Consider the following 56280-nt stretch of genomic DNA (forward strand, 5'->3'; position numbering starts at 1 on the left):
ACGGACCAGCAGACACCAGCAGAGGCCAGCACGGACCAGCAGACACCAGCAGAGGCCAGCACGGACCAGCAGACACCAGCAGAGGCCAGCACGGACCAGCAGACACCAGCAGAAGCCAGCACGGACCAGCAGACACCAGCTACCGTATCCGTAACCGAATCCGTAACCATACCTACGAGGGATAACGTAGATCTTACGGGGGTTAATCCCCCTAAATCCCCCACCCCTTTGCCCCCTTTTGCCGCTGGCGCGGCTTCTCGACGATCCCAGACGAAGCCCACCGCGGAATCGACAGGCCCACCAGGAACGCCGCTTGACGAGGCTATGGGCGATTTCGCGGACATGCGGCGGAAAATGCGAAAGCCGCTGACGGAAAAAGCGAGGGAACTCACACTGCGGCAGCTTGAGACGCTTGCCCCGGGTGACATGCAGACGCAAGTGAAGATTCTCGAACAATCCATCCAGCGCAGCTGGCAAGGCGTGTTCGGACTGAAAGAAATTTCGGGAGGCCCTCCGGGGAATGCCCGAGCCTCGCCGGCGTCTTCGAGTGACGGTGATCCGTGGGCAAACTACGCGAGGAGGGCTTACGATGCGGCAATGCAGCCAGACGAATAGCAGCTTAATGCTGGCGGCTGTCAGCGACGAGTGGAGGGCCGCACAAGTTGCGACCAACCTCTCCGCGCCGCAGCGCAAGCAGCACAACGCGCTCGTGGCCGCCGAGATCCTGCGGCTTCGAGTGGCCTATCCGACGCAGGCGAGAAGTTTTTCGGCAGAGGAAGTCGCGGCAACCAACGCGCTGTGGGCGGAAATCTTCGCGGGTGTTGATCCAGACCTGCTGCGCGAGGCGGTCATGCGGTTCATCGTCGCGGATCGCAAGGGTTACTTCCCGGCGCCTGGCCAGATCGTCGGGGCCATCGAGCAGATCGTCGTGGAGCGGAACGAGGTCGAAAAGCGCGTCTGTGACGGGCAAGAACTAAGGCGACTGTGCGAGCGCGTGCGCCAAGCAATCCGCGAAGAACCAGAAAAAACCGTCGTCGACAAAGGGGGATCGGGATGAAGCGAAAGAGAGAAATATCTGCGACTATCAGGACTTGTGTCTGCTGCGGCGCCGACATCTCCGACCGACGGGGCAGCGCCAAGTACTGCACGACTTGCGCGGAGAGGTGCGGGCATGAGAAGGATGCGGCGCGCCGGAAACGTATGCGGCAAGAGAAAAAAGCCGGCGCCGCACCATCGGTTGCCGCGAATCCACAAGTTTGTTGGCGCCGGGACTGCCGGCATTGGACTTGCATCGGCGGCAGTCGGGGTTCAACGCCGGTTTGCGACTACATCCTGCACATGCACCGGCGCCGCCCGTGCCCCGTCGGCTCCGAATGCACGGCGTACGAGCCTGGGAAGAAGGCGGCCTTGGCGTGACGAAAAAAAGATTTCTTGAGGTCGCTTGCGCCGTCGCCGCCGGGAGCGGACTCGTCATCCTGCTCGGGACAGCCGGCGCCAGCGATGCGGGCGGGTCAATATCGCTCCAGCAAGTTGCTGTCCGCGCCGCTGTCGGACTTGTCATGTTTGCCGGCGCCGGATACTTGGGAGGGCTCACAAGGTGAGGATCAAGTTCACTGTTCTCGGGCCGCCGCAGGGGAAGGCCCGGCCCAAGACCGTCAGGCTCAAGAACGGCGCATCGCACACATACACGCCGGATGCGACGGTGATTTACGAGAACCTCATTGCCATGGAATACAGGCGGCAGGCCGGTGACGTCAGATTTCCAGACGGCGAGTACATAGACCTGCGCGTTATGGCCCACTACGCCATTCCCACCAGCACCAGCAAGAAGAGACACAAGTTGATGCTCGAAGGCAAGGTACGTCCAACCACAAAACCGGATTGGGACAATATCGGCAAAGTCGTCGCCGACAGTCTCAATAAGATCGCCTACCAGGACGACGCCCACATTGTCGATGGGCAAGTGAGGAAATTCTACTCGGAACAACCGAGGCTTGAGATTATTCTTCAAAGCGCGAAGAGCTGAAAGGAGACGCGGCAATGAACGGAGAAGTTGGGAAATTCGATGCGTACAAGAAAAAACTGCAGGGGGTATGCGACGAGAACAATTTGGTGTTTACACTCCACAAGGACCAATACCCGATTGTGCTCAGGATCAAAGTCACAGACGGCCTCGACGGACAGATGAGCATGCTTGAAGCCGCTGAAGACGAGGGCTACCGCAGCCCGGACGCGCGGCTGGCGTTTTACTACAAGGACGGCGTGCTCATGTGGCAGATCTCCGAAACCTTTACGATCGGGGACGCCCTATTTTCCCGGCTGAAAAACCTCTACAAAAATCTGCACTTCACCTGGCTGCAATTTTTTCACCGGGATATCACCGAAAGAGGCGTGCTGACACCGCAGGAGCTGCCCGGCATCGAGGAATACGCCGGATCTGACACGAGCGCGAACGATGACATGGAACAGCTTGAGATTTTTGAGGATGACGAAGAATCTGACGGTTTCGAGGATGACGATGATGACAACGACGACGGAGACGTGCTCACGGGGGACGTCGAGCTTCCTTCCGTCATACAAGACGCCACGCGAATCGTGCGTGAGCTCGGACAAGCGACTGTCTCGCTTCTGCAACGCCGCATGAGCATCAGTCACATCAGGGCCACGCGCCTTATGGAGACACTGGAATCTCTCGGCGTCGTAGGTCCCAGCAACGGATCCATGCCGCGTGAAGTTTTGCCTTATGACCAACCGGAAGACCCCGCCGATGGCTACGAATACGAGAGGAGCGAGGCAGACGATGCTGAAGCGTGAGGACTACAAGGCCATCAAGCATATGGACAAGCGGCAGATGAGCGAATACTTGGAGAAGATCTATCTGCGCGGCTTCGCGGCCGGCAAGAAAGCGGGAACGGCCGGAGAAAATCCGGATACCGCCCTCGCTGAAAAGGCAGAGCCGGACAGCCATTGACGAAAGGGGTAAATTATGTACACGGAGATTAGCGTTGACAAAATTCATCCCCATCCAAGAAACCCGCGCAAGAATTTAGGCGACCTAACGGAGCTTACAGAGAGCATCCGAGTCAACGGTATTATGCAGAACCTGACCGTTGTGCCCTGGCCAGCGGCGAACTGGGGCGAAGGAATAACGGCGGAACTGTACGAGGACCAGTACACCGTCGTCATTGGCCATCGTCGCCTGGCAGCCGCAAAAGAGGCGGGGCTTGTCACCGTACCGTGCGCCATCGTGGAGATGGACGAAAAAACGCAAGTTGGCGCCATGCTCCTTGAAAATATCCAGCGTAGCGACCTGACCTTGTTGGAGCAGGCGGACGGGTTTCAAATGATGATTGACCTTGGCGAAAGCGCCAAAAGCATTTCGAGAAAGACGGGTTTTTCGGAGGCGACGGTGCGCCGCCGCGTAAAACTGCTGAAAGAGCTTGACCGGGAGATGCTGCAAGAAACGCAGGAGCGCCTCATCTCGCTTGAGGATTACGAAAAGCTGTATAAGATCAAGAACAGGGAGAAACGAGCACAGGCGTTCAGGGCGATCGGGACGCGCAATTTTGAGTGGAAAGTATCAACAGAGATTAATCGTCAAGAGCGCGAAGAATGCGTGGCGAAAATCATGGAAATTCTCGCCAGGTTTGCAACTGAAGAATCTGCTGAAGCGTATCAAAAGACACGCAAGGCTTGGGAACTCAGCCTTTGGACTGCTAGCGAGAATGACGTTGCAAAAGCCGAAGAACTATCCAAAGAGTTCGATGCGAATGAGAAATACTACTACACGATGCAGTTCAGCGCCGTGCACATCTACACAAAAGGCATGAGGCCACAATCTGAGGCGGAAAAAGAAATAGAGGCACAGAAAAAAGAACGTAAGGCTCGCCAGGCCCGGATTGCCGACGCTTTTGCGCAGGCTTATGAACTGCGGCTTGAATTTGTACGCAATTTCCGTGCGACAAAAGGAAGGGAACTTGGCTTAGTCGAAAAAATGGCGGCATATGCGTTACTGCGCGGTCATCACGTTGACAGTTATGTTATGCGGGATTTGTTTGACGTCGAGAAACCATTCCGCGAGAGCTGGCGGACAAACGGCGAAGGCGAGACAATGGATGAGTTCTCAGAACGGCTGCTCGCGGATGGGATCGGCAATCTCAACGCGAATTTACTGTTTGCCGCAGCGTATGTCCGCATGGAAGACAAAAAGGCGACGTGCAGAGACTACAACAACAGGTACGAACCGAACAAAGCGCTTTCCAGGCTGTATGGACACTTGACGGCAGTAGGCTACGAAATGAGCAGCGAAGAAGTTGCACTGGTGGACGGTACTCATGAGGCATATGTCCGGGAGAATGTCGAGTGAGAAGACATCCGGCAAGATCGATGGGGGACGCCGGCGTGCCGGCCATGGCATTCGATCGTTTCGAAAGGGGACAAACGCGCTATGTGCTGCTCATGCAGAGACCAGAGGGTGGCGACAACCATTTCTGGATCGAAGAAAATGGCGTAACGATACGCGCATCCAGGGTCGAAGCTGATATATGGGCCTCGTGGCAGAGGCTCAAGGAGGACTTAGAATGATTGTTTTGATGATTGCCACCCACCTGATTGCGGTAACCGTCGGGTTCGCGCTTTGTGCCCTGCTTACGACGGCGGGCAGAGCTGATAATGCGCTCGAAAGAATCGGAAAGGCGGCAAGCGAACGCGAGGAAGACGATCAGCGAGATCGGGGAAAGTCTGATACTGTTCAGCACCGACATGGTGCGAGCGATAAAACGTAAAGTCAATCCCAAAAGCATGGTGCGACGGGCGATCAAAGGGAATCGCGGGAAAGACTGATGGGCATACGCATTTGAGGACATCATCGCGACACTATGATTTCTTCCTTTCTTTTCATACCCAAAATCTCCTTCTTACACCCGGGGCGGGGGTGGCTTCTGCCCCTGCCCCGGGGCACTTCTTTGTTCACATTTAAAAGGAGGAGACCAAAGACACAAGGGGAATGCCGTGGGTGCGGCGCACCGATCGTTTTTATCCGGACTGCGACTGGGAAATGTATGCCCTGCGACGCCTTGACATGCCCGCAGGCGGAGAAATTCAAGTGCAAGTAACTTATCAGGAGGGGAACCGATGAACCTGCAGGAACTATCACGTTGTTTCGAGTTGCGACAGCGGCTGGAACGCGACAAAGAAATACTGCTATCCCTGCAGGAGGCAGCTTATCCCAAGGCGACAATATCGGATGTGCCGAGACAACCGGGGCACAGAGACAGAATCGGCGACCTGGCCGTGGAAATCGCGGACATGAAAGAAAGAATACGGCATTTACAGGGAGTGATTGCGGCTGAGGAAAAGGCGGTCTCAACATTTATCGAGACCATCGGCGATGAGCGAATGCGAGTAATTCTACGCCTGAGATTTTTGAGAGGTCTCGAATGGGGAGCAGTGGCAAATGTACTCGGCGGCGGCAACACGGAGGAAGGCGTCAAGTCAGCCTGCTACCGGCTCCTTGCCGCTGAAAGTTGCAACGCCGTGACGCCCCGTGACGCCCCGTGACGCTTGACGACGCCCCATCAGATGGTTTATGATATCATTGTAAAATTTTAATCATAGCCGGGCGGCCTTCCTCGGGAGGCCGCTATTCATTTGGGAAGGAGGTAGTCGGCCCCGCGTTTCTCCTTTGCGCGGGGCATGGCCTGGGCTACCCGTTCGCCACCGGGCAGCGGCAGGTACGAGACAAAAGGAGGATTACCGTTATGCTTGGTATTTTCGCACTCGTTATCTATGCGCTCCTGACGATAGGCGCGACGGTGGTATTCACGCGGCGCACACACGATGTCGAGAGGTTCAATGTAGCGGATCGGAATATTGGCGCCTTCTGCGGTGCTCTGAGCATCGCCGCCAACTGGATATGGGCGCCGTCGCTGTTTGTCTCGGCGGAGCGCGCCTATAGGACCGGTATCCCGGGCATGTTCTGGTTCCTGATCCCAAACGTACTTTGCCTGATTCTTTTCATACCGTTCGCAAAGCGCATGCACGGCCAGTTCCCCGCCGGCATCACTCTGTCCGATTACATGGGGAGACAGTACTCCCCAAAGGTGCAGGGCATCTATCAGTTTCAGCTCGGTGCCCTGGCGGTGCTGTCCGCGGGCGTGCAGCTGCTCGCCGGCAGTAAGATGATCTCCCTGATGACGGGCCTGCCATTCCCACTGGTGAGCGTACTCCTTGCGGCAATCGCTTTTACCTATGCGCAGTTCTCAGGTATCCGGGCGTCAGTGACCGCCGACGTCGCCAAGATCGCCGTCGTATTCGGTGGCCTTGCTTTATTGCTCCCCATGGCCCTTGACGCCTCTGGCGGCATTGCAACCCTGGCAAAGGGGTTCGGGGGAAGCACCGGAGACTACACGGCGCTCTTCTCTGGAAATGGCCTTGATGTGCTTCTCGGCTTCGGCATTCCAACCGCAATAGGCCTGACATCCGGGCCGTTTGGCGACCAGAGCTTTTGGCAGCGAGCGTTCTCCATTAAGAAAAAGCGCCTTGGCACGGCATTTTTCGGCGGCGCTCTCATATTCGCCGTTGTGCCTATATGCATGGGCTCCATCGGGTTTCTCGCGGCCGGCGCCGGCTTCGCCGCCGCGGATCCGGGTGTGGTCAATCTGGAATATATCTCGACCGTCCTGCCGCAGTGGGCACTGGTGCCGCTGCTCTTTATGGTGATTGCCGGACTGCTGTCCGTGGTTGGCTCGAATCTGTGTGCCGCGGCCTCGCTGATGAGCGACTGGAGCAGCGACGTAAAAAAGGCCCGCGCCGGCATGATCGTTCTGCTGGCTGCCGCCGTCGCCATCGCCAACATCCCCGGCCTGACGGTGACACACCTGTTTCTGTTCTACGGCACGCTACGCTCATCGACGCTACTGCCGACCGTTCTCACACTGAGCGGCAAAAAACTGATGTCAAGAGGTGTCTTCTTCGGAATCCTCGCGTCGCTGGTGATAGGGCTGCCGATCTTCGCTTACGGCTCGCTGATGAACATAGGCACGTACAAAACGCTGGGCAGCATCACGACAGTTTCCATGAGCGGACTCATCGCCTGGGTGACTACTCTCCTCTCAAGGAAGCAGGGGGTGATCGCATGAAGGCGTGCCGCATGAAACTCGCGGAACTCCAAAAGCCTGAGCGCAATACGCGGATACACACGGAGGCGCAGCTCAGAGAGCTTGAGCGCAGTGTGACAATGTTTGGTCAAATCAGGCCTATCATCGTCGATGAGAACAACGTCATCCTGGCTGGCAACGGCCTTTACGGAACCTTGCTCCGGCTTGGTTGGGAAGAGGCCGAAGTCTACCAGTACGACACCCTGTCCGAGAACCAGAAGAAAAAGCTGATGATTGCAGACAACAAGATCTACGGCCTGGGCGTCGATGATTATGACACGCTTGACGCTTTCCTGCTGGAGCTCAAGGACGACCTCGATATACCCGGATTCGATGCGGACATCCTGAAAAACATGACGGCCGCTGCCGACGACATCACGGCTGCCATGTCCGACTACGGCAAACTCTCTCCGGAGGAGGCCACGAGCATTGCCGCCGCGGGCGAACGTAAACGGGAGGCCGCCGATACCGCCGAGGCCGGGGAACGCGCCAGCAGACCATTGCAACGGCCGCAGACGGCAGATCGGGACAAGCCGGAAGTAATCACCTGCCCGGAATGCGGGGCGGTCATATGCCCATGAAACGCATATCCGCGGGCATTGATGTCGTCGAGGCGGCGGAACGCCGCATCAGAAATGTTTTCTCCAACGGTCTGCCGGTCTACATGTCCTTCTCCGGGGGAAAAGACAGCCTTGTACTCGGCCAGCTCACCATGAGCATGATACAGCGCGGACAGATACGACCGGAACTGCTGACCGTACAGTTTGTGGACGAGGAAGCGATATTCCCCTGCATCGAAAAAACAGTTCTCGACTGGCGCCGGAAGTTCATACTCGCCGGCGCCGACTTCGAATGGCTCTGCGTGGAAGTTAAACACTTCAACTGTTTCAACGACTTGAGCGAAGAGGAGACTTTCATCTGTTGGGACAGCACGAAAGAGGACGTGTGGATACGCCGTCCTCCGGCCTTCGCGACAAGAAGACACCATCTGCTGCGGCCGCGCAAAGACTCCTACCAGGACTTCATGCCGCGGCTGTGCATGGATGGCATTGCCATCACTGGCGTCAGAGCCGCTGAATCGGTACAGCGCCTTCAGTACATGGCACGTCTGAATATGGGCATGGGAGGCGGCATGACAGGCCGGGGGCAAGTTTACCCCATCTACGACTGGCGGACAAGCGACGTCTGGCGTTATCTCCGAGACCAGCGCGTAGAGATTCCGGAAATATATCTCTACCTCTGGCAGAGCGGCACGACGAAGGGTCAGCTCCGCGTTTCTCAATTCTTCTCGACAGATACGGCACGCAGCCTCGTCCGGCTAAATGAGTATTACCCAGACCTGATGGACCGTATCATCCGGCGCGAGCCAAATGCTTATCTCGCGGCGCTCTACTGGGACAGCGAGATGTTCGGCCGGCGCACCCGGACGCGCAGGGAACTGGAGGCCAGCGAGGATCCGCGCGACTACCAAGCGATGTTGATCCAAATGTTCTCCAACATGGAGCAGCATTTCACGACCCCGCGCAAACTCATCGTCGCCAAGAGATACCGCCACCTGTTTATGAAGATCTCCCCCTTCGCGACGGCAAAAGACTATCGGGAGATGTACGACGCACTCATGCGAGGTGACCCAAAACTGCGCACATACCGCGCTCTGTATCAAACCATCTACGGCAGATACGCGAAGGATGCCGTGATGGAGCAAGAGGCGGTGAAACGCCGTGCCTGACGTTAATCTCTTCGCCCCGCTCTCTACCCTGCAGTGGGTGGCCAGGGACAGACTCAAGCCGAATGACTACAACCCAAACAAGGTCAGCCGCGAGAATCTGCGTCTGCTCACTCAATCCATCCTGTCCAACGGCTGGACATTGCCCATAGTGGCACGCCCGGACATGACCATAATCGATGGCTTCCATCGCTGGACCGTTGCCGGAGAAGAACCATTGCGTTCACTGTTAAAGGGAAAGGTTCCCGTCGTGATTGTTGCCCACGACGATCAAGCAGGCGACATCTACGGCACCGTCACGCACAACAGGGCGAGAGGAACGCATCTGCTCGAACCTATGAAGGCAATCGTGCAACGCCTCATCCGCGAGGGAAAGCCCGTAGACGAAATCGGGAAGCAGCTTGGCATGCGTCCGGAAGAAATATTCCGCCTCTCGGACTTCAGCAAAGACGATTTCCTGACCATGATGACGAAGGACGTGACGTCATACAGCAAAGCCGAGATCATCACAAGAGTGTAATCGCCCCGTGTACCATCTTAGAGTATATTTATATATATTCCAATAACACGCGCGCGCGCAGGGGTAGAAGGGACACCTGAAGTGTGCCAGTGGGCACCAAGGGAGGAGTGACAATATGAACAAAAAGAAACGCGAAAACTTAGTGAAAAAGGTACTGTAAAGCGGGGGAGGGTCATGTGAGGGTTCGCCGACCCCGAAAAACGCGTATAAACCACCCCCAAAATAGAGGGGTTTGATTGGCCCCTCCGCCCTCCGATCAGATTTGCGACGATGGAAAGGAGCATTTTCATGGCGGCGCAAAAGAAACAAGACGTGCTCGTCGAGGACGGCGCTGTCTATGTGCTCCGCGCCGGAGCGTCGGTTTACGTCAAAACGGCGGACATCTGCGCGATGACGGGAAAGAGCAACCAGTGGATCGGGCAGCTGCTTAGCCAGGGTACGCTCAACAAACGCTCCACTCCGCATGGCGCGATGTTCGCCTTGACGCCTACCGTACGTGCCTACTTGGACATGATTGAGGCGCGGGCGAAAGCCAGTGATAATAAATCGGACAAAGAAAAAAACGAAGCCGAAATCAGCATCAAAAAGGCCAAGGCGATCGTCGCTGTGATCGAGGCGAAGGAGCTGCAAGGGAAAATGCATCGCTCCGAGGACGTGGAGGCCATGACCGCAGATCTGATTTACGCTGTGCGAGGTGTGCTCATGTCGCTGCCCGGCCGTTTGGCCGTGGACGTCGCAGCGACTACCACTGCGGCCGAAGCTGCCGACACAATCCGCAAAGAGGTCTATAAGGCCATGGCCGAGCTGGCCAATTATCGCTACGATCCCCAAAAGTACGAAGAGCGTGTGCGCGAGCGGCGGGATTGGGATGCAAAAAACGGGCGTGACCCAGATGACGAACAGTAACGACACGTCCCGGCTGAATATTTCCCTGGCGAAAGTTCTTGCAGGCATGAAGCCGCCCGACGATCTGACGGTAACGAAATGGGCTGAGAAAAACCGCCGCCTGTCCGCCGAGAGCGCCGCCGAGGTGGGCCTATGGCGAACGGAGCGCACGCCGTATCTACGCGAACCCATGGATGCCTTTACCGACTCGAAGGTGAGGCGCATCGTCATGGTGGCTGCGTCTCAAGTTGGCAAGTCAGAATTTTTAAACAACACCATAGGGTACATCATAGACCAGGATCCCGGAAGCGTCCTGTTCGTGCACCCCACCACAATCGATGCCCGCGAATATTCAAAGCTTCGCATAGCGCCGATGTTTCGCGACTGCCCTGTGCTCAAGAAGAAGGTGTCAGATCCCAAACGGCGCGACAGCGGGAATACCATCCTCCAAAAAAGTTACCCGGGCGGCATACTGACGCTATGTGGTTCCACCGAGGCGCATGCGCTCGCGTCCAAGCCTATCCGATACATTTTGGGCGACGAGCGCGACCGCTGGGCGACGTCGGCCGGCAATGAAGGCGACCCCTGGGATCTGGCCCGAGCCAGACAGACGACTTTTTACAACTCGAAGGCCCTGGAAGTTTCCACACCCACCATCAAGAACGCCAGCGCGATCGAAGCCTCATATGCGGAAGGCACGATGGAACGCTGGAAAACACAGTGCCCTCACTGTGGCGGGTACTATGAAATCACCTTCGAGGATATACGCTACGAGTATGCGGAAAAGGTCGTCGCCGGAAGAAAAACATACAGGGTGACAAAGGTTTGGTATGTCTGCCACGGGTGTGGCTGCATATCTGACGAAGCCACCGTGAAGCGGCAGCCCGCCCACTGGGAAGCCGACAACCCGGACGCGTACGCACAAGGCGTGCGGTCCTTCTGGCTCAACGCCTTCGTATCTGCCTGGGCCAGTTGGGAAAGCATTATACTGAGGTACTTAAGCGCGATCGGCAGCAGCCGAAAGCTGCAGGTCGTGTTCAACACCTGTTTTGGTCTCTTGTGGGAGGACCGCGGAGACCTGGAGGATGAAGACAGTCTACTTTCACGGCGCGAGGAATACCCCGCCGAATTGCCCGAGGGCGTGCTCGTTTTGACGTGCGGCGTCGATACGCAGGACGACCGCCTTGAGTATGAAATCGTCGGCCATGGTCACTTCGGCGAAACGTGGGGTGTGAAAAAGGGCATCATCATGGGGCGTCCGGACGATGCCGAAACCTGGGCGGCCCTGGACGATGTGATTGATCACACTTACCGCTTCGAGGGCGGCGCCGGCCTGCGTATCTCCATGACAATGATAGATGACGGAGGTCATTTTACCCAGGACGTCCGGCTCCAATGCCGGGCACGCCTCGGCAAAAAAGTGTTTGCTGTCAGAGGGCGCGGCGGCGATGGCATCCCATATACCAGGCCGCCCAAAAAACAGAAAATTGTTGTCGGCAAAAAATTTGTTGGTACCTGCTGGCAGTACGAGATCGGTGTCGACGCCGGCAAGCAAATCATCATGGACAACCTCCGGGTGCAGGCGCCCGGAGTCAAGTACACGCATTTTCCCAAGCGGGACGATTATGGTCCCGCTTTTTTCAAGGGCCTCTTATCCGAGCGGCTTGTCTATAAGCCGCAACAGAAGAATCGCTGGAAATGGGAGGTGATCCCTGGTCACGAGCGCAATGAAGCTTTGGATTGCCGCAACTATGCCTTGGCCGCGTTCAAAGCGCTGCCCGTCGACCTCGATGCCATGGATAGACGCATCAAGCAGGCAAAAAAAGAGCGACACAACATGGTAGAGGATGTGCCGCGCCCGCCAGCACAGAGGCCGTCGCAGAAGAAGAGCAAGGGCGCGGGCACGCTGAAAAAATATTATGACGAGTGGTAAGGGGTGAATGCCTTGATTGACAAGAGCGAGTTGCGGATACGGCTGGACTTTTGGAAGACCGCGCTTGAAAAAAAGCGGGCCGCCTACCTCGCGCTGGTGGACGGCGGGGTGAAAAGCTATACCATCGACGATCGGTCTCTTACCCGCTTTGATATGGACACGCTGCTTGACGAAATCAAGGAAGCGGAGCGCAATGTCGACGAGCTGGCGGCGATGTCGACTGGCAAGCGACCGCGCAAGGCATTCGGCATCGTGCCGAGAAACTGGTAACGGGTACAAGTCCGCAGGGGCTTTACCCTGGGCTGCTCGGCGGAGTTTGGCTCCTTTCGCCGCCGGGCGGCCCAGTGATTGAATGCCGGCCGACTGGAGGTGAGAAGTATTGGAAGAGAAAAAGGCGCTCCGGCGTGCTGCCCCACAAGCAAAAGGATACAGAGAAGCAGGCGCAAGTGAAACGCGGCGCGCCCTCAAAGGATTTATCGCGCGTAGCGGCCCGCCGAATGAAGACATCAACTGGAACAACTATACTCTTCGGCAGCGTTCCCGAATGCTCTACATGGCGTCCCCGGTGGCCACATCGGCCATCAACACGAACAGGACAAAGGTGGTTGGAACTGGACTCGCATTAAAGAGTTCCATCAACCGTGACATGCTGAGCCTCTCTCCGGAGGCGGCGAGGATATGGCAGCGAACGACAGAGGCTGAGTTTGCCCTGTGGTCGTCGAAGAAAGAGAACGTCGACGCCACCGCCGTCAACAATTTTGAGGGCCTACAGCAGCTCGCCTTCAAGTCATGGCTCATGTCGGGCGACTCCTTCGCGTTGTTTAAGCGGTGCGCCGCGACGCCGACGAACCCCTACACGCTGCGCATTCACATCGTTGAGGCCGACCGGGTGGGCACCCCGACAGACGGAGGAAGATCCGTCACATTTTCACCGCGCTTCACGGATGGCATGAACCCGAGCAATCAAAATAAAATTTACGATGGTGTGGAGGTCGACAAAAACGGCAGAATTGTCGCCTATTATATCCGCAATACTTACCCGAATCAGATCACGGCCGAAGAGACCCGGTGGACGCGCGTGGAGGCGTGCGGAGCGAAAACAGGCCTTCCGAACATTTTGCACATCATGGACTCGGAGCGCCCGGATCAATACCGGGGCGTGCCCTATCTCGCGCAGGTCATCGAGCCCCTGCTGCAGCTGCGCAGATATACCGAGAGTGAGCTGATGGCCGCCCTTGTCCAGAGTTTTTTCACGGCCTGGATCAAAACAAAAACCGATCCGACCGACATCCCGATGAATGAAACCGGCCCCGGCGACGTCGTCGGCATCCCGGACGACCAACCGGAAGACGTTTCGGAAAACGACAGCGAATACGAAATGGGGCCGGGCACGGTGCTGCACCTGGAGGAAAACGAGGAGGTCGTCTTCGGGCAGCCGAATGTCCCGACCGCCGGCTTCGACAGCTTTGTGAAGGCGATATGCCGTCTTGTTGGAGCCGCCCTAGAGCTCCCCTACGATGTACTCGTGAAAGAGTTCGGCCGCTCCTATTCCGCCTCCCGCGGCGCTCTTCTGGAGGCGTGGGAGGCGTTTAAAATGAGACGAAAGTGGTTCGTCGACGACTTCTGCCAGCCGGTCTTTGAGGTTTGGCTTTCCGAAGCGGTCGCCCGGGGCCGCATCAAGGCCCCGGGATTTTTCGACGACCCGCGCGTCCGGGCCGCCTGGTGCGGCGCGCGCTGGATCGGGCCGGTGCAGGGGCAGCTTGATCCAACGAAGGAATCCAGGGCCAACGAAATCCATGTGGCGCACGGCTGGAAAACCAACGAGCAGGTCGCCCGCGAAATGGGCGGCGGTGACTGGGAGGACAATGCCGACCAGCTCAAGATTGAAAACAAACGGCTGACCGACGCGAAGAGCAGCATTGCCGCGGCGTCGCCTGATAAGCCGGGCGAGAATGCTGCTGACGAGGAGGAAGATGAGGGTGCCAGTGACGAATTTCTTTAAAAACGCATTCCGACCGAGAAAGCCTCCCGCGGTGAATATCCGGCGCGAATGCTACGCCATGTCGATGGCGGCCGGACTGGATGCCGAGATTCAGTTCTACGGTGAGATTGTGAGGACGCGCCCGGTCGACTGGTGGACAGGCGAACCTGTGCCGGGCGACTTCATCATGCTCGACGAATTTCTTAAGGACCTGACGTCCATCTCGGGGGCCAAAACGCTGCTGATGCGTATTGACAGCATCGGGGGCGATTCGGAAGTATCCATTGTCGTCCACAACCGGCTCCGGGAGCTTCCGGCCAAAAAGACCGCCCGTATCGACGGCGTCGCCATGTCTGGCGGCACTCACATCACCTGCGCCGCTGATGTCATTCAGGTTAACCCAGCCAGCCAGTTCATGATTCACAAGTGCTGGGCCTACTTCAGGGGAGGGTACAACGCCGACGAGCTCCGGGCATTTGCGGACGGGCTCGATCCGACGGACAAATCCCAAGTGGCAATTTACAAGGCCCGGACGGGCAAATCAGAAGAGGAATTGCTTGCCATGATGTCGAAGACGACGACCTTTGTCGGACAGGAAATCATCGACGCCGGCTTTGCCGATGAGATGCTCGATGCGGCCGGAGATGCGCTGGAGATCGCGGCCAGCGCCGACGGGCGGCGACTGCTCGTGAATGGGAGGACGCTGCGTATGGCACCTTTCGCCAAACCGCCGGAGGGCCTCAAAGTAGCCGAACCCGCTGGGGCGAATAAAGCAAGCCAAAAACAGTTATCTGTGGGCGAAAATCAAGAAGGAGGATCTTTCATGGCAACGAACTTTGAAGAACTCAGCACTGAAAACCCAGAACTCGCGAATCAGCTCATGGCCGAGGCTCGGGCCGCCGCGTCCGCAAGTGCCGCCGAGGCTGAGCGGCTCAGACTTGAAGAGATCGACTCAATCGCCGCTCTTTACGACGACGAAACCGTGCGCGAAGCTAAGTACGGCAAAACTCCCTGCTCGGCGCAGGAGATGGCCTTCCGCGCGGCTCAGGCCGCCGCCCAAAAGGGTGGGAAGTTCGTCGCGGACCTCGAAGCCGACGCCAAAGCGTCCGGCGCCGCAGAGGTCGGAGCCGCCCCCAGCGGGGAGGAAGAGGGCGGACCCCTCACGCCCGCGCAGCGCATGGCGGCCGGCAGGGCCGACGCGAAGAAAACGCTGAACAAGGAGGAGAAGTAAATGGATACTCACCTCAGTCGCAAAGTTGGAGAAGTGAAGTACGATAAGCTGATCGCCGGCATCACGCCGCCCGTGCATGTCAACTCCGGGACCATCAGGAAGCTCGCCACCGCCGCCGACTATGCGCGCGGTACCGTGCTCGCAAAGTCCTCCGGCTCCGCGGGAGACGGCCAGCTCGTGATCCTTGGCACCGCAGCCGCCCAAAACGAGACGCTCACTCCGGACTGCATCCTGTGCGACGACGCCGGCATCGGCACCGCCAACGCTGAGAATGCCGCCGTCTATACGGCGGGCTGTTTCAATATCGACGCCTTGATCGTCAAGAGCGGGTATACCCTGTCCGAGGCCGACAAAGACAAGCTGCGCGAACGCGGGATCTATCTCGGAGCCGTCTGGCCCGACTAATTCAAAAACGTTAGGAGGTAAATTGAAATGCCGCGCAACATTGACCTTTTCGACACCTACTACATGGCGGGCATGGTGCAGGAGATCGTCCCGGAGATGACATTCTTCCGCGACCGCTACTTCGGGACCAACCCCGGCACCGATATCTTCGCCGCAAACAAAGTTCTCGTGGAATACAGAGACGGCAGTCGCAAGCTCGCCCCCTTTGTGGTGGAGCGCGCCGGGGATATCCCCATGGCCCGCGGAGGCTACGAAGCGCACGAATTCGAGCCGCCTCACATCCTGCCGTCGAAACTGCTGTCCCTGGACGATCTCCGACTGCGCGGGTTCGGAGAGGCCCTGTACTCCGGCGCTACCCCGGCCGAGCGCGCCCGCGCGCTGCAGCTCAGAGATCTTTCCGACCTCGACCTGAGCATCACCCGCCGCGAGGAATGGATGTCCGTGCAAACCATGGTCAACAACGGGTGCGCCATGGTGGCATACATTGACGACAAAACCAAGGGCAAGACGTACGATGTGTTTTACTACAACATGTCCGAGAGCAATCCGGCCCGCTACACGGTCGGCGACGAGTGGGACGACACAAACGGAAACTTCTGGGGCGACGTGGAGGCTATGTGCGCGATGCTCGCGGACCGCGGCCTGCCCGCCGCCGATCTCGTGATCGGGTCGACCGTCGGACAGTTCATCTTGTCTGACGAAATCGCAGCCAAACGCCTCGACAATCGGCGCATGGAGTTCGGTCGTATAGCGCCGGAGATCAGCTCCCCGGGCGTGTCCTGGCTGGGCCGCTTGAATTTTGGCGGTTTTGAGTTGGACATCTTCTCCGCGCGCGAAACCTACGAGGACGACGCCGGCGCGACCCAGCGCTACTTCCCCGCGAAGAGCGCGATGGTCACCGCGCCCGGCTGCGGCCACATGATGTACGCGCAGATCACGCAGATTGAGCCGGACGAGCAGTACTACACCTTCGCGCTTCGGCGCGTGCCCAAGTTTGTTGTGAATCGAGACAAGGACACCCGGAAACTGCGCCTTGGCGCCCGGCCGCTCGCCGCGCCCCTGCGGAAGGCGCCGTGGATCTATGCGGCCAACGTGGTGAAGTAATGGACTGAGACCAAGGCGGAAAGGGGATCGAGATATGAAGCGCATCAAAATCATCAACGGCGTGTATGGACACCGGCTCGCCGGGACGAAAGCCGTGGACCCGAAGCAGGCCGGCGACCCGCCCTTCGAAGTGGACGACGGCGAGGCGGAGCGGCTGGTATCTCTCGGCGTGGCCGCGTATGTGCCCGCCGCGCCCGTTGCAACGAGCCAGGAGGGCGAGAGCGACGCCGGGGCAACGACAGACCCGCCGGACGAAAGCGGCGGCACAGAGGGCACGGAGGACCCGCCTCCCGACTACAGCGCCGACATGAGCGCCGAAGCTCTACGCGACTTGATGTCGGAGTATGGCCTACCCGTTAAAGCCGGAATGTCAAAAGCCAATATGGTGGCCGCGCTGGACGAATACTTTGCCGATGTCGATGCCGAAGAAGACGAGGATGGCGAGGGGCTGCCTGACGTCGCGCCCGAGGAGCCGGTGACATGAGCGGATTCAAGAGCATGATAGCGGCCGACAATCAGAACGTGTTTCTGAACGTCGACGAGTTCGCCGAACCGCACACGGTCATCTACGACGGCGAGACCTATGGGGGCATTCCCGTTGTTTTGTCCGGGCTGAAGGAACAGGAACGGCGGCAGCTCGTGTCCGCGGGCGACCACGCTCAAGGGCTATACCTCGTGACGACTGTCATGCACTGCGCGCTGTCCGATCTCGGCGGGAAGCAGCCAGAAAAAGGCATGCGCATAAAGATCAGCGACGGGTCGGAGTATTACCGCGAGTTCTATGTCGCGGCCTCTACCTGCGACATCGGCATGGTCCGGGCCGAACTGGAGGCGATTGACGAATGAGCTTTGTCCACATCGACCAGATCGGAGAAGTGAGTCTCGAAAGAGCAAACAAAGTCCTTGCCGTGGTGCCGGGCGGGATCTGGAAAGCCGTGCACGGGGCGCTGGAGCGCGCCGGGGAAACGGCAAAGACCAGAGCCGGCCAGTTCGCCGCCGCCGAGTACACGATCAACAAGGGCGACTTCATGAAAAACGTGAGTATGAAGTCGCGCATCACGGGCGACTCGGGGGGCGCTGTCTCCATGACGCTCAGCTATGCCGGCAACGTTCTCCCGCTCCTGACGTTCAATACGAGGTTCTCGCGCGGCGGGCTCTTGCAGACACAAGTAAAGCGTCACGGCGTCACGGAGACACTCCAACACGTTTTCGCAGAGAGAGTCTTCGGGCCGATTGCCGCCTTTGAGCGTCTGGGCACTTCGCGCTTCCCGGTGGAACAGAAATATGGACCCAGTGCGTCTCACATGCTGGAAAACGAAGCAGTGATTGAGCAGATGGACAAAACCGTACGCGAGGCGTTTGATAAGCGCATCGAGGCCGAGATCAACCGGGTACTCAACGGATGGGGGGGTAAGTCGTGACCAAGATCATCCTGCTGCAGCGACTCAAAGACCTGACGCAAGAGACAATCGCCGACATCATCATGCCAGTGGCCATGCAGAAGGGCGACGCGGAGCCGCAGTCCCGGGCGGCGGACGTCCACTTGATGCGCCTCCCGGACGGCGCCGGGGCCAAAAAGAAAGCTCCGTACGTCATACATCAAGTGCTCACCGGGAAGGACGTACAGCCCATGGGCCACGACGTGTCCGCCTCGGCGACGGTTCGCTCCATTTTTGCCGTCTACAACGAAGACGAGCAAGAGGGGGGCCTTATGCTGTTAAACATCATGGAGCGGGTGCGCATCCGCCTGCTGCGGCAGGTGGTCGTCGGGGACCAGTTTGTGCTCGACCTTTCGGCCGGGCTTGAGACACTCGTATACCCCGACGACACCGCCCCCTACTACGCCGGGGAAATGATGAGCGTGTGGAAGCTTCCGGCGGTCGAAAGAGAGGTATCTCAATGGCTGTAAAAACCAAAACCGACGCGGCTGCCGAACCGGCGGAAAAGCCGGAGGACATTGTCATCGCAGAACCCTCGGCCGAAACCAAAGAGCTCGTCGGAAGATCCGACGAGTTTTGTTGTTATCTCGGCCCGAGCATCCGCGGTGTGATCCAGGAGGGCGCGGTCTTCACCGGGACGAAAGAGCAGGCGCTCGACGCTCTTTCCGCCGCTGTTGCAGCATATCCACTCATCGCCGGCCTGATCGTCTCCGGAGCCATGATCGCGGAGGAACGCGTCAAAGTCAAAACATCCGGGAACCTGCTCAATGTCAGTTACAAGAGACTGGCTGCCGGAAAATCGAGGTAAGGAGGAAGTCCACAAATGCCAAACCATGGAGTTTTTGTATCCGAGCAGGCGACCAGCCTCGGCACTCCTGTGACGGCCGCCTCAGGCATCCCGTTCGTCGTCGGCGTAGCGCCCATCCAGAGCGCGGAATCTCCGGCCGCTCCGGGTACGCCGGTGCTCTGCAACGGTTTCGACGAGGCGCTCGAAAAGCTGGGCTACTCGGACGATTGGGCCAACTATACCCTGTGCGAGTTCATGCACTCGCACTTCAGCCTTTATGGTATGGGGCCGATCATCTTCTGTAACCTGCTCGCGCCCGCGACGATGAAGTCCTCTGTCGCCGCCGCGAATGTGAGCGTCACCAGTCATCAGGCGAAGCTTCCCATCACGGCCATCAATGACGCGACGCTCGTCGTCAAGGCGTCCGGAGGCGCCGGGAGCGCCTATGTCAAGGGAACCGACTACAGCACCTATTACTCAGGGGAATTCCTCGTGGTGGAGCTGGTGTCGGGCAGCGCGCACTATGCGGAGGCGTCTCTCAACATCGCGTACACACAGGTGACGCCCGCCTCCGTCAACGCGGCCGCCGTCGCCGCCGGCCTGGAGAGCATCGAAAAGTGCCTATCGATCTTCGGCGTCGTGCCGGATCTCATCTGCGCCCCCGGTTTCTCCGATGCGCCGGCTGTGGCGGCCGTCATGGCCGTCAAGGCGGCGGGCATCAACGGCATGTTCCGCGCGAAGGCGCTCATTGACATCAGCTCCGCGGCCTCCGGCGGTGCGACGTCTTACACGGCGGCGATGGTCCTCAAGGGAACGAACAATTTTATCGACGAAAACGAAATTGTCTGCTGGCCCATGTTGAAGCTTGGGGAACGGACCTATCATATGAGCACGCAGCTCGCGGGCCTCATAACGAAGGTCGACGCTGGAAACGAGGGCTGCCCCTACGAAAGCCCATCAAACAAAAACTTTCAGTGCGACTCCCTTGTGCTCGCCTCCGGCGAGACCCTGAGCCAGACGAAAGCGCAAGCAGACGCCTTGAACGCCGCGGGCATCGTGACGGCGCTCAATTTCGTGAATGGATGGGCGTGCTGGGGCAACTATACGGGTTGCTATCCCGCCAACAACGATGTAAAGGACTACCTCATCCCGGTCGCCCGGATGTTCGACTGGGTGGGGAATACCTGCATCCGGACATTCTGGAATAAACTTGACAGGCCCATGAACCGGAGGCTTGTCGACACCATTGTAGACGCGACCAATATCTGGTTAAACGGCCTTGTCGGGGGCGGCTACCTCCTTGGGGCGAGGGTGGAATTTCGCGAAGACGAGAACCCGCTTTCGGACCTCATGGCCGGCATCATAAGACTGCACATCTACATGACGCCGCCGTCTCCGGCTCAGGAAGTAGACTTTGTCATCGAATACGACGCCAGCTATGTGGCCGCCGCGCTGCAAGGCTAGAGGGAGGAATAACAGATGCCGAAATTCGACGAACACGTAATCAATCTCGCGGTCTATGAAGATGGTGTCGAGTATGTTGGCCTGGCCAAGGCGACACTGCCCGACCTGACGGCGCTCATCCAGAGCGTGACCGGGGCCGGTATCGCGGGGACTGTCGAGGCCGTTGTACTCGGGCATTATGAGGCCATGACACTGGGGCTCAACTTTCGGACCACCACGGCGCAGGCGATCCGGCTGTCAGAACCGCGGCGCCATACCATTGACCTGCGCACCCCGCAGCAGATCGAAGACACGGTGGCCGGCGCCCTGAAGGTGCAAGACGTCAAACATGTTTTCGTGGTCATTCCGAAAAAAGATTCCGGGGGGACCATCGCGCCCGCATCCCCCACCGACGGCTCCGGCGAGTACGCCGTGCGGTACTGGGCCACATACCTCGACGGCATAAAAAAGCGGGAGATCGACCCGCTCAACTTCATCTGCTATATCAATGGCGTGGACTATCTGGCCCCCGTGCGAGCAGCCCTCGGCAAGTAACAACGCACCCGGGGTGGAGAGATCCGCCCCGGGCCAATGAAAGGAGAATCTTCTATGTATGAGAGCAACCTGAACAACCCCAATGTCGTCGACGCCGTCGACCCGGACGAGCTTTCCGTCGCGGAAAAAGAGGCCGAGAGCAGCACGGGAACCTACACGCACAAATTCCGCATTCCCTACACCTATCAGGGGAAAACGTATACAGAGCTCACGTTCGACTGGGACAGCCTCACCGGGCGGGACGGCCTCGCCGCCGAGACGGAGCTGCAGGCGCTCGGGATTGCGATGATCGTGCCGACGTTCTCGGGGCCCTACCTGATCCGCATAGCCGCGCGGGCCTGCACGAAGACCATCGGGGCCGACGCCTTCGAGTACATGCCCATCACTGACTACAACCGGATCCGGAGCGCCGCGCGCTCTTTTTTATTGGCGTCGGAGTAGTCGGGGGAGACGGAGGCGCCTGGCTCCGGCGGCAATGCCTGGTCATGGCACAGGTGAACAATACACCCGCGTCATACTGGCTGTCTCTGCCTCTTTCACAGCTCGGCGGGTGGATCGAGGACAGCAATTTCATTCAGCAGAAGATCAAAGAGGCCCACGAGAGGATGTAAGGGATTGAAAGGAGGGGGCACACGTGGCGGACGGCAGGAAAGAGTACAACATGATGTTCTTGCTGGGCGCGCAGATGGGAGGCAGTTACACCGCTACGTTCTCAAAAGCGCAGCTGCAGATAATCACACTTCAGAAAGAGATTACAGCACTCTCCAAGACACAGTCCGACATCACGGCGTACCAAAGGCAGCAGACCGCCATTGATTCCGCGGGGAAAAGCCTCGATGTCCTCAAGCAAAAGTACGGAATCACCAAAGCGGAGATTGAGGGCATGGAGAAGGCGAATGAGAAGGTCTCGTCCGCCCTTCAAAGACGGTTGCTCGACGAGGATCTGCGGGTCAAGAAGGCCTCGGATTCCATCGCCATAAAGACTGAAAAGCTCAAGCAAATGGGCGAGGCCCTGCAGAAGGCCGGCATTGACACGGGCAATCTCGCGGCGAAGGAAGCGGAGCTCGGGAAGCAGATTGAGGAAACAAAGCAAAAGCAAGCGGCCGCTGCAGAAGAGGCGGTAAACTTTGGGTCCAAATCTGCGGCGGCCGTCCAGGCCATGTCCCAAGCCCTCGCGGCGGCCGGCATCGCAAAAGCACTCAAGGAAATCTACGATGCCCTCGCCAGCTGCGCCGGCGCCGCGGTGGAGTTTGAGCACGTCATGGCAGGTGTGCGCCGCACCGTAGGCGGAACGGACAAGGAACTCGCCATCATGGCGAAGGAGTTCCGAGAAATGTCAACGGACATCCCCATAACTACATCGGAGATCGGCGCAGTCGCAGAAGGGGCCGGGCAGCTGGGCATCGCGCAGGAGTACGCGGCGGAGTTCACTGAAATTATGAGCATGCTCGGCACTACGACGGACCTGACGGCTGACAACGCGGCGACCATGCTGGCGCAATTCGCTAACATCACAGGGCTCGATCCGAACGACTACGAAAGACTCGGCTCCACCGTCGCGGCCCTCGGCGACGCGACAGCAACCACCGCATCAAAAGTCGTCGATATGTCGCAGGGCCTGGCGGCGTCGGCGAGTATCGCCGGCATGGGCGAGACGGACATACTCGGCATATCGGCGGCGGTCGGCTCCCTCGGCATCGAGGCACAGGCCGGCAGCACGGCTATGTCGACGCTGATCCAGACGCTGTATAAGGCCGTCGAAACCGGTGACGGCCTCAAGGAATTCGCGGAAGTTGCCAATATGACTGCAGATGAGTTCGCGCATGCTTGGGGCGATAACGCAGTCATGGCCATGGACGATTTCATTCAGGGGCTCAACGATACCGAGCGCACCGGACGCAGCGCCATTGTAATACTCGACGAGCTCGGGATCACCAATGTAAGGCAAACTAAAGCGATTCTCGGCCTTGCCGAAGCGGGGGATTTACTCTCAAACACCATCGCGCAGGGCAAGCGCGCGTGGGAGGAAAATGTCGCGCTGCAGGAAAAGGCCGGGATCATGTACGGCACGACACATAGCAAGCTTGTGATGTTGCAGAACGCCTATAATAACCTCAAGATCACGGTCGGTGAGAACTACACCCCGGCACTGCAAGCTCTTTATTCCGTCGCGACGTCCGTGCTGAAGAGTGTGACGAAATCTGTGGAACAAAATCCGGCGTTGGTAAAAGCGGCTACGGCATTTGCCGGGGTGATCGGCCTAGTGACGGGCGCGCTCGCAGCCTATACCGTCGCGGCGAAACTCGCCGCTATCGCCACCGAAGCAATTCCCATTGTCGGCACTATCATGAAGGTCACCGCCGTCGTTGGTGCGCTAGTTGCAGGGATCGTAGCCCTGAATGAGGCGGCCACTGTGCAGCTTGGCGAGATGTGGGAGCTCACAGCAGTATCCCGCGCCCAATACGCCGAGCTGCGGGGGCTCAATGAGGAATATGATCGACTCCAAGAAACACACAAAGAAGCCACTGCCGAAGCTGCTCTACTTAGAGGAAAAATCGAGGACCTGACCGCTGAGTACGAGGCCAGTAGGCAATCCCTCGAAGAGTACGACGCCGCCTATGAAGAGGTGATCGGTGGCCATCGCGACATGATCGCAGCACATGCAGAGGCCGGAAAAGAGATCGACGTAGAGGCACGAAGCACAGTATCATTGATTGATAAACTGGCCGAGCTGAGCGCGACCACCGCCGACGCCACGCGAAATAAGGAGCCGATTCTCGCGATTGTGGACGCACTGAACAAAGCCATTCCAGATCTCGCCCTGTCGTACACAAAGCTCATCTCGACTTCAAGTGGGCTCACCGATTCACTTTATGACGTCGCGAGAGCTCAATCAGAGCAGCTCATGATGGAGGAGAAATGGAGCGCGTATGTCGATCGCGTCGGTAATCGGGACTCTCTCAGGCTGGCGAGAGATACCGCAGAAAACAACGCGAAGATTGCGCAAGAAGAGTACGATATTGCGAAAAAGGCGTATGACGCGGCCTATAGATCCACCAACCAATACGACAAAGGAGGAAGCGCCGCATGGGACGCGATGAGGGCCGACGCGGCGGCGCTCGAAGAGATACAAAGACAACTCGAAAACTCCAACAAAAAGTTCGCCGAGGCACGCGCTGAATATACAATGAACGAAAGGACGCTCATTGAGCTTGAGGGCGCACTCAATGCATATCAGAATGAACAGGAGACAGCGGAGGCCACCCTAAAAGACGTCCGAAATGCCATCACGGGCGTCACCGATGAGGCCGAGAAACTTGCGGAAGCCTACCAGGCGTCATATGACGCCGCATTAAAAAGCGTGCAAGGGCAATACGAGCTGTGGGATAAGGCGGAAAAAATAGTTGCAACGAGCGCAAGGACGATCAATGCCGCGCTTGAAGGCCAGGCCAAATACTGGCAGAGTTACAATGCTGACCTCGCCAAACTGGCCGATCGGAACGTCAGTATCGAAGGCCTCGATGAAATGATTTCTAGCTTTGCCGACGGCTCCAAAGAAAGTGTCAACGCCGTCGCAGGCATGGCAAAGGCCAGCGACAAGGACCTCGCCAAGATGGTAAAAAATTGGCAGGCACTCCAAAAAGAGCAGCAAGAAGTTTCTGGTGCCCTTGCAGAGATGGAGACCGGCTTTACGGGTTCTATAGGCGAGTTGCAGAAGCAACTCGAAGCAGCCATCGACGAGATGAACATGGGCGAAGCGGCGGCTGTAGCGGGGAAAGATACGATCCAGGCTTTTATTGATGCGGCCAAGGATCAGAGTATGTTGGCCGCAGTGGAGGCGGCTTATGGGGGCCTTGCGCGCGCCGCGAACACCGCGCTGTCACAATATATAACGGTGGGCCCGTTGCGGCCGCCGTCTACAGCGCCCGCGGTTACGCCCCGGGCAGGGCAGTCGCCCATAAACGGCTCACATGCCGATGGCCTTGACTATGTGCCCTGGGACGGATACATCGCGCAGCTACACAAGGGTGAGCGCGTGTTGACGGCTGCGGAGGCGGAGTATTACACCCTTGCGCCTCGGCTCATGGCCGCCATGGCCGCTGCGCCTGTCATGGCGGCTGCGCCGGCGGCCATGCCTGCGGCGCTTTCGGCGGATGTCGGCGGGTACGGAGGCGCGCGCATCGAGGTCCGCGCCGAATATAACATCAGCGGGATACAGAACACCGAGCAGATGCAAACCGCTCTGTCTGAGAGCAATGAAAACCTGCGGGAATTGATCCGGGAAGTTATCGAAGACGAGGGGCGCGACGCCGCGCGGAGGCGATATTGATGGCAGGAACATATACGACCATCCAGGGCGACATGTGGGACGGGATTGCTCATACGCAGCTCGGTAGCGCGTTCTACAAGGACAGCCTCATGACCGCAAACCGCAAATATCTCCGGTACTACATCTTTCCGGCCGGCATCACACTCACGCTGCCGGATGAGGGGGAGGAAAGTTCCGCCGATCTGCCGCCCTGGAGGCAGGTGAACGGCTGATGATTGACAAAGACCTCGCGAGGCGCACAAACGTAGAGGTGTATTTCGACGGCGTGAACATCTCGCAGTCGCTCAGAGAATACCTTCTGGCACTCGACTACACGGACAATGAGGAAGGCGAGTCCGACGACTTGCAGATCTCGCTTGAGGACCGTGACGACATCTGGCTGTGCAAATGGCTGGACGCCGCGATCCAAGCCGCCGCGTCCAGTTCCGCCGCCGGGGCTGCGGGGGTGCTGTACAAGGTGACGGCCCAGAGCGGGCTGAATGTCCGAAGCGGGCCGGGCACGAGCCACGCAAAGGTCGGCGCGCTCGCCTACGGTGCGCAGATTGCCGTCGCCGCCATCTCAAACGGGTGGGCGACCATCACGTACAGCGGCAAGACCGCGTATGTCAGCGCGGGTTACCTCATCGCCATCAACACCGGCGCCGGCGGATCTGGCAGCTGGGCGATAGGCGACGCCGTTATCGCCAACGGGCAACCGCAGTATTCAAGTTATGGCGACGGGACACCAGGTGCGAGCGTCGCCAATTACAGCGGCACCGTCACATATTTAAATCTGAAAGGAGGCGCTCCGTATCCGATTCACGTGGGGAAACTGGGGTGGTTTGCGGAGGGTCAAGTCGCGAAAGCTTCGGCCTCCGGGACATCAAACGGTTCGACCCTCAAAGGGATGCGCATACAGGCGTCCTTTGTCCGCGAGAACTGGAACGGCGACGGAAAGGACAATGTCCTCGACTGCGGCCAGTTTGAGCTTGACGACGTAGAGGCATCCGGACCGCCCTCGGTCATTACGATCAAGGGCACATCGCTGCCGTTCAAGGCACAGATACGCCAGACCAAAAAGAACAGAGCGTGGGAATCCTACAAACTCTCCGGCATCGCGAAAGAAATGGCGGCGGTCAATGGCCTGGCCTGCATGTACGAGTCGCCCAGCGACCCCCACTACGATCGCGCGGAACAGATCGCGACGAGTGACATTCAGTTCCTGTCCACACTCTGCCGCAATGCCGGCATTGCCCTGAAAGTCACCAACAATGCCATCGTACTGTTTGACCAAGCCGCCTACGAGGCCAAGCCAGTCAGGCTTACGATCAAACGTGGTGCCGGAGGGTACACCAAGTACAAGCTGGCGACCGGAGAGGCGGACGCACAGTACGCAAGCTGCCGCGTGAGTTACGTCAATCCGTCAACAGGCGCATCAATTGAGGCGACCGCCTATGCGGCGGGTTATGACCCCGACGATAAGAACAATCAACGTCTTGAGATCTCGGCACGTGTCAGAAGCATTGCCGAAGCGCAGACGTTGGCTGAAAAGCGCCTGCGCCTGCGGAACAAATTTGAAAAATCTGCGACATTCACAATCCCTGGGAACCCGAACATTATGGCCGGCTTCACAGTCATGCTCGAAGGATGGGGCGCCTGGAGCGGAAAGTACATCGTGAGCCAAACGAGACATTCCGTGGGCGGAAGCGGATATGCGACGCAAATCCGGCTGCGGCCGACAGCGGGGGTGCGCTGATGGATGAAAATTTCGCGCGCATCGGTATCGTCAGTGCTGTCGACAACGCAAACAGAAAAGCCCGCGTGATATTCCGGGATAAGGGCATGACATCCGGGTGGCTCTATGTGCTGCAACATCCGGGAGCAAATGTGCATGTCAAGGGCAGCGGAGACCATACGCATATGATCTCCGACACCTATTCAGGCAGCGGCTCGGCCAGCACGGATGGTGCTCACGATCACGTGGCCACTGTAACCGGGTGGATGCCGGCATTGAATACTGTTGTGCTTGTGCTCTACCTGCCCGTTTTCGGCGGAGACGGCTTCATACTGGGGGCGATATAATGGCACAGGTCGGATGCCTGGGAGACGTCGTATTTCAAGTCTCCGACAAGGCGGTTGAAACGATCAGCAATGTGCAGTGGTCAGGGTCCGCACGGTATGGCACCCATCAGCGCCACTTGAAAGATGCTCTGACGGAATTTGTAGGCCTTGATCCGGATACCATATCGTTTGACATGGTACTGTCCGTCTTCCTCGGCGTCGACCCGATGACAGAACTCACAAAGATATGGCAATACGAACGCACGGGCAAAGCCGTCCCGATGGCCATCGGGGACAAGGGATATGGGAAATACCGCTGGGTCATCGAAAAGCATAAGATTAAACTGCAAACGTTCGACAGGTACGGCAATTTGACCAGCGCGACTGCTTCTATCTCCCTGCTCGAATACCTGAAATAGCGAGGTGGCGTGGCGTTATGAACTACAGGGTAAGCGCAAAAGACCCCAGGGAAATCACCCTGAACGAAAGCGATCCTGTGGCCTCCGTGCTGCAAAATATAGCGATCATCCTTAAAACGCGGAAACACTCCGTCCCGTTGTATCGGGACTTCGGACTATCCGGGCAATTTATCGACAAGCCGATCCACATCGCAAAGCCGATGCTGATCGCAGAGCTTACGGAAGCGATAGCGGAATATGAACCGCGGGCGACGGTAGTAAGAGTGACACTCGAAGAGTCTCAAAACATACCCGGAAAGCTGGTCGTAACGGTGGAGGTGGAAATAGGGGATGAGTAGAAATCCGGAATATCAACTCGTGAGAACGGATACGGAGGAACTCGCGTCAAAACTCATTGCCGCCTACGAAATAATCACAAAGACCACCGTACGACCGGCGAGCCCGGAAAGACTGTTCATCCTGTGGATTGCGGATGCCTTCTCGCAGGAGCGGGCTCTCGGCAACTATATGATCAATCAAAACCTTCCAAGCAGAGCGGATGGGGCTAATCTTGACGCGCTTGGCGAACAGCTTTACAACAGAACGCGGCCAGCGGCACAGGCGGCCTTTTGTACTATACGTTTTTACGTATCGGCGCCCCAGACAACGGCGATATTGGTTCCAACAGGCACACGAGTAACGGATCCGGAGAGAGCTCTGATTTGGGCGACAACCAAAGACGCCTATATAACGATCGGCAGCCTGTACGCGGATGTGATGGTTCAGTGCCAAACTGCCGGATTGGCCGGCAACGACTACATGGTCGGTCAAATCAATACCGCTATCGACGTATTTGATTTCTTCGAACGTTGTGAAAATATAACTGCGAGCGACGGAGGCGCCAACGAGAGTTCGGACGATGAATACTATGAGACTATGCGCGCCAGTCAAGATTCTTATAGTGACGCGGGGGCCAGGGGTGCGTACATCTACTTTGCAAAACAGGTGTCAACAGAAATCGTGGATGTGGTTGCCAATTCTCCAAGCCCTGGGCAAGTAAACATCTATGTCCTTATGAAGGGTGACGAAATCGCCGGCGCTGAAATCAAAAATGCAGTCCTCGCCGCCTGCAACGATGATTTTGTGCGACCGCTGACAGACTACGTCGTTGTGGATGACCCGGAGGTGGTTGTCTACAACGTTGACATCACTTACTACATACCGCGCAACGCGTCACTCAGCGCCGCAGAAGTCGAAGCGGCGGTGAATGCGGCTGTGGCATCGTACATCACATGGCAAGGCGCCAAGCTTGGACGAGATATTAATCCATCATACCTGCTCGGTTTACTCATGCAGACCGGCATCAAACGGGCAGAGGTTGCCTATCCAGTCTTTGTGACATTACGAGATGGCAGCGACGATCCCGAATCGATGCGAGAGGGGGATGACGGAACAATTCCGCAGGTAGCATTCGCCGGAGATGTCACCATCACGAACGGGGGCTATGAGGATGACTGAGCATGGCATCACCGTCAAAAATCTGCTGCGCACTCTGCCTGAAGTGCTTCGTGACGATGAAAAAATGCTGGCCCTTGGCCGCGTTATTGCCGAAGAACTGACAGTGCGTGCAAGTGAGATTGACAGGTTGAAGATTTATAGCAGAATCGACGAGCTTCCAGAGGACTTGCTTGATATACTCGCTTATGACTTCAAGGTCGATTGGTATGGATACAACTATGACCTCGAAACGAAGCGGGCACTGATCAAGGACAGCTTCAATGTCCATCGCCACCTTGGGACACGGGGCGCTGTGGAAAAAGCGTTGTCCAACGTCTACGTGGATGCCAAGATTGAAGAATGGCATGAGTACGGCGGCGATCCATATTATTTCCGCGTGTTGCTCGACGTGACCAACCAGCGCGCAGCGATAACTCATTCCGACGCGGCAAGGTCGCTGAACATCTATAAGTCCCTGCGCTCTCACCTGCAATATAACGCAATCATATACTACAGCCGCATCTATATCGGGATACGCATGGTCTATGGGTATGTGATCTACGCGACCCGGGTGTGCGGGACATTTCCCATTCGAGCAACACAGGGAGGCGTTGAGTCCGGAGGAATAGGTATAAGCGCTGGAGGAAATGGAGTTTCATACAGTGTTCGCTTCTGCGGCGCTGTTCCTGGCAGCATTTAAAGGAGGAGATTTGACATGCTCGACGCCGCGGCATTCATAGATCTGCGCGGATACCTTAAACGCCGGATTACCCGCGCAAGATACCGCGTTGGCTCTGCTTATTACTCGACCGACCTGACCGACATTACGATTCTCTCCAACGGCACCGTCCGGGCACAACTTTCCATCATCCCGGGTGGCACAGTTACAGTCAACAGAGTTGAGCTGCTCAACAGCGAGAGCAGCCTGTGGGCGCATCAGGATGTGAACATTATGATTTCGACAGGACAGACGGGCATCTTATTCTGGTTCGACTTTACCATCACAGAAGAGGCGGGATAATCATGTATAACTGGACGAGCTGGTTAGATCACGTGACACTGCCAGCGAATTGCTTCAAGATTACGGACAATGGCGACGGGACGGCTACTATCACGCCTGCCGGCACCGTAATGCAGCAAGGCACATCACAGGATCAGGCGCACTTCAACAACATCGAGGCCGGCGTTATAGATGCCCATGCCGCCGTGCAGCTCTTGAGCAATGCTGTTCGGCAGAACACATGGGCGATCGAAATAGGCCGGATCACACTGACGAACACCGAAATTTTTCCTTTCAACAACAGCCAAAAGACCATAAGCCTGTCGGGCGTCAATGGTAGTGACTCTTACATTGTGCTTACCAGGGTGACGGCCTTCAGGGGCAATGTGGGAGAAATCGAGGTTTCCGATCGACTCCGCAACGGCTTCAAGGTCGCGTTCACAGGTTCCGGCGCATCTGCAACCGTGGAATATACTGTAATGGGAGGATATCTAAAGTGATTGTAATTGAGAGAAATACCGGCAAGAAAATCCCTTGTTCAATCAGCGGTACGAAGATCACCTTCGACGATGATCTTTCGATCAACCTGGCAAAACGTGAGCAGGATTGGCCCGTTCACATCGACATCTACCATGACGTAGATAAGGAACTTGTTACCGGCGTTGCTGTTGGGTGCGCCTATCTTGCCCAAATCGACATACCGAAGCGACAGTATGCCGAGACCACCGAGGGATCGGACGGCGAGGCCGTCGCGCACTTGGTGCCTGTCCCGCTGGACATAGATGCCGTCACATTGACTCTTTGGTCTGTTGAATAGGAGGGTGTAAAAAATGCCGAACTTTGATCTTTCAGCTCTTGCGCTCGCGGCCGTCTGTCCCGGCAATGAAATTCTGTATGACGACAAGGGCATGCCCTCTGTCATGGTCAAAATCCCGAAGCAGACATACGCTCAACTTGGAATCGGTTCATCCACAGCGACGCATCCGGCATTCATCATTAATGGCACAGAGGTAGATGCGATTTGGATTTCCAAGTATCAAAACATCGCCAAGAACGGCCGTGCCTATTCTCTTCCGGGCCAAGATCCGCAGGCAAGCATTAATTTCGATACTGCCAACAACTATTGTAACGCAAAGGGCGTCGGTTGGCATCTCATGACTCGCGCCGAGATTGCAATGATCGCGCTCTGGTGCAAGAAGAACGGCTTTCTCCCATACGGAAATAACAACTATGGCAAAGATAGCCGCGAGTCCAACTACAAAGCGATTCCGACATCTTACGATGCCGAAAGAACGGCTCGCGTTGCAACCGGTACCGGCCCGCTGACGTGGAGCCATGACAAAAGCCCGTCTGGCATCTGGGATCTCAACGGAAACGTGTGGGAGTGGAGTGGCGGCATTCGCCTTGTTTACGGAGAGTTGCAGATACTCGCAAACAACAACGCTGCGGACAACGCCCATTCCCAGCTTGCCGCCAGCACGGAATGGAGAGCAATCAAGGGCTCGGACGGCAGCTATCTGATACCAGATGGCTCTGGCACAACCGCAGGGAGCATAAAACTCGACTATGTGAGCCCGTCGTGGAAGTGGGTCGCGGGCACACTCGGCAGTAAGGTTGACGAATCGCGCACCTATACACTTGAAAGCACCGCCTACGACAGCAATGCGATCGGTGCCGATGCACTCCTGATGCTCCAGCTGCTTGGGCTCGTTAAGTACGATTCGACGTCTGGCGCCTATGAGGGTGACTGCATCTACGCGAACAACGGCGCCGCAGAGCGGTCTTTCTACTCCGGTGGCGGCTGGACCTCCTCGGCCAATGCCGGGGTCTTCGCTCTGAGCGGCGGCAGTCCGCGCACGGACGTCGGCGCGCACATCGGCTTCCGCTCCGCTTTTGTCGTACTGCCACCTGCGTAACTGCGTTCTGACGGCTCCGCGATAGCGGAGCCGTCGACGTAAAATTTCCAGATAACACATTCTGTTATTTTCTCACAAAATGGTGTCTTCTATGACATTGCCATGTAAGATGGACTAGAAGAAAACGGAAATGGGGTGACTATAATGTGGCTGAAGAGCTAAAAATCCTCCAAAAGATCTTCGACATGATGGAGTATGGTTACGGCGCACTCTCCCAGTACCCCAAGGCGGAAAAGTTTGCGCTTGCCACCGATATGAAGCACAGCATGGACACAATACTTGAGCGGGCCATAGAGGCGCAGAAGAAGTACTACAAGAAGACTACTCTGCAAGAGTTTGATGTCGAAGTAGCGAAGTTAAAAGCATACTTACGACTCTCCAAAAATCTCGGATTCCTTCCTATGAAAAAATATGAAATATGGTCTGAAAAGGTAGTCGAAATCGGCAAAATGTTAGGTGGGTGGCTGAAATCCGTCAACAGCCAAAAGCCTACATGACATAGGGAACAGGTCACTGCGGTCTTTCTACTCCGGTGGCAACTGGAACTCCTCGGCCAATGCCGGGGTCTTCGCTCTGAACGGCAACAATCCGCGCACGAACGTCGGCACGAACATCGGCTTCCGCTCCGCTTTGCCTCCACGTCAGATATTGCAAACTCAAGGGTTTGCCTTCAGTACAGAGGTGATAAAGGGGCCTGTTTCCTCAACTCGCCCGATGAGGCGGGGAGAAAAATAAGCAGCCACGTATACCGCCGCCACTCCGACGCAATTACATCCGGCGCTGTAAAGCGTGGCCCTTGAGGGAGATACGGCGAAATGGAGAAGCACCGGCATATTTTTGAACGTTTTGCAACGTTCGACAATTTGTACGACGGATATCTTCTTGCCCGCAGAAATAAGCGGTACAAGAATGAAGTGCTGACCTATTTCGCCAACCTTGAGGAAAATCTCATTGATGCTGTGAATCGACTGCGTTGGAAAGAGTACACCGTTGGTCGAATGCATGAATTTTATGAATATTTCCCGAAGCCGCGGATCATCGTCGCGCTGCCATTTGAAGATCGTGTTATTAACTGCGGCGCTTACAATGTTTTGTGGCCGATTTATTCCCGCTCATTCTATGAGCACAGTTATGGCAGCATAAGGCATCGCGGCCCTATACGGGCGGCGGCTCAGCTTCAATCCTGGATGCGGCTCGTGGGGCATAAATCTAGACAGTGGTGGATCGGAAAGGCCGATATAGCAAAATTCTTCTTTCGCCTTCCTATCGACGTGCAACTTCAGGCCTTGGGTCGACCGCTTGACGATCCGGACATGATGTGGTTTTTAGAAACAGCGATTCGGGCTGACGGGCGGCCTATGGGGTTGCCTGCTGATTGTGCTGATGTCACCGAAGCCGAGCGTATTATGGGCATCGGTATGCAAGTTGGCTCGTTGATCTCGCAAATGACAGCCAACGTGGTGCTGACACCGCTCGACCACTATATGAAACGTGTAATCCGTGTGCCATTTTATATACGCTATATGGACGATATGATTCTTGTGGCCCCATCCAAATATCAAGTATGGGATGCGCTCAATGCGATGGACGAGTACCTTCGGGAAAATCTCGGGCTACAACTCAATAAGAAAACGGCGGTTATGCCTTATGACGCCGGAGTCGAATTTGTTGGTCGACGGATCTGGCCCGGGAAAATTGAGCTCCGCCGGAGCACGACCTTGAAGATGAAGCACCACCTCAAATACATCATGGACCATTACGCTACCGGCGAACTCACCTTGGAGTATGCGCGAAGTGTGATAGCCGGCTACCTTGGCCTTATGAAGCATTGCAACTGCAATGCCTTGCGCGACAAAATACTTGAGGGCTTTGTCCTCATCCGGAGATCTCAGTGACCAAAGCCGCAAAGCGGCCTTGCGCAAGCAGGGCTGTTTTTTTTGTGGGCAGTCGCAAGGAGGGAAGAAAGTGGAATTGACATGGCAGACAATAGCCGCAGTCGCAGGCGCTGTGGTGCTGCTCTATAATGCGGCGAAGGTCTTGTACTCGCTTGCTATGCCAATAGTCACAACAAAGCGCAATAGCGACGCGGCAGCAAAGGAATTGCCAGAAATCAGCGTGGAAGTTGAAAATCTGTCGGAGTCGATCAAGGCTGTCGGCGAAAAGCTCGACAAGGATTATCAGCGAATAACTGATCTCCAAAAAGGCAATGAGGCATTATGTCGGGCCGTCATCGCGCTTCTTGAGCACGGCGCAGACAGCAACCACAAGGGGCAACTCTCAGAGGCGAAGAAGGGCATCATTGATTATTTGAGCAGTAGAAAAGTTGTAGGCTAAGAGCGAAAGGAGATCACAATGAATATCCAAACGCTGATTCTCACGAAAAACGACTGTTACAAAGCAGGGAAGAAAATTGCGATCAAGGGGCTCGTGGTACACAGCACCGGGGCGAACAATCCCAATTTGAAACGATATGTCGGCCCGGACGACGGCCGGCTGGGCGTCAATACGAACGGGAACCACTGGAACCAGCCGACCCCGGACGGGCGGCAGGTCTGTGTGCACGCCTTTATAGGCAAGCTTGCGAATGGTACTGTGGCGACATATCAAACGCTGCCGTGGGATATGCGCGGATGGCACGGCGGGAAGGGCGCGAAGGGAAGTGTCAATGATACGCATATTGGATTTGAGATCTGTGAGGACGGATTGACTGATGCGGCCTACTTTGCCGCAGTCTACAAAGAGGCGATTGAGCTCTGCGCATATCTCTGTAAGACTTATAGCCTAAATCCAACCGCTGACGGCGTAATCATCGGCCACTACGAGGGTTATGCGTGCGGAGTCGCGTCTAACCACGGAGACCCGAAAATATGGTTTGTGAAGCATGGCAAGAGCATGGACACCTTCCGCGCCGACGTCAAAGCGGCGATGACCACGCCAAGCAAACCCACCACATCACCTATCGAGCAGGCACTTGACGCGCTTGTAAAAGCCAAAATCATATCGAATGCAGCACACTGGCGGGAGGCTCAGAAGGCGGGCAAAAGCCCGTACATCGCAGATCTTCTGGTGAAAGTTGCGGACTATGTCGCAACGCATAAGTGAGGGGCCGGTATATGATCAAGAAATCACTGCCGGCGAGCAAAACAAAAAGACGAACACAGCTCTTTGTGGACGCGCTCATCGTGCTATGTCTTGTGATGTGTGCATACATCACAATGTCTGTCATCTCTGAATATCAGAGACTCGATGCGGTTCTGGGCGCAGGGGAGATCGCTGCTCTTCTCGCCGTGTGGGGCGGAGAGTTGCTCTTGATCGTAGTACGCCAGGTACTGGGAAGTGATATCACAAAGAATAAGGCCGAAAATGAGGAGGATGAACAACCGTGAACTTGCTTATCTTTTTAGTGGAAAACTGGGACAGCATGCTTGTTGTCTTGGTTGCCCTCATTGCCGTCGCTGCCATTGTCGTGAGAAAACAGTGGGGGCTGATTGACAAACTGCTGTTTGGCCTGGTGACGTGGGCGGAGCGCGAGTATGGCTCAGGCACAGGTGCTCTGAAACTCACCGAAGTTATACAGCGCATATATCCACATATCCCGATGATCATCAAAATATTTTTAAGCGAGAAACGCCTTGAAGAAATTATCGACGCCACGCTGGAGAAGGCGAAAGAGGCTTGGCGGAAGAATCCGCGACTGATCGACACTGCGACAAAGTAAGATAAACACAAAAGGCCTCCTCAAATCCCGCATAGGATTGAGGAGGCCTTTTTGTGCTTCTATGCGTAAACCTGATGCAGACTGCCGTCTCTCCAAAGCCATGTCATGCGCCTTGTACTTCCATCCAAAATCTCTTTTGAAAGCCGCAAAGTCAATCATTTTCACGTCCTCCTTGATAATTTTCAGGCTTTGTGTTAATCTTGAAGGGCGGGGGATGTAAGGTTCCCCCACCCTTCGGGACTTGGTTCGCGGTCTGCTGTTGGAAGTGGGGCCGCGAACCTTTTACTTTTTGTTGAGGGCTTCTATCCTCTCAACCGCTTCCGCTATGCTTTCGCACTTGCGAAGGATTTCGAGAATTTTCAGCCGCTCGGCCTCGCGGGCTAACCGTTCGACCAGCTCGCCATCCGTGATGCCCATTCACCTCACTCCTTTCGATACCGAGGATGCCTCCTCGTCCTTACAAGTACAGTATACACGAAAGTGTAAACGTTGTCAAGCATAATATAAATATTTTTGAAAATATTTTTCACGTACTCATTGACAACATGTGTGAAAAAATGTATGCTATTGTGGGGGAGGTGATAAGGTGGATGTCAAGAAGAAAATCAAGATGGCATTGGCCTGCGCCGGCATCAGCGAGGCAGAATTAGCACGTCGTCTCGGCGTGAGCGCGTCCGCATTTAACCAGAGGCTTCAACGCGGAAAACTGACTCCAGAAGACCTGTCGAATGTCGCCGATGCGTTGGGCGCTGAATTTATCTGCCGCTTCCGCTTCCCGGATGGGACAGAAATATAAAGCGCCCGGGCTTTCGTCCAGGCGCTTAGAGAGTACGGCTTGCTGCCTATGTGCCACGGCCTTTCCATTTGGCCCGTGGTATTGTCGGACGGCTCTCATCCCGGACCAGCAGATCCGAGATGTCACAGTCCAGCACGCCACAGATCAGGTCGAGGTGTTCAAGATTGACTCGCTCGGCAATTTCATGATATAGCTCATTGATGGTGGACGGCCTGATACCAGTCTTGCGCGCCAGATCTGCTTGCGTCCACCTCCGCTCGCCAAGCCGGGTGGACAATAAAATTTTAATCATAGCCATACTCCTTTCGTCAGATTCTAGCAAACATTGTAGAACCATGTTGGAGTATGGTAAATTATCTCAAGTAACGTTATAAAATAACAACAGCCACTGATAGGGGATAAATCCCCAGACAGAGGCTGTTGTTATTTCTGCCCGATGAAAGGACAAACCAAAATGAACACGTTACCGACCATGTAAAAGGCCGCTCCCGTGTTCGCCTGGCGCGCTTTTGGTGGAGATGAGGGGATTCGAACCCCTGACCTTACGGATGCGAACCGTACGCTCTCCCAACTGAGCTACACCCCCATGGACGCGGGTCCGACGCTGGGCAGGACCAAAGGCACAGACGCGCGAGCTGGCCACGAAGGACACCTTCCTAAGTATAGCAGATTTTTTTGTTTTGTAAAGATGCAATCGCAGAAATTTTGCAGGCGCCTCAAACCAAGAAAATGTAAAAATATGGAAACATCCAGAGGCGCGAACACGCCCCGACGAGGACCGGGGACCGGTGGGAGACATGTTGTGGGTAAATTTTGTGCTCTGAGCTCTCTTGATTGGTAAAAATCGATAACAACAAGAGGAAATATCGGCGAAAAGATTTGCAAAGGGGGGCTAAATGCGGTATACTGAAAGATATATTTTCCGCGGTCCGGTGGCCGTGGGGCTTCTCCTGCGCCAGGCCCGGCTGGGAGACAGAAATTTGGGCGGCCCCCGCCGTGTGCGGGTGTGGGGCCGCGATGGGGTTAGGATTGATGATATGGCGGAGACAATGATGTTGGGCAATCAGGCGGTGGCGCGCGGACTCTGGGAGGCTGGATGCCGGTTTGTGTCCAGTTATCCTGGTACGCCGAGTACCGAGATCACCGAGTACGTTTCGGAATATCCGGAAGTTTACGCCGAGTGGGCGCCGAATGAGAAGGTGGCGGTCGAAGCAGCCGTTGGGGCCAGTGTCGCCGGCGCGCGCGCCTTCTCCGGCATGAAGCATGTGGGCCTCAACGTCGCGGCCGACCCTATCTTCACAGCCGCTTATACCGGTGTGTCCGCCGGACTGGTTGTCGCGGTGGCCGACGATCAGGGGATGCACTCGTCGCAAAACGAGCAGGACAGCCGTCATTACGCCCGCGCCGCGAAGCTGCCGATGTTGGAGCCCTCCGACTCGGCCGAGTGCCTGGACTTTGCCCGGCGGGCTTTTGACCTCTCGGAGGCGCATGATACGCCGGTGCTGCTGCGGCTCTCTACCCGCGTTTCTCACTCACAAAGCAGGGTGACGCCGTCCGAACGGCAGGAGAGAGAGAGGCGGCCGTATCAGAAGGATGCGGGCAAGTACGTCATGGTGCCCGCCGCCGCCCGCGTGCGGCATGCCGCGGTCGAGACACGGCTGACGGCGCTGACCGAGGTGGCCGAGACAAGTGCCTTCAACACCGTGGAGCGGCATGACAAACGAATCGGCGTGGTCGCGGCCGGCATCGCCTATCAGACCGCCCGTGAAGCGCTGGGAGAGAAAGCCTCTTATTTTAAATTGGGGATGATCTGGCCCCTGCCCGAGGCGAGTCTGCGCGCATTTGCCGCCGAGGTGGATACACTCTTCGTCATCGAGGAACTCGACGATTTCATCGAGACGCACTGCCGCAAGCTGGGTCTCGCTGTGCAGGGGAAAGCGTTGTTTTCCCCGCTGGGAGAATACACGGCCGAGCAGGTGCGCGCCGTCATATTGGGGACGGAGGCGCCCGCGCAGACACCGGCGGCCATACCCGGCCGTCCTCCGGTGCTGTGCCCCGGCTGCCCGCACAGAGGGCTCTTCCATGTGCTCCATAAGATGAAACTCACGGTCACCGGGGACATCGGCTGTTACACGCTGGGCGCGTCGCCGCCGCTTTCCGCGATCGACCTTTGTATCTGTATGGGCGCGTCGGTGTCCTCCCTGCACGGTTTCGTCCAGGTCAGACCGGAGATGGCCGGGCAGACGGTGGCGGTCATCGGGGACTCGACGTTCTTCCACTCCGGCATCACGGGGCTCATCAACATGGTCTACAACAAGAGTCACGGCACGGTGTTGATTTTGGACAACGCGATCACCGGTATGACGGGTCACCAGCAGAACCCGGCCACCGGTCTCACGTTGCAGGGCGTGCCGACGCATAAGCTAGACATCGAGGCGCTGTGCCGTGCCGTGGGCGTGGGGCGCGTACGCGTGCTGGATCCCCACGATCTGGCGGAGATGGAGGCGGCTCTGCGAGAGGAACTGGCGGCGCCGGAGCCCTCGGTCATCGTGGCCCGTCGGCCCTGCGTGCTGCTGCCGTATGTCAAGAGAGAGACGCCGCTGGCCATCGATGGGCCGAACTGCCGGGGTTGCCGGGCCTGCATGAACATCGGATGCCCGGCCATCCGCACCGATGGACGGGTCATGACCATCGACCGTTCGCTCTGCGTCGGCTGCGGACTCTGCGCCCGCCTGTGCCGGTTCGGCGCGATACATCCGGAGGGGGAACAGAAAGCATGAAGAATCTTTTGATTGCCGGTGTCGGCGGACAGGGATCCCTGCTGGCCAGCCGGATTTTGGGCGCCGTCTATCTGTCCGTGGGGATGGACGTCAAAGTCAGCGAGGTGCATGGCATGAGCCAGCGCGGCGGCAGCGTCATCACCTATGTGCGCGCCGGGGACAAGGTAGCTTCCCCGCTTATTCCGGAGGGCGAGACCGAGCTGCTTATCGCGCTGGAGCAGCTTGAGGCGTTGCGCTGGATGAGTCACGTGCGCCCCGGCGGCGCCGTGGTCATGAGCACGCAGATCATCCTGCCGATGCCGGTTATCACCGGGCAGACCGCATACCCGGAGAACATCGCGGATGCGGTGTGCGGGTGTGGATTGCAGACATATGTGGTGCAGGCGCACGACATAGCGGTCGGACTTAGCGACACCCGCGTGTCCAATGTGGTGTTGCTCGGCGCCGCCTCACGGCTTGTTGGCTTTGCGCCCGAGGTGTGGGACGATGCGCTCAGGGTCGCAGTGAAACCGAGGTTCCTGGAGATCAACCGGCAGGCTTTTGCCTTGGGGCGGGCCGCTCTGGAGGCGGAGGGTTGAGCGAGATGCTCCCAATGTTGGCCGCCGAGGCCGAGGCTGAGATCTCCGCCCGTTTTGCGGCCTTTGCGCGCACGGCGCACGAGAATACGCGCCGTGTGCTGGCCGTACTGGCCGCCCACCGCGTGTCCGACGGACATTTTGGCGGTACGACAGGGTATGGCTATGACGACGCCGGGCGCGCCGTGCTGGACGCCGTCTACGCCGACCTGATGGGCGCCGAAGATGCGTTGGTGCGCATCCAGTTTGTCAGCGGCACTCACGCCATCGCCTGCGCGCTCTTCGCCGCGTTGCGTCCGGGCGACGTGCTGGTGTCAGCCACGGGGCTGCCCTACGACACGCTGCACGGCGTCATTGGACTGCACGGGACAGGCATGGGGTCGCTGCGCGACTATGGCGTCGGTTTTTGCAGCGTGGCGCTGACATCGGAGGGCACGCCCGACCGGGACGCGCTCAAACAGGCCGTGCAGGACCCGGCGGTGCGCGCCGTGCTGGTCCAGCGCTCGCGCGGATACGAGGCCAGGCGCGCGCTGTCGATCGCGGACGTAGAAACGCTTGTACGCCTGGTAAAGGAGGAAAACCCGACGGCGGCTGTCGTCGTCGACAATTGTTATGGGGAATTTATCGAGACGCGGGAGCCCTGCGCCGTAGGCGCCGATCTTGTAGCCGGCTCGTTGATCAAAAATCCCGGCGGCGGGTTGGCGCTCACCGGCGGCTATGTGGCGGGCCGGCGCGGGTTGGTCGAGCGGGCGGCCGCCAGGCTGACGGCGCCCGGCATCGGCCGGGCCTGCGGCGCGACGCTGGGACAGAATCGCGCGCTCTTTCAGGGCTTGTTTCAGGCGCCGCATGCGGTGTCGCAGGCGTTGATGACCGCCGCGTTTTGTGCCGCGCTGATGGAGAAACTCGGCTGTGAGGCCGACCCGGGGCCCTGCGCACCGCGCGGCGACATCATTCAAATGATTCGCTTCGGGGCTCCGGAGCCGCTGCTGCGTTTCTGCCGGGGCATTCAGGCCGGCGCGCCGGTGGACAGCTTCGCCGTGCCGGAGCCGTGGGCGATGCCCGGATATGGCTGCCCGGTCGTCATGGCGGCGGGGACCTTTGTGCAGGGGGCGTCCCTCGAACTCTCGTGTGACGCGCCCATGCGGCCGCCCTTCGACGCCTATCTCCAGGGGGGCCTCACCTATGAGGCGGGCCGAGCGGGTGTGCTGACCGCCGCCGCGGCGCTGTTGGAGGGGACGACGTGATCATTTTGGGCATAGATCCGGGCCTTGCCACCGTGGGATTCGGTTTGATCGAGGCGGAGCGGGGACGGCTGCGGCATCTGCGCCACGGTGTGGTGACGACGCCGGCCGGCGTGCCGCTGCCGCGGCGGCTGCTCTCGATCGCGGAGGATGTGGAGGCGCTGCTGTCTGCCTTTCACCCGGAGGCCGTGGCCGTGGAGGAATTGTTTTTCAGCAAAAATGTGACCACCGGGTTGGCGGTGGCCCACGGTCGCGGCGTGATCTTGGCCGCTGTCGCCCGGTCCGGGCTCTCGGTGGCCGAGTACAAGCCCATGCAGGTAAAACAGGCGGTGGTGGGTTACGGCGCCGCCGACAAGCGTCAGGTGATGGAGATGACCCGGCAGCTGTTGGGGCTTTCGTCCGTGCCCAGACCGGACGACGCCGCCGACGCCCTAGCCGTCGCCATCTGCCACGCCGGCACGGCCGCCTCGCTGTTGGGGCGCGTGCCGCCGGGGTGATGTCATCGGCTGCTGCGCGGCCTGAAACCCTTACAAAATGCCCACAACATCTTGTAGAAACCACAAGATGTTGTGGGCATTTTGGGGTTTTGGCGATGTCGGGATCCACACGGGATTCAGTCCGTCACAGCGAGTAGAGCTCGTCGTTTTGGACGACTTGAATTCCGTTTTTTAACAGTATTGTTTGGGCGCGTTCGTTGTCTTCCACGCGGAAAATCACGTAGGCGTTGCCCTGTTGCCTCGCGATGAAGGCGTACGCGTACTCGACGCTGATCCCCTCCGCCGCCAAGACGCTCAGCGCCTGGGCGAGACTGCCCGGTTTGTCCGCGACGGACACCGCGAGCACAGGCGTCACCGAGACGACGCACTGCGCGGCTTTGAGTACATCCAGCGCCCGCGCCGGTTCGCTGACGATGAGTCGCAAGATGCCGAAATCCATTGTGTCGGCGATGGACATGGCGCGCAGGTCAATGCCGGCGGCGCCCAGTGTCTGCGTCACCTCCGCCAGCCGTCCGGGGCTGTTTTCCACAAAAATGGAAATCTGATCGATTGCCATCTGTCTTCCCCCTCGTTGTTGTAAAATTTGAGACCCGAGTGTTTTAGATCTTTCGCTTATCAATGACGCGGACGGCCTTGCCCTCGCTGCGGGCGATGGTGCGCGGTGCGACCAGCGTCACCTTCGGGGAGATGCCCAGCATGGCGCGCAGCGAGGCAAGCAGTTCCTCCTCCCGGGTGGCGATCTGTTTGATCGTGTCGGAGAACATCTCCGGGGTCATCTCCACTTGGACTTCGAAGGTGTCCGTATAGTTTACCCTGTCGACAATGATCTGGTAATTCGCCGGGAACCCGGCGCCGAGCAGCACCGTCTCAATCTGAGACGGGAAGACATTGACGCCTCTGATGATCAGCATATCGTCGCTGCGACCCATCGGTTTCGACATCTTGATGAGCGTTCGGCCGCAGGAACATGCCTTGCGGCTCAGCACGCAGATGTCCCGCGTCCGGTAGCGCAGCAACGGAAAAGCCGTCTTGCTGATACAACTGAAGACGAGCTCGCCCTTGGAGCCCTCCGGCAGGATCTCGCCCGTGTCGGGGTCGACGACCTCCGCGAGGAAGTGATCCTCGTTGACGTGCATCCCCGTCTGTTCCTCGCACTCAAACGACACGCCCGGCCCCGAGATCTCCGTCAGTCCATAGATGTCGTAGGCGCGGATGCCCAGTTTTTCCTCGATATCGCGGCGCATCTCTTCGCTCCAGGCCTCCGCGCCGAAGATGCCGGCCTTCAGTTTGATCTCGCTCCGCCGATCCTGCGCGGTGATTGTCTCTGCCAGATATGCGGCATAGGAGGGCGTACAGCACAGGATTGTTGAGCCGAGGTCGCACATAAACTGGATCTGCCGGTCCGTGTTGCCGGAGGACATGGGCAACGTCAGCGACCCCACCTTGTGGGAACCGCCGTTCAGACCCGGGCCGCCCGTGAACAGGCCGTAGCCGTAAGAGACGTGCACCACATCGTCCTTTGTTCCGCCGGCCGCAATGATGGCCCTGGCGCAGCAATCGTCCCAGAGGTTGATGTCGTCCTGGGTGTAAAACGCCACCACACGCCGGCCCGTCGTCCCGCTTGTAGATTGGATCCGCACGCAGTCGTGCAGCGGTACGGCGAGTAAGCCGTAGGGGTAAGCGTCTCTCAGGTCGTCCTTTGTGAGAAAGGGCAGCTTGGGCAGGTCGTCCACCGAACGGATGTCGTCCGGTCCGACGCCTTTCTTGTCCATCAGATCCCTGTAGTAGGCGACGTTTTGATAAACGTGCCTGACTGTACGCACCAGTCTCTCCGACTGAAGGGCCTGCAGTGTGTCCCGGGGCGCGCATTCCATCTCCTGCTGATAATATTTCACCGTTCCCCCGCCTTTTTTGAAGATTTACATGAACCGTCATTCTGCTGAAATCCGCGAAATCGTTGTCCGCGAAGCATCACAGCAGTATGAACAGAATTATCGCACATGTGGCGGGGGAGTGTCAAGCGATTTTGACGGAAAACCGCGAAAAGCCCAAGAAGAAGACGAAAAATTTCTCGACGCGGCATCCGACAGGGGGCGTGAGGGCGCCCGAACGCTAAAAAACCCCGGCCAAGGCCGAGGTTCGGCGGAGGGCGCGGGGATTTATTTCTCGTCCTCCGCCGTCGGCATCTGGCGGACGGGCAGACTGCCCGGGGCATGAATGAAGCGACTGACAAGCTGTGATTTTTTGGAGGCCCCCGCCTTGCTCAGAATGTTCTTGATGTGGAATTTGATCGTGTTGATCGATACATAGAGAATGTCGGCCATCTGCTGGTTGGAGTAGCCTCCCAGAATGAGCTCGTATACTTTTTTCTCTGTCATTGTGAGCTGAGCAAAGAGCACATCCTGGTTCAACGTGTGGACGACGGGGGAGGGCGCGGACACCGGCGCCTCCGCGGTCCGATCCGGCGGTGAGACGTCCGGCGTTTCGGAGACGATGTGCAGGTGCGGCGTCTCCGGCGCGGGCGATTGGGCCGGTTCTTCGTCCGTCTGCGCCGCCTTGGGCCTGTGCGCCGCCAACACGAGGAAACTCAGCAGCGGGAACATGACCGCGAGGGTGGCGACGTCCGCCTGCCGGGACGTGAGATGGGAAGCAAGCCATGAGACCAGCCCCGGACGGCAGAACAGCCAGACGGACAGAAAAAGGACCAGAAAACAAAGCCCCAGCGTGAACTTTCGGTTGGGTGCCGCCGACGCATGGTATAGGCGGAACACAAATAAGAGACATAGACTGCCGAACGCGCAGAGGAAGAGGAGGGCGGATGCGTAGGGTGCATAGGGGGTTTCCGGTGGTGTGAACAGGAGCACGGTTCCGGCCGACAGCCCGGAGAGCGCGACGGCGCCCAGCAGCCATCGGCGTGCCTCGGGCAGCAGAAACAGTAGCGCCGCCATCACGGCGCCCAGCAGAGCGGGGACGGCGATCTCATAAGGCGCTCTCGCGTCCCGGAGCGCGGTGTGAAAATACAGCCGTATACCAAGGAAGACATCCGCCGCGCAGAGTAAAAACGCACCGGCGCAACAGACCCGCAAGCTGGCGCGGCGCGGCGGCGCTACGTCGAGGGAAGGGAAACTCTCGCTGACGTGTTCCTGTTCGGCTGTCAGATGAGAGCACAGCAGGCCGGTGGTCAGCAACAGGCAGGCACACAGTAGCCGCAGCAGGCTGTGGGTGTTGAAGATGTCCGCTAGGGCCCAGCCGGCGCTCAAAAAAAGACCGCTGAATCCCCCAAAAAAGCAAAACACACGGCCCGCCGAATCCGCATTGGGTACGTGCGCCGTCAGCGGCAGGGTCAGAAAAGACACGAACAGTGAAGAGAGCAGGACGAACGCCAAATTGACAGGGAGTGGCCAGACCCTAAATGTGAGCAAAAGTGTCACAATGAGCAGGCTGGCGCCGGCTTGCAGGCGTCGGCGGAACTGCGTCTTTTGGGAGGTAAAGCGCTCCACGGCAAAGGCGCACGAAAAGCCGCCCAGAATGATCAGCGCGCCGATCAAACCGGAAAGTCCGGAATCCTGCAACCCGTCACCGGCTTCCAATGCACAGGGCAGAACGAGAGGGAACCAGAGCAGGAACTGAGAGATTCCCAAACCCAGCAAAAGGTCGCGGCGCAAACGCCCTTTCGTGTTCTCCGGCATGCATGCATCTCCTCATCTGCGGATTCCGGCGAGTTCCTACCCGTTTACCATCCATTTGTGAAAGGGGTGGTTTTTTGCTATCTATAAAAACCTATGAAAAAAACAAAATCTGCCGCAAAAGGTAGTTGCGAAACTGATGAAATCGCGGTAGAATAAGTATATAGTGAAGTAGGCACCCTGGCCGACAGGGATCGTTGGCATTGTGAGGGGGATTGCTAAATGAATCGAGTGAGAAAGCTCTCGCGGCAGATTTCCGTGGTGGCGCTGGCGTTGATCTCGGTGACGGCACTGTTGCTGGCCACCGGGTTGCTTGTCTATGTGGACGACAACGGTGGGCTGCCGAGTGTGATCGTACGGGACGGCGACGTTCCCTTGGCGGATCCAGGCGGCGACGAGATGCCCGAAGAACCGGACGGGCAGGGCGTCAACTGGGGGGATTCCACCACCGTTGTGGTGACCGGTATGATCATTGTGGTGATTTTCGTGTTCGTCTGGTTCCTGGTGTTCCGGCCGCGGCCCGAGGGGGAGGAGACGCCGAAGGCGGCGTCGGGAGAGCCGCCGGTGGAACCGCCGGTCTATCTGTAGGTGTGTCCACGGCCAACGGCGTCCTATTCAATTATCGACAGATTGCGGACATGACTTTAAATGGAGGGCGCTGGCAAAGCGCCCTTTGTTTTACCCGCAGGCGATGCCTGTCCGCGACCTTTGGAGGAAGCCATGGCTGAGTTCGAGACGAGAAAACCAAAAGAGGCCAAGAAGATAAAAAAATCTGGTTCAAGCGGGAAACGGCGTTTGCGCCTGGGCGCGCGCACCGTTGTTTCGTATGCCCTGATTGCCGCGGGTTTGGCGCTGATCCTGTTCGCAGGTCTCTATGCGCTGGTGGACTACCCGTGGCAGATTCTGTTTTACAAACCGGAGACCTTCAAAACGGACACGCTCCCGGACCCGGAGCCGCCCGTGCTGGACGGAGCGGTAGTGACGTATAATCCGGCCGCCGTTGCGGCGACGCCCGCGCCTCCGCTCGTGCGGGCGCCCAACGGCGCACAGGAGGATCTACCGGGCGCCGACCTGCCGGAGAGCCCGACGCCGAGTCGCGGGCCGGCGGTTGTCTGCCAGGTGATTGGCGCGGTCAAGATCCCAAAACTCGGCCTCTCCGTCAACCTCATGGACGACGTAACGCAGACGCATCTGCGGTTGGGGGCCGGGTTTGTGCGCGGCACCGCGCTGCCGGGGCGCCCGGGCAACTGTTCCGTCGCGGGACACCGCGTGACGGCTCGGATGCACCCGTTTCGCTATCTGGACAAAATGGTTGCGGGAGATTACGTGTTTGTTAAATATGAGGAACACACGTACGTTTACGAGACGACGGAGACATTTGTGGTCTCCAACCAGGAGCGCTGGGTCATGGATCCGGTGCCGTCCGAGACATACCTGCTGACGCTCATCACGTGCCACCCGGTGGGCAGTGCGCGGCAGCGGTTGATTCTCCGTGCCCGCCTCATCGAAATCGACGGGATGACGCCGGAGGCGTTTTACACGCCCGAGACACAGGCGATCTTGGAGACACCCGAGACAGACGTCCCGGCAGATCCGAACGCGCCGCCGGCTCCAGACGCGCCGCCGGGCCCGAACACATCGGTTGACCCAAGCGCGCCGCCGGACCCGAACGCATCGGTTGACCCAAGTGCGCCGGCGGACCCGAACGCGTCGGTCGATCCAAACGCGCCGCCGGTGTCGGACACGCCGGCTGTCGATTTGCCTTCGGACCGCGGCGGCGTCCCGCAGACCGGCGCAACCCCGGGAGCCGGCCCGCCGGAAACGCCGGAGGGTCCTCCGGAGACCGCCGCGTCGCCGCCCGGCGGAGACGCTTTGTCAGCCGGCGCATTCGAGTGACGAGCCATTGCCAAAGCCGCTGGACTGTGGTAGACTGTTACGGAATGGGAGACGGCGCGTCCGTCGCCTGGGTGTCTCTCACAACGCAGCGTAACTCCATGTGCAAAAGTTGTGAGAAGCATCCACTTGAATGTACTGAGGAGAAGATGCATGTTACAAATCGTCGAGTGGTCTTTTATCGAATCGTTTGTCCTGGAAGTTTTCTGCCGGTACGGGGTGCCGGAGGCGGACGCGCGCATCTGTACGGACGTGCTGCTCGAAGCGGAGCGACGCGGCATTGAATCACATGGGCTGAACCGTTTCAAACCGATCTATCTCGAACGGCTGAAGGCCGGGGTCCAAAAGCCGGTCACAGAGCTGGAGGTGGTGCGGGAGACTCCCACCACGGCGGTGGTGGACGGTCACGATGGAATGGGTCAGGTCGTGGCGCACCGGTCTATGACGATGGCCATTGAAAAGGCCCAAAAACTTGGCCTCGGTATGGTAGCTGTGCGCCACTCTACCCACTTCGGCATCGCTGGATACTACGCCTCCATGGCCGCGAAGGCCGGTTGCATTGGCATCACGGGGACGAACGCCAGGCCCTCCATCGCGCCGACATTCGGCGTGGAGAACATGCTGGGGACAAATCCCCTGACATTTGGAATGCCCACGGATGAGGCGTTCCCATTTATGTTGGACTGCGCCACATCCATCACGCAGCGCGGCCAGATCGAACAGTTCGAGCGGTTGGGAGAGGAGACGCCGGCCGGCATGGTCATCACGCGGGACGGCTCGACAATGACGGACTCGACGGCCATCCTGAAAGCGCTGACCGAGGGCAAGGCGGCCCTGACGCCGCTCGGCGGCGTGGGCGGTGAGCACGCCGGGTTCAAAGGATACGGGTATGCCACGGTAGTGGAGATCCTGTCGGCGGCGTTGCAGAGCGGACGCTATCTCACGCTGCTGAACGGCTATGAAAACGGGCGGCGGATCTCCTATGGGCTGGGGCATTTTTTCATCGCCATCGACACGGAGGCGTTTATGGGGCGCGCCGCCTTCGAGAAGACCACCGGAGATATACTGCGCGCGCTGCGGGCCTCTCAAAAGGCGCCGGGGCACGACCACATCTACACAGCCGGCGAGAAGGAATATCTTATTTGGCAGGAGAGAAAGGACACGGGGCTTCCCGTCAACGAGGCAGTGCAGCGGGAACTCATTGCCGTGCGCGACGAACTGGAGCTTTTCCAGTACCGCTTCCCGCTTGAGACGGTGTAACGTGCGGTTACAAGCGGCGCGTGTCTCACCAAGATAGGTATATAAATTTGCGATCGATGGGTGCGTAAATGACAAGATAGGTGGAACATTGACCATGGAGGACATTCGGGAAAAAGCGATGGCCTGTCACCGCGCGTGGGCGGGCAAGTTGGAGATCGCTCCCCGCGCGGCGGTGGATACCCGCGCGGCGCTGTCCCTGGCGTATACGCCGGGGGTGGCGGAACCTTGTCTGGCGATCCGGGACGACGCCGCGCTGAGTTTCACACTGACTCGCCGGTGGAATCTGGTGGCCGTTGTCACGGATGGGACGGCGGTGCTCGGTTTGGGAGACATCGGCCCGGAGGCCGGGATGCCGGTCATGGAGGGGAAGTGCGTTCTCTTTAAAGCCTTCGGCGGTATAGACGCCTTCCCGTTGTGTATCCGCTCCCGCGACGTGGACACCATTGTCGACACGGTGGCGCTGTTGGCCGGTTCCTTCGGCGGGATCAACCTGGAGGACATCTCGGCGCCGCGTTGTTTTGCCATTGAGCGAAAACTGAAAGAGAGGCTCGATATCCCCGTTTTCCATGACGATCAGCACGGCACGGCGGTGGTCACGGCGGCCGCGCTGCTGGGCGCCATGCGGCTGCTCAAGCGGCGTCTCGCGGACCAGACGGTCGTCATCTGCGGCGTGGGCGCCGCGGGTGTGGCTGTGGCGCGGCTGCTGCTCCGGATGGGTGTGGGGGAGATCGTCCTGTGTGACCGGCAGGGTGCCGTCTACGAGGGCCGCGACGGGCTGAACGAGGAGAAGCAGGCGATGGCCCGGCTAACAAACCGGTCCCGTCGGGCGGGGTCTCTGGCCGACGCGCTGTGCGGCGCCGACGTATTCATCGGGGTGTCCGGGCCCGGTCTTGTCACAGCGGAGATGGTGCGCGCCATGAATCCGGCGCCGGTCGTCTTTGCTATGTCCAACCCGACGCCCGAGATCTGGCCGGAGGAGGCTTTGACGGCGGGGGCTTCGGTGATCGGTACGGGCCGTTCGGATTTTCCGAACCAGATCAACAATGTGCTGGCGTTCCCTGGCATCTTCCGGGGGGCGCTGGATGTGCGCGCCTCCGACATCAACGACGAGATGAAGTTGGCCGCCGCACGGGCCATTGCCGGACTCATCGACGACGGTGAGATTGCGGCCGACTGCATCATTCCCACCGCCTTCGACCCGAGAGTGGGACCCGCTGTGGCCGCCGCCGTGGCCGCCGCCGCCCGTGTCTCCGGAGTGGCGCGGAAGTAAATCCCGGCGCGCCGCCGGCCGCCAGCTGCGGCGAACTGAAAACAGGAGCGTAGTGTATGCCCGATTGTGATTTTTATCTGGTGAACCGCCGCGTTTTGAACGACCCGGAGGAATATGTCGAGACATGCGACCGACAGTTTGAGCGGCGTGTCAAGACGGCGGCGGGCCGCATTGCCGACCATCTGGGGGAGAGCCCCATTGTGTTGTTGTCCGGACCGTCCGGGTCCGGCAAGACGACGACCGCGAAGCTTTTGGAGCGAGATCTGCGCGAAAAGGGCGTGCTGACGCACGTCATCTCCCTCGACAATTATTACCGCACCGTGGAGCTCGCCACCCACCCCCGGGACGAGGAGGGCGGCGTGGATTTTGAGGCGCCCGAATGTCTGGACATTTCGCTGCTCACGCAGCATTTCTCCGACCTGGCCGAGGGGCGGGAGATTCTGGTACCCAAATTCGACTTTCCTAAACAGGTCCGGGATGAGAGCCGCGCGGTTCCGCTCCGGCTGGGGCCGCACGACGTGGCCATTTTTGAGGGCATCCACGCACTGAATCCGATGCTCTCCGGACCGATCGGCGCACAGGCGCAGAAGCTGTATGTCAGTGCCCGGTCCAATATCGTGCGGGACGGGCAGATCTACTTCAAGGGGACCTGGGTGCGCCTGATCCGCCGCCTGATCCGGGATGAGAAATTCAGAGGCGCGCAGTCCGCGTATACGATGTCGCTCTGGGCCAATGTGCGCCGCGGGGAGAAAAAATACATCTCTCCGTTCAAAGACGGCGCCGACATCGTGATCGATTCCTCTCTGCCTTACGAGGTCTGCGCGCTGAAACCCTTTGCGCTGCCGTTAACGGCGCAGGTGCCGGAGGGGTGCCAGCGGCGCGCGGAGCTGCTGGACATTCATCCGCGTCTGCGTCTTTTCGCCGAGCTCGACGCGCACCTGCTGGCGCACGATTCTCTGCTGCGCGAATTCATCGGCGGCGGGACGATCCAATATTGAAATATGACAAGGAGGCGAAACGCATGGACCCAAAGGTGAAGGAACTTCTGGACAGGATCCGGGAGACGGCCTCCACAGCGGGCGGGGTTGCCTACTACGGGCTGGACGTCGCCGGCAAGAAGGCCGGAGAGGTTTGGGATGTCACAAAGCTCAGATGGAAGCGGACTGACTTGAAGGCGGACGTGTACCGGCTCTACCGCGAAGTCGGTGAGATCGTCTATGCCGCGCACGCAGATCCCGACGCGTCCACGGACAAGCTGGATGGTCTCTTGGCGACGCTGGATGAGAAACATGGGACCATTGAGGATCTGACGCGGCAAATCGAGGAAAGGCGGCAGACTCGCGTCTGCCCCAATCGGGACTGCGCCGCCGCCGCCGCGCCTGGGGATGTCTTCTGCCGGCGCTGCGGGAGGTCGCTGCGCGCGGACAAGGAGGAGGTCTGATGGTCCCGCGGGACTGCGAGGACGCTCTGCTTTTTCTGCGCGCGCGGTTGTGCGGATTTACGCCCGAGGTGTTGCTGATTTTGGGTTCCGGTCTCGGGTCCTTGGCCGACGAGCTCGCGGCGCCGATTGACGATGTGACAAGCGCAGCGTGTGCGGCCGACAGTGGGAAATCGAGGGGATCTGACGGCGGGGGACGGCCGGTGTTCGTACCCTACGGGGAGATCCCGGGGTGGCCGGCGTCTACGGCTCCCGGTCACGCGGGGCGCCTGGTGTTCGGTCTGCTGGCCGGCCGCCGCGTGATGGTCATGCAGGGGCGGTTGCACCATTACGAGGGCCATGAGATGGCTGTGATCGCCCGGCCGGTCTATTTGGCCGCCGCTCTGGGTGCGCGCGTGTTGTGTGTCACCAATGCGGCGGGCGCCGTCAACGCCGGGTGGGCGAAGGGCGACATCATGCTCATCTCGGACCACATCCGGCTCTTCGGCGACAGTCCGCTGCGCGGGGAGAATCCTCCGTCGCTGGCGCGTTTTCCGGATATGTCCGACGTCTACACGCCGTCACTGCGGGCCGTGGCTCGCGAGGCTGCGCGCACACTGGGGCTGACGCTGCGCGAGGGTGTGTACATGTTTTTCCCGGGTCCCCAGTACGAGACGCCGGCCGAAATCCGGGCCGCGCGGGCGCTGGGCGCGGACGCCGTCGGCATGTCGACCGTGCCGGAGGTCATCGCCGCGCGCCACGCTGGTCTTTCGGTGCTCGGTCTCTCACTGCTCTCGAACATGGCCGCCGGTCTCCAAACTGCTCCGCTGGATGGCGCCGAGGTCCTGCAGGCCGGAGAGGAGAGAGGGGCGGTCTTTTCCGCACTCGTGCGGCGCTGTCTCGAGAGACTGCCTGAGGCGCCGCCCTGCGTCGCCCTGTAGAAACCGGATCAAATAAAAATGCGGGCGCGCCAACATAGCGCGCCCATTTTTCTGTGCTTCCGGCGACTGCTTCGCAGTGTTACTAGAGAGGCCCGGGGGTCTCAGTCCGCGTTTTCGCCGATGCCCTGGATCTTCCGGTGAAATTCCGGATCCTCACACACGACGAGGATGGGTTTTGTGAAGTCCAACGCGTACATACCGATGTAACTTCTGGCGTCGATGACCCGGCTGCTGTCCAGTGAGTGGAGCGCCACGTCGTGACTTGTCTCCAGCGCGAGGCGCTGAATCTCCTGCAATTCGTTGATGTAGCGAATGAATTTCTTTGAAACCATTTGGATCCCTCCTGTTTCGTTGTCAGTAGATAGTATATCACGGTCTTTGGAAAAAAGAAAGAAAAATCCTGTCACCCTTTTCCCGCCCGCTTTTCCCGACGGCTTTTCCCCACCGCATCCCGTAGAATACCAAGTATCACCAATTGATGCGAGGGGGGTTCCTATGCACAGGGGAGGACTGCGGGTGTGGGCCAAACAGAGCGGAATAAACCAGATGCGGCTGCTGACCCGACCGGGGATCTATCCGGGGCTGCGCCGCGCCGCGCAATTGCTGCTCCGGTTTGTGATGGGGTATCTGTTGGCCAGAGCGGAGATATTCTCCGGGCGCGCGCCGTTCGGCGTCGGATTTGTGGCGGCCGGCGGCGTGAGTACGACGGGTTTTTTCGGTTTTGTAGGCGCGCTGTGCGGCTACGCCGGCATGCCGGATCTCTCAGACGGTCTCCAATATGCGGCCGCCGCCATTCTGGTCTTCGCCGCCGGTTTTGTTTTTCAGGATGTCGGTGCGGCGCGAGGGCCGATGTTCATGCCGCTGGTCACGGCGGCGACCGGGGGCTTTGTGGGCGTCGTCTTCGTGGCGGCCGACGGCTTTCCGCTCACGGGCGTGCTGCTCTATATCTCCGAAGTCGCTCTGATGACGGGCGCCGCCTATTTTTTCCGCGCCGTCTTGAAGCCTGCCTCGGCCGACGGCGCGGCGGAAAGTCCGCCGCTCGGTGTGCGCCGACTGGTCAGTTTGCTCATCCTCATCTCCTGCCTGTTTCTGTCACTGTCGCGGCTCGTACTTTTCGGCGGTCTGTCGCCGGCACGCTGTGCCGCCATGCTGCTCGTGCTGCTGCTGTCGCGTCGCGGCGGGGTGGGCGCGGGCAGCGCCTCCGGGCTGTCCGTCGGGCTCGCGCTGGATCTTTCCGCCGGCGCGCCCTTTTATGCCGCGGCCTACGGTCTCACGGGCCTGATCGCCGGTGTCTTTCAGGGGGCGGGCAAGCCGGTCTGCGCCGGCCTTGGTGTGCTGGTCACGGCCATCACGGCGCAGTGGGCACAGGAGGAGTCCATGCGCCTGTTTGTGGTGTGCGAAGCTGTGGTGGCCGCCGCAGCCTTTTTGCTGATCCCGGACGACGCCCTGCCGTTTTTGCGCTTTGGCGCGCCGCGGCGGGCGGCTGGGGCGGAGGAGGGGCACCTGCGCGATGCCGTGCGGCAGCGTCTGCGCGGCGCGGCAGCCTCTTTTCGGTCGCTCTATGAGGCGCTGACGGGATATTTTGCGCAGACCGGGCACAGCAACGACGAGGACATCGCCACGGTCTTCGACAGAACGACCGATCGCGTCTGCCGAAAGTGCGCGCTGGCGGCCGTGTGTTGGGACGAGGAGTCCCTTGCGACCTTCCACGCACTCAGCGACACGGCGGCGGCCATGTTGGCGCGCGGCGCGCTGGAGCCGTCGGACTTCCCAACATATTTTTCCGCCCGTTGTCTCAACTTTGCTCGGTTCGTCAGCGTGGGCAATGAGGAACTGACGGCCCTCATGTACCGGCGGCAGTTTAAGGCCAAACTCCGGGAGAACCGCACTCAGCTTTGCCGCCAGTATGCCGAATTGGCGCAGGTCCTGCAATGGATGGCCGAGGAGGTGACGACCGCGCCGGTCTACGACTGTGAAGCGGAAAAACGTCTCGCGCGCTATCTGCGGTCGGCGGGGACGGAGGGGCGCGTGACAGTGTCCCTCGACGTCGCGCGCCGCACGCGGGTGGAGATCGTCGGGGAGAACCTGTCGGTGCTCTCGGAGAGCCGCCGGGAGACCGTACAGACGTTCTCGACACTGTTGGGTGTGCCTTTGGGGCCGCTGGAGCAGGAGCGGGGCGTTTTCGGCGAGCGTATTGTCCTCATGGAGCTGGAGCCTCTGACGGTCGTCGTCGGCACGGCGGCCCGCCAAAAGGAGGGACAGACCGTGAGCGGTGACAGCGGCGCCCACTTCAAGACGGACGACGGGATCTTCTACCTGCTGCTCTCGGACGGCATGGGCAGCGGACAGGCGGCCTCAGTGGATTCGAGGCAGGCGGTGCGGCTCCTCGAACGCTTTCTGCGGGCCGGCATCCCGCCGGAGAATGCGTTAGACACGCTCAACTCGGCGCTGGTACTCCGGGGCGAACAGCGGATCGGATTTGTGACTGTGGACCTGGTGGCGCTGAACCTCTTGAGCGGGGAAGTCGCGTTTTACAAATACGGCGCGGCTCCCTCTTATCTCAAGTGCGGACGGAAGATCACCCGCGTCGTGAACGGCGCGCTGCCCGTGGGGCTCTCGGCGGGCGGGTCGGTCCCGGCGTTGGATGTCACACGCCTGCGGGTCGGTCCCGGCGCGGTGCTTCTGCTGGCCAGCGACGGCGTGGCCGATCCGGAGGCGGACGAGTGGCTGCGCCGGCTTCTGGCCGGTCACGGCGACGGCAGCCCGCGCGAATTGGCCGGGCAGGTGCTGGAGGCCGGCGCGCGGGAGCGGGGCCGGGCGGACGACATGACGGTGATGGTCCTGCGTGTGGAGCGCCGGCGCGGCAAAAGTTGATCTTTGCTAGAAGAGGGAGTATAATCATGATAATCGCGTCATGATAACCGCGCCCGGCCGCGCGTCCCCGGAGCAATCCAGGAAAATTTTACCGTTTTGGGTGGTGTGTGGGCTTGGTCATCGGCCAGTATATTGACAGCTTTCTCCCTGCGATCGACGGCGTCATCCATGTGGTCCGCAATTACGCACAGATCTTGAACGAGACGGGTGACACCTGCTATGTGGTGGCGCCGGCCACGCCGGGGTATGTGGACAGGGAGCCTTTCGAGGTCATTCGGTTCCGATCCGTCCGGGTGACGCGGACCCGCCGGCTGTACCGGGCCGGCGTGCCTTCGCTGGACATTCGCTACCGGCAGCAAAGCAAAGGGCTCCGGCCCGACATCGTGCACGCCCACACCCCCTTCGGCTGCGGGCTGGATGCGTTGCGCATCGCGGGGGAGATGAACATCCCGCTGGTCGCCACATTTCACTCCAAGTACTACGACGACTTTCGCCAAGTGACGGGGAGTGACTCTTTGGCGAGGCTCGGCGTTCGGTATGTCGTCTGGTTTCTGCGCCGGGTGGATTATGTTTGGACGGTCAATGATGTCACGGTGGAGACGCTCCGCGCGTATGGCTACCGAGGGCCTGTCGAGGTGATGCCAAACGGCGTGGACGCTTTCAAGCCGCCGGATGCGGAGATGCTGATCCGCCGGACCCGGCGGGACTTCCGTCTGGATGCCGGGGCCACCTTCCTCTTTGTGGGGCAGCTTATCCGGCAGAAGAACGTATACCTCATTGTCGAGGCGCTGGCGCTGTTGAAGCAGGTGTACGGTGATTTTCGAATGGTGTTTGTGGGCGAGGGCAACGCACGGGCGGCGCTGGAGACGCTGTGTCGAGAGCTGGGTCTCTCGGAGCGTGTGACCTTCACGGGGAATATCTATGACAGAGAAGCGCTGCGGGGCCTGTATCTCGCTGCGGATCTCTTTCTGTTTCCCTCCCTGTA

64 protein-coding genes, 1 tRNA gene and 1 pseudogene (1 of these 66 only partly in view) are annotated in these 56280 nt (G+C 58.8%); 59 read left to right on the forward strand and 7 right to left on the reverse strand.

The window, feature by feature from the left end; all coding sequences use genetic code 11:
* Positions 1-589: 589 nt before the first annotated feature.
* The 45 genes from LBK75_08560 to LBK75_08780 all read left to right on the forward strand — a co-directional run bounded on the left by LBK75_08560 (position 590) and on the right by LBK75_08780 (position 36065).
* On the forward strand, positions 590-1057 hold the full coding sequence (locus LBK75_08560) for a hypothetical protein (GenBank protein ID MDR1158333.1): 468 nt from the start codon (positions 590-592) through the stop codon (positions 1055-1057).
* Positions 1058-1412: 355 nt separating this feature from the next.
* A complete protein-coding gene (locus tag LBK75_08565; GenBank protein ID MDR1158334.1) occupies positions 1413-1601 on the forward strand; it encodes a hypothetical protein in 189 nt (62 codons plus the stop codon).
* A complete protein-coding gene (locus LBK75_08570; GenBank protein MDR1158335.1) occupies positions 1598-2026 on the forward strand; it encodes a RusA family crossover junction endodeoxyribonuclease in 429 nt (142 codons plus the stop codon). The genes LBK75_08565 and LBK75_08570 overlap by 4 nt, the downstream gene beginning before the upstream one ends.
* Positions 2027-2040: 14 nt before the next feature.
* Entirely contained in the window at positions 2041-2814 is a 774-nt protein-coding gene (locus LBK75_08575) for a hypothetical protein (protein MDR1158336.1), read from the forward strand.
* Positions 2801-2971, forward strand: a complete 171-nt coding sequence (locus tag LBK75_08580; protein MDR1158337.1) for a hypothetical protein — start codon at positions 2801-2803, stop codon at positions 2969-2971. Before LBK75_08575 ends, LBK75_08580 begins: the two co-directional genes overlap by 14 nt.
* Before the next feature lie 15 nt (positions 2972-2986).
* Positions 2987-4366, forward strand: coding sequence for a ParB/RepB/Spo0J family partition protein (locus LBK75_08585; GenBank protein ID MDR1158338.1), 1380 nt, complete (start codon positions 2987-2989; stop codon positions 4364-4366).
* 214 nt (positions 4367-4580) lie between these two features.
* A complete protein-coding gene (locus tag LBK75_08590) occupies positions 4581-4784 on the forward strand; it encodes a hypothetical protein (protein ID MDR1158339.1) in 204 nt (67 codons plus the stop codon).
* 349 nt (positions 4785-5133) lie between these two features.
* A complete protein-coding gene (locus LBK75_08595; protein MDR1158340.1) occupies positions 5134-5559 on the forward strand; it encodes a hypothetical protein in 426 nt (141 codons plus the stop codon).
* Positions 5560-5759: 200 nt separating this feature from the next.
* The gene (locus LBK75_08600; protein ID MDR1158341.1) at positions 5760-7139 is read left to right on the forward strand and encodes a hypothetical protein; all 1380 of its coding nucleotides are present in this window, start codon (positions 5760-5762) and stop codon (positions 7137-7139) included.
* Positions 7136-7738 (forward strand): ParB/Srx family N-terminal domain-containing protein, encoded by a 603-nt coding sequence (locus tag LBK75_08605; protein ID MDR1158342.1) that lies wholly within the window; start codon positions 7136-7138, stop codon positions 7736-7738. The genes LBK75_08600 and LBK75_08605 overlap by 4 nt, the downstream gene beginning before the upstream one ends.
* On the forward strand, positions 7735-8886 hold the full coding sequence (locus LBK75_08610; protein MDR1158343.1) for a phosphoadenosine phosphosulfate reductase family protein: 1152 nt from the start codon (positions 7735-7737) through the stop codon (positions 8884-8886). Before LBK75_08605 ends, LBK75_08610 begins: the two co-directional genes overlap by 4 nt.
* The gene (locus tag LBK75_08615) at positions 8879-9403 is read left to right on the forward strand and encodes a ParB N-terminal domain-containing protein (protein ID MDR1158344.1); all 525 of its coding nucleotides are present in this window, start codon (positions 8879-8881) and stop codon (positions 9401-9403) included. Before LBK75_08610 ends, LBK75_08615 begins: the two co-directional genes overlap by 8 nt.
* A gap of 288 nt (positions 9404-9691) precedes the next feature.
* Positions 9692-10309, forward strand: a complete 618-nt coding sequence (locus tag LBK75_08620) for a hypothetical protein (protein MDR1158345.1) — start codon at positions 9692-9694, stop codon at positions 10307-10309.
* Complete coding sequence (locus LBK75_08625; GenBank protein MDR1158346.1) at positions 10296-12221, forward strand: phage terminase large subunit family protein; 1926 nt, start codon at positions 10296-10298, stop codon at positions 12219-12221. Before LBK75_08620 ends, LBK75_08625 begins: the two co-directional genes overlap by 14 nt.
* A gap of 12 nt (positions 12222-12233) precedes the next feature.
* Complete coding sequence (locus LBK75_08630) at positions 12234-12491, forward strand: hypothetical protein (GenBank protein MDR1158347.1); 258 nt, start codon at positions 12234-12236, stop codon at positions 12489-12491.
* Between the two features lie 109 nt (positions 12492-12600).
* Positions 12601-14223 carry a phage portal protein gene (locus LBK75_08635; protein MDR1158348.1) on the forward strand — a complete coding sequence of 541 codons (1623 nt, stop codon included), beginning with the start codon at positions 12601-12603 and terminating at the stop codon, positions 14221-14223.
* Positions 14201-15433 (forward strand): Clp protease ClpP, encoded by a 1233-nt coding sequence (locus LBK75_08640; protein MDR1158349.1) that lies wholly within the window; start codon positions 14201-14203, stop codon positions 15431-15433. Before LBK75_08635 ends, LBK75_08640 begins: the two co-directional genes overlap by 23 nt.
* The gene (locus LBK75_08645) at positions 15434-15838 is read left to right on the forward strand and encodes a head decoration protein (GenBank protein ID MDR1158350.1); all 405 of its coding nucleotides are present in this window, start codon (positions 15434-15436) and stop codon (positions 15836-15838) included. It begins immediately after the preceding gene.
* Positions 15839-15865: 27 nt separating this feature from the next.
* A complete protein-coding gene (locus tag LBK75_08650) occupies positions 15866-16942 on the forward strand; it encodes a major capsid protein (GenBank protein ID MDR1158351.1) in 1077 nt (358 codons plus the stop codon).
* Positions 16943-16976: 34 nt separating this feature from the next.
* Positions 16977-17426 (forward strand): hypothetical protein, encoded by a 450-nt coding sequence (locus LBK75_08655; protein MDR1158352.1) that lies wholly within the window; start codon positions 16977-16979, stop codon positions 17424-17426.
* Complete coding sequence (locus LBK75_08660) at positions 17423-17788, forward strand: hypothetical protein (GenBank protein ID MDR1158353.1); 366 nt, start codon at positions 17423-17425, stop codon at positions 17786-17788. Before LBK75_08655 ends, LBK75_08660 begins: the two co-directional genes overlap by 4 nt.
* The gene (locus tag LBK75_08665; GenBank protein ID MDR1158354.1) at positions 17785-18363 is read left to right on the forward strand and encodes a hypothetical protein; all 579 of its coding nucleotides are present in this window, start codon (positions 17785-17787) and stop codon (positions 18361-18363) included. Before LBK75_08660 ends, LBK75_08665 begins: the two co-directional genes overlap by 4 nt.
* Positions 18360-18851, forward strand: coding sequence for a hypothetical protein (locus tag LBK75_08670; GenBank protein MDR1158355.1), 492 nt, complete (start codon positions 18360-18362; stop codon positions 18849-18851). Before LBK75_08665 ends, LBK75_08670 begins: the two co-directional genes overlap by 4 nt.
* The gene (locus LBK75_08675) at positions 18842-19189 is read left to right on the forward strand and encodes a hypothetical protein (protein MDR1158356.1); all 348 of its coding nucleotides are present in this window, start codon (positions 18842-18844) and stop codon (positions 19187-19189) included. The genes LBK75_08670 and LBK75_08675 overlap by 10 nt, the downstream gene beginning before the upstream one ends.
* A 15-nt stretch (positions 19190-19204) precedes the next feature.
* The gene (locus LBK75_08680; protein MDR1158357.1) at positions 19205-20632 is read left to right on the forward strand and encodes a phage tail protein; all 1428 of its coding nucleotides are present in this window, start codon (positions 19205-19207) and stop codon (positions 20630-20632) included.
* 15 nt (positions 20633-20647) lie between these two features.
* A complete protein-coding gene (locus LBK75_08685) occupies positions 20648-21166 on the forward strand; it encodes a phage major tail tube protein (GenBank protein MDR1158358.1) in 519 nt (172 codons plus the stop codon).
* Positions 21167-21220: 54 nt separating this feature from the next.
* The gene (locus LBK75_08690; GenBank protein ID MDR1158359.1) at positions 21221-21607 is read left to right on the forward strand and encodes a phage tail assembly protein; all 387 of its coding nucleotides are present in this window, start codon (positions 21221-21223) and stop codon (positions 21605-21607) included.
* 193 nt (positions 21608-21800) lie between these two features.
* Positions 21801-25496: a phage tail tape measure protein gene (locus LBK75_08695; protein ID MDR1158360.1), complete on the forward strand. Its 3696-nt coding sequence runs from the start codon at positions 21801-21803 to the stop codon at positions 25494-25496.
* A complete protein-coding gene (locus LBK75_08700; protein MDR1158361.1) occupies positions 25496-25708 on the forward strand; it encodes a phage tail protein in 213 nt (70 codons plus the stop codon). The genes LBK75_08695 and LBK75_08700 overlap by 1 nt, the downstream gene beginning before the upstream one ends.
* Positions 25708-27231, forward strand: a complete 1524-nt coding sequence (locus tag LBK75_08705) for an SH3 domain-containing protein (GenBank protein ID MDR1158362.1) — start codon at positions 25708-25710, stop codon at positions 27229-27231. The genes LBK75_08700 and LBK75_08705 overlap by 1 nt, the downstream gene beginning before the upstream one ends.
* Complete coding sequence (locus LBK75_08710; GenBank protein MDR1158363.1) at positions 27231-27557, forward strand: hypothetical protein; 327 nt, start codon at positions 27231-27233, stop codon at positions 27555-27557. The genes LBK75_08705 and LBK75_08710 overlap by 1 nt, the downstream gene beginning before the upstream one ends.
* Positions 27557-27955, forward strand: coding sequence for a phage tail protein (locus LBK75_08715; protein ID MDR1158364.1), 399 nt, complete (start codon positions 27557-27559; stop codon positions 27953-27955). The genes LBK75_08710 and LBK75_08715 overlap by 1 nt, the downstream gene beginning before the upstream one ends.
* A gap of 17 nt (positions 27956-27972) precedes the next feature.
* The gene (locus tag LBK75_08720; GenBank protein MDR1158365.1) at positions 27973-28293 is read left to right on the forward strand and encodes a GPW/gp25 family protein; all 321 of its coding nucleotides are present in this window, start codon (positions 27973-27975) and stop codon (positions 28291-28293) included.
* Positions 28286-29452 (forward strand): baseplate J/gp47 family protein, encoded by a 1167-nt coding sequence (locus LBK75_08725; GenBank protein ID MDR1158366.1) that lies wholly within the window; start codon positions 28286-28288, stop codon positions 29450-29452. The genes LBK75_08720 and LBK75_08725 overlap by 8 nt, the downstream gene beginning before the upstream one ends.
* Positions 29445-30131 (forward strand): phage tail protein I, encoded by a 687-nt coding sequence (locus LBK75_08730; GenBank protein MDR1158367.1) that lies wholly within the window; start codon positions 29445-29447, stop codon positions 30129-30131. The genes LBK75_08725 and LBK75_08730 overlap by 8 nt, the downstream gene beginning before the upstream one ends.
* A gap of 15 nt (positions 30132-30146) precedes the next feature.
* Positions 30147-30452 carry a hypothetical protein gene (locus tag LBK75_08735; GenBank protein ID MDR1158368.1) on the forward strand — a complete coding sequence of 102 codons (306 nt, stop codon included), beginning with the start codon at positions 30147-30149 and terminating at the stop codon, positions 30450-30452.
* Between the two features lie 2 nt (positions 30453-30454).
* The gene (locus LBK75_08740) at positions 30455-30931 is read left to right on the forward strand and encodes a hypothetical protein (protein MDR1158369.1); all 477 of its coding nucleotides are present in this window, start codon (positions 30455-30457) and stop codon (positions 30929-30931) included.
* Positions 30928-31248 carry a hypothetical protein gene (locus LBK75_08745; protein ID MDR1158370.1) on the forward strand — a complete coding sequence of 107 codons (321 nt, stop codon included), beginning with the start codon at positions 30928-30930 and terminating at the stop codon, positions 31246-31248. The genes LBK75_08740 and LBK75_08745 overlap by 4 nt, the downstream gene beginning before the upstream one ends.
* A 13-nt stretch (positions 31249-31261) precedes the next feature.
* Complete coding sequence (locus LBK75_08750) at positions 31262-32347, forward strand: formylglycine-generating enzyme family protein (GenBank protein ID MDR1158371.1); 1086 nt, start codon at positions 31262-31264, stop codon at positions 32345-32347.
* Between the two features lie 146 nt (positions 32348-32493).
* Complete coding sequence (avd, locus tag LBK75_08755; GenBank protein ID MDR1158372.1) at positions 32494-32844, forward strand: diversity-generating retroelement protein Avd; 351 nt, start codon at positions 32494-32496, stop codon at positions 32842-32844.
* Between the two features lie 318 nt (positions 32845-33162).
* The gene (locus LBK75_08760) at positions 33163-34242 is read left to right on the forward strand and encodes an RNA-directed DNA polymerase (GenBank protein ID MDR1158373.1); all 1080 of its coding nucleotides are present in this window, start codon (positions 33163-33165) and stop codon (positions 34240-34242) included.
* Positions 34243-34312: 70 nt separating this feature from the next.
* Positions 34313-34681 carry a hypothetical protein gene (locus LBK75_08765; protein MDR1158374.1) on the forward strand — a complete coding sequence of 123 codons (369 nt, stop codon included), beginning with the start codon at positions 34313-34315 and terminating at the stop codon, positions 34679-34681.
* 18 nt (positions 34682-34699) lie between these two features.
* Entirely contained in the window at positions 34700-35449 is a 750-nt protein-coding gene (locus LBK75_08770; protein ID MDR1158375.1) for a peptidoglycan recognition protein family protein, read from the forward strand.
* A gap of 11 nt (positions 35450-35460) precedes the next feature.
* Positions 35461-35733 carry a hypothetical protein gene (locus LBK75_08775; GenBank protein MDR1158376.1) on the forward strand — a complete coding sequence of 91 codons (273 nt, stop codon included), beginning with the start codon at positions 35461-35463 and terminating at the stop codon, positions 35731-35733.
* Positions 35730-36065 (forward strand): hypothetical protein, encoded by a 336-nt coding sequence (locus LBK75_08780; protein ID MDR1158377.1) that lies wholly within the window; start codon positions 35730-35732, stop codon positions 36063-36065. Before LBK75_08775 ends, LBK75_08780 begins: the two co-directional genes overlap by 4 nt.
* A gap of 282 nt (positions 36066-36347) precedes the next feature.
* Here the strand turns inward: LBK75_08780 and LBK75_08785 are convergent, their stop codons facing one another.
* Positions 36348-36482, reverse strand: a complete 135-nt coding sequence (locus LBK75_08785) for a protein phosphatase (GenBank protein MDR1158378.1) — start codon at positions 36480-36482, stop codon at positions 36348-36350.
* Between the two features lie 169 nt (positions 36483-36651).
* On the opposite strand from LBK75_08785, the gene LBK75_08790 reads away from it, so the two are divergent.
* Complete coding sequence (locus LBK75_08790; GenBank protein ID MDR1158379.1) at positions 36652-36861, forward strand: helix-turn-helix domain-containing protein; 210 nt, start codon at positions 36652-36654, stop codon at positions 36859-36861.
* Between the two features lie 46 nt (positions 36862-36907).
* On the opposite strand, the gene LBK75_08795 is transcribed toward LBK75_08790, so the two are convergent.
* Both LBK75_08795 and LBK75_08800 read right to left on the reverse strand, forming a co-directional pair.
* Entirely contained in the window at positions 36908-37153 is a 246-nt protein-coding gene (locus tag LBK75_08795) for a helix-turn-helix transcriptional regulator (protein ID MDR1158380.1), read from the reverse strand.
* Positions 37154-37371: 218 nt separating this feature from the next.
* Positions 37372-37447 (reverse strand) — tRNA-Ala (locus LBK75_08800).
* 451 nt (positions 37448-37898) lie between these two features.
* On the opposite strand from LBK75_08800, the gene iorA reads away from it, so the two are divergent.
* Genes iorA through ruvC form a run of 4 tightly spaced genes read left to right on the forward strand, consistent with a single transcriptional unit; the run spans position 37899 to position 41954 of the window.
* On the forward strand, positions 37899-39641 hold the full coding sequence (iorA, locus tag LBK75_08805) for an indolepyruvate ferredoxin oxidoreductase subunit alpha (GenBank protein ID MDR1158381.1): 1743 nt from the start codon (positions 37899-37901) through the stop codon (positions 39639-39641).
* A complete protein-coding gene (locus LBK75_08810; GenBank protein MDR1158382.1) occupies positions 39638-40219 on the forward strand; it encodes an indolepyruvate oxidoreductase subunit beta in 582 nt (193 codons plus the stop codon). Before iorA ends, LBK75_08810 begins: the two co-directional genes overlap by 4 nt.
* Positions 40220-40224: 5 nt before the next feature.
* The gene (locus tag LBK75_08815) at positions 40225-41460 is read left to right on the forward strand and encodes a methionine gamma-lyase family protein (GenBank protein ID MDR1158383.1); all 1236 of its coding nucleotides are present in this window, start codon (positions 40225-40227) and stop codon (positions 41458-41460) included.
* Positions 41457-41954 (forward strand): crossover junction endodeoxyribonuclease RuvC, encoded by a 498-nt coding sequence (ruvC, locus tag LBK75_08820; protein MDR1158384.1) that lies wholly within the window; start codon positions 41457-41459, stop codon positions 41952-41954. The genes LBK75_08815 and ruvC overlap by 4 nt, the downstream gene beginning before the upstream one ends.
* A 124-nt stretch (positions 41955-42078) precedes the next feature.
* Here the strand turns inward: ruvC and LBK75_08825 are convergent, their stop codons facing one another.
* From LBK75_08825 to LBK75_08835, 3 genes are all read right to left on the reverse strand, one after another.
* Positions 42079-42510 (reverse strand): ACT domain-containing protein, encoded by a 432-nt coding sequence (locus LBK75_08825; GenBank protein MDR1158385.1) that lies wholly within the window; start codon positions 42508-42510, stop codon positions 42079-42081.
* A 43-nt stretch (positions 42511-42553) separates the two neighbouring features.
* The gene (locus LBK75_08830; protein ID MDR1158386.1) at positions 42554-43828 is read right to left on the reverse strand and encodes a phenylacetate--CoA ligase; all 1275 of its coding nucleotides are present in this window, start codon (positions 43826-43828) and stop codon (positions 42554-42556) included.
* Positions 43829-44113: 285 nt separating this feature from the next.
* On the reverse strand, positions 44114-45643 hold the full coding sequence (locus LBK75_08835) for a helix-turn-helix transcriptional regulator (GenBank protein ID MDR1158387.1): 1530 nt from the start codon (positions 45641-45643) through the stop codon (positions 44114-44116).
* A gap of 219 nt (positions 45644-45862) precedes the next feature.
* Here LBK75_08835 and LBK75_08840 point away from each other — a divergent pair, with 219 nt between their 5' ends.
* From LBK75_08840 to LBK75_08870, 7 genes and pseudogenes are all read left to right on the forward strand, one after another.
* Complete coding sequence (locus tag LBK75_08840) at positions 45863-46228, forward strand: hypothetical protein (protein MDR1158388.1); 366 nt, start codon at positions 45863-45865, stop codon at positions 46226-46228.
* A gap of 132 nt (positions 46229-46360) precedes the next feature.
* A pseudogene (locus LBK75_08845) lies at positions 46361-47143 on the forward strand (class D sortase).
* Between the two features lie 543 nt (positions 47144-47686).
* Entirely contained in the window at positions 47687-48793 is a 1107-nt protein-coding gene (locus tag LBK75_08850; protein ID MDR1158389.1) for an Ldh family oxidoreductase, read from the forward strand.
* A gap of 94 nt (positions 48794-48887) precedes the next feature.
* Complete coding sequence (locus LBK75_08855; GenBank protein MDR1158390.1) at positions 48888-50063, forward strand: NADP-dependent malic enzyme; 1176 nt, start codon at positions 48888-48890, stop codon at positions 50061-50063.
* Between the two features lie 56 nt (positions 50064-50119).
* A complete protein-coding gene (locus LBK75_08860) occupies positions 50120-51061 on the forward strand; it encodes an adenylyl-sulfate kinase (protein MDR1158391.1) in 942 nt (313 codons plus the stop codon).
* A gap of 23 nt (positions 51062-51084) precedes the next feature.
* The gene (locus LBK75_08865; protein MDR1158392.1) at positions 51085-51504 is read left to right on the forward strand and encodes a zinc ribbon domain-containing protein; all 420 of its coding nucleotides are present in this window, start codon (positions 51085-51087) and stop codon (positions 51502-51504) included.
* Positions 51504-52421, forward strand: coding sequence for a purine-nucleoside phosphorylase (locus LBK75_08870; protein ID MDR1158393.1), 918 nt, complete (start codon positions 51504-51506; stop codon positions 52419-52421). The genes LBK75_08865 and LBK75_08870 overlap by 1 nt, the downstream gene beginning before the upstream one ends.
* Before the next feature lie 101 nt (positions 52422-52522).
* On the opposite strand, the gene LBK75_08875 is transcribed toward LBK75_08870, so the two are convergent.
* Positions 52523-52753, reverse strand: coding sequence for a hypothetical protein (locus LBK75_08875; protein MDR1158394.1), 231 nt, complete (start codon positions 52751-52753; stop codon positions 52523-52525).
* A 163-nt stretch (positions 52754-52916) separates the two neighbouring features.
* Here LBK75_08875 and LBK75_08880 point away from each other — a divergent pair, with 163 nt between their 5' ends.
* Both LBK75_08880 and LBK75_08885 read left to right on the forward strand, forming a co-directional pair.
* Positions 52917-55295, forward strand: a complete 2379-nt coding sequence (locus LBK75_08880; GenBank protein MDR1158395.1) for a SpoIIE family protein phosphatase — start codon at positions 52917-52919, stop codon at positions 55293-55295.
* A gap of 113 nt (positions 55296-55408) precedes the next feature.
* A protein-coding gene (locus LBK75_08885; GenBank protein ID MDR1158396.1) for a glycosyltransferase crosses the window boundary here: on the forward strand, positions 55409-56280 show its 5' portion. The gene runs 328 nt beyond the window's last position; 872 of the gene's 1200 nt are visible here — the first part of the coding sequence; its start codon is at positions 55409-55411; its stop codon lies beyond the right edge, outside the window.

This window comes from Oscillospiraceae bacterium, assembly GCA_031265355.1.
GTDB lineage: Bacteria > Bacillota > Clostridia > Oscillospirales > UBA929 > JAIRTA01.

What these genes read in the sequence shown, in the direction of transcription:
- LBK75_08560 (MDR1158333.1), top strand. Translation starts at nt 590, where the DNA reads ATGCGGCAATGCAGCCAGACGAATAGCAGCTTAATGCTGGCGGCTGTC.
- LBK75_08575 (MDR1158336.1), top strand. Translation starts at nt 2,041, where the DNA reads ATGAACGGAGAAGTTGGGAAATTCGATGCGTACAAGAAAAAACTGCAG.
- LBK75_08580 (MDR1158337.1), top strand. Translation starts at nt 2,801, where the DNA reads ATGCTGAAGCGTGAGGACTACAAGGCCATCAAGCATATGGACAAGCGG.
- LBK75_08585 (MDR1158338.1), top strand. Translation starts at nt 2,987, where the DNA reads ATGTACACGGAGATTAGCGTTGACAAAATTCATCCCCATCCAAGAAAC.
- LBK75_08590 (MDR1158339.1), top strand. Translation starts at nt 4,581, where the DNA reads ATGATTGTTTTGATGATTGCCACCCACCTGATTGCGGTAACCGTCGGG.
- LBK75_08595 (MDR1158340.1), top strand. Translation starts at nt 5,134, where the DNA reads ATGAACCTGCAGGAACTATCACGTTGTTTCGAGTTGCGACAGCGGCTG.
- LBK75_08600 (MDR1158341.1), top strand. Translation starts at nt 5,760, where the DNA reads ATGCTTGGTATTTTCGCACTCGTTATCTATGCGCTCCTGACGATAGGC.
- LBK75_08605 (MDR1158342.1), top strand. Translation starts at nt 7,136, where the DNA reads ATGAAGGCGTGCCGCATGAAACTCGCGGAACTCCAAAAGCCTGAGCGC.
- LBK75_08610 (MDR1158343.1), top strand. Translation starts at nt 7,735, where the DNA reads ATGAAACGCATATCCGCGGGCATTGATGTCGTCGAGGCGGCGGAACGC.
- LBK75_08620 (MDR1158345.1), top strand. Translation starts at nt 9,692, where the DNA reads ATGGCGGCGCAAAAGAAACAAGACGTGCTCGTCGAGGACGGCGCTGTC.
- LBK75_08625 (MDR1158346.1), top strand. Translation starts at nt 10,296, where the DNA reads ATGACGAACAGTAACGACACGTCCCGGCTGAATATTTCCCTGGCGAAA.
- LBK75_08645 (MDR1158350.1), top strand. Translation starts at nt 15,434, where the DNA reads ATGGATACTCACCTCAGTCGCAAAGTTGGAGAAGTGAAGTACGATAAG.
- LBK75_08650 (MDR1158351.1), top strand. Translation starts at nt 15,866, where the DNA reads ATGCCGCGCAACATTGACCTTTTCGACACCTACTACATGGCGGGCATG.
- LBK75_08655 (MDR1158352.1), top strand. Translation starts at nt 16,977, where the DNA reads ATGAAGCGCATCAAAATCATCAACGGCGTGTATGGACACCGGCTCGCC.
- LBK75_08660 (MDR1158353.1), top strand. Translation starts at nt 17,423, where the DNA reads ATGAGCGGATTCAAGAGCATGATAGCGGCCGACAATCAGAACGTGTTT.
- LBK75_08665 (MDR1158354.1), top strand. Translation starts at nt 17,785, where the DNA reads ATGAGCTTTGTCCACATCGACCAGATCGGAGAAGTGAGTCTCGAAAGA.
- LBK75_08675 (MDR1158356.1), top strand. Translation starts at nt 18,842, where the DNA reads ATGGCTGTAAAAACCAAAACCGACGCGGCTGCCGAACCGGCGGAAAAG.
- LBK75_08680 (MDR1158357.1), top strand. Translation starts at nt 19,205, where the DNA reads ATGCCAAACCATGGAGTTTTTGTATCCGAGCAGGCGACCAGCCTCGGC.
- LBK75_08685 (MDR1158358.1), top strand. Translation starts at nt 20,648, where the DNA reads ATGCCGAAATTCGACGAACACGTAATCAATCTCGCGGTCTATGAAGAT.
- LBK75_08690 (MDR1158359.1), top strand. Translation starts at nt 21,221, where the DNA reads ATGTATGAGAGCAACCTGAACAACCCCAATGTCGTCGACGCCGTCGAC.
- LBK75_08700 (MDR1158361.1), top strand. Translation starts at nt 25,496, where the DNA reads ATGGCAGGAACATATACGACCATCCAGGGCGACATGTGGGACGGGATT.
- LBK75_08705 (MDR1158362.1), top strand. Translation starts at nt 25,708, where the DNA reads ATGATTGACAAAGACCTCGCGAGGCGCACAAACGTAGAGGTGTATTTC.
- LBK75_08710 (MDR1158363.1), top strand. Translation starts at nt 27,231, where the DNA reads ATGGATGAAAATTTCGCGCGCATCGGTATCGTCAGTGCTGTCGACAAC.
- LBK75_08715 (MDR1158364.1), top strand. Translation starts at nt 27,557, where the DNA reads ATGGCACAGGTCGGATGCCTGGGAGACGTCGTATTTCAAGTCTCCGAC.
- LBK75_08720 (MDR1158365.1), top strand. Translation starts at nt 27,973, where the DNA reads ATGAACTACAGGGTAAGCGCAAAAGACCCCAGGGAAATCACCCTGAAC.
- LBK75_08725 (MDR1158366.1), top strand. Translation starts at nt 28,286, where the DNA reads ATGAGTAGAAATCCGGAATATCAACTCGTGAGAACGGATACGGAGGAA.
- LBK75_08730 (MDR1158367.1), top strand. Translation starts at nt 29,445, where the DNA reads ATGACTGAGCATGGCATCACCGTCAAAAATCTGCTGCGCACTCTGCCT.
- LBK75_08735 (MDR1158368.1), top strand. Translation starts at nt 30,147, where the DNA reads ATGCTCGACGCCGCGGCATTCATAGATCTGCGCGGATACCTTAAACGC.
- LBK75_08740 (MDR1158369.1), top strand. Translation starts at nt 30,455, where the DNA reads ATGTATAACTGGACGAGCTGGTTAGATCACGTGACACTGCCAGCGAAT.
- LBK75_08750 (MDR1158371.1), top strand. Translation starts at nt 31,262, where the DNA reads ATGCCGAACTTTGATCTTTCAGCTCTTGCGCTCGCGGCCGTCTGTCCC.
- LBK75_08760 (MDR1158373.1), top strand. Translation starts at nt 33,163, where the DNA reads ATGGAGAAGCACCGGCATATTTTTGAACGTTTTGCAACGTTCGACAAT.
- LBK75_08770 (MDR1158375.1), top strand. Translation starts at nt 34,700, where the DNA reads ATGAATATCCAAACGCTGATTCTCACGAAAAACGACTGTTACAAAGCA.
- LBK75_08775 (MDR1158376.1), top strand. Translation starts at nt 35,461, where the DNA reads ATGATCAAGAAATCACTGCCGGCGAGCAAAACAAAAAGACGAACACAG.
- LBK75_08785 (MDR1158378.1), bottom strand. Translation starts at nt 36,482, where the DNA reads ATGGGCATCACGGATGGCGAGCTGGTCGAACGGTTAGCCCGCGAGGCC.
- LBK75_08795 (MDR1158380.1), bottom strand. Translation starts at nt 37,153, where the DNA reads ATGATTAAAATTTTATTGTCCACCCGGCTTGGCGAGCGGAGGTGGACG.
- iorA (MDR1158381.1), top strand. Translation starts at nt 37,899, where the DNA reads ATGGCGGAGACAATGATGTTGGGCAATCAGGCGGTGGCGCGCGGACTC.
- LBK75_08810 (MDR1158382.1), top strand. Translation starts at nt 39,638, where the DNA reads ATGAAGAATCTTTTGATTGCCGGTGTCGGCGGACAGGGATCCCTGCTG.
- LBK75_08815 (MDR1158383.1), top strand. Translation starts at nt 40,225, where the DNA reads ATGCTCCCAATGTTGGCCGCCGAGGCCGAGGCTGAGATCTCCGCCCGT.
- LBK75_08825 (MDR1158385.1), bottom strand. Translation starts at nt 42,510, where the DNA reads ATGGCAATCGATCAGATTTCCATTTTTGTGGAAAACAGCCCCGGACGG.
- LBK75_08830 (MDR1158386.1), bottom strand. Translation starts at nt 43,828, where the DNA reads ATGGAATGCGCGCCCCGGGACACACTGCAGGCCCTTCAGTCGGAGAGA.
- LBK75_08835 (MDR1158387.1), bottom strand. Translation starts at nt 45,643, where the DNA reads ATGCCGGAGAACACGAAAGGGCGTTTGCGCCGCGACCTTTTGCTGGGT.
- LBK75_08840 (MDR1158388.1), top strand. Translation starts at nt 45,863, where the DNA reads ATGAATCGAGTGAGAAAGCTCTCGCGGCAGATTTCCGTGGTGGCGCTG.
- LBK75_08850 (MDR1158389.1), top strand. Translation starts at nt 47,687, where the DNA reads ATGTTACAAATCGTCGAGTGGTCTTTTATCGAATCGTTTGTCCTGGAA.
- LBK75_08855 (MDR1158390.1), top strand. Translation starts at nt 48,888, where the DNA reads ATGGAGGACATTCGGGAAAAAGCGATGGCCTGTCACCGCGCGTGGGCG.
- LBK75_08860 (MDR1158391.1), top strand. Translation starts at nt 50,120, where the DNA reads ATGCCCGATTGTGATTTTTATCTGGTGAACCGCCGCGTTTTGAACGAC.
- LBK75_08865 (MDR1158392.1), top strand. Translation starts at nt 51,085, where the DNA reads ATGGACCCAAAGGTGAAGGAACTTCTGGACAGGATCCGGGAGACGGCC.
- LBK75_08870 (MDR1158393.1), top strand. Translation starts at nt 51,504, where the DNA reads ATGGTCCCGCGGGACTGCGAGGACGCTCTGCTTTTTCTGCGCGCGCGG.
- LBK75_08875 (MDR1158394.1), bottom strand. Translation starts at nt 52,753, where the DNA reads ATGGTTTCAAAGAAATTCATTCGCTACATCAACGAATTGCAGGAGATT.
- LBK75_08880 (MDR1158395.1), top strand. Translation starts at nt 52,917, where the DNA reads ATGCACAGGGGAGGACTGCGGGTGTGGGCCAAACAGAGCGGAATAAAC.